Below are 57,671 nucleotides of genomic sequence, written 5' to 3' on the forward strand. Positions count from 1 at the left end.
TGGTGATGGTAAAAAAGTAACTGGCTTAATGTACACAGATAGAGTGTCGGGGGAGAGCAAAGAGCTTGAACTTGCCGGTATATTTGTACAAATAGGCTTAATACCAAATACCGAGTGGTTAAAAGACAGCGACCTTGAATTAAGCAAATTTGGTGAAATACTAATTGATGCTAAAGGCGCAACTTCATTACCTGGCATTTATGGCGCGGGGGATGCAACCAATACTCCGTTTAAACAAATTATTATTGCAATGGGCAGCGGTGCAACAGCAAGTTTAGGTGCATTTGATTATTTAATTCGTCACTCTGAAGAAGCTGATCAAAGCGCTGCTTGATGTAATTAGTAAAAACTCTCTTGATATAACAGCAAGGCTACACCCATAGCTGTTTGTTAACCCAAGCCGCCCTTCTCCAAAGGCGGCTTTTTTAATGCTTAAGAATTAGCACATGATTTAATCGCACCCACCACCAGAATCGCCGCCGCAATCTGTATAAGAATGTGATGAGTTACTGCTAGAGGAAGCTGTTGAGTCACTGCCAGTATAAGCTGATGATCCACGTGATGACTTAGCACTGATAAATGTAACTAACAGCAATACGCCTGATACGATAACTATTGTTATTGATGAGCTCCATTGCCCAGTGGAAACGCCTTTAAATACTGCAACAATAAGGACAGTTAGTAATATAGTTCTAATTATGTTTTTCATTGTTAATTCCTTATCTAACTATATTTAGCACGCGGTTAAGTGTGCAAAGCTAATGTTTTTAAAGCTTTAGTAATTGCGCCGCTGACGCAATAGCGACTTCTAAAGAATGCATTTTAAACGGTTTTGAAATAAACATATCCATACCAGCTTGTTTGCATGCTAATTTATCTTGCGATGAAGTATTAGCTGTAAGGGCAACAATATAGGTTGAATCGTGCGGACAGATACTTTTTGAACGCAGTTGTTTTGTAGCCTCAAAACCATCGAGTATAGGCATAATACAATCCATAAAAATAAGGTCGTAATGCTTTTGCTCGCATTTAAATATGGCATCTTGCCCATCTACTGCAAAGTCTGGCTTTATATTGAGTTTATTAAGCGACGCATCAAGAACGAGTCTGTTTATGTCGTTGTCATCCACCACTAAAACAGAAAGCTTAGAAGCGTTAATGTTTATTTTTGATAGTGGATTTAGCTCTACTTTTTGCTCTTTACCTAGCTCTATAGGGATACTTAGCGAAAAAGTAGTTCCTTGATTTACTTTACTACTTACCTTGATTGTTCCGCCCATGTACTCAACAAGTTCTTTAACTATTGCGAGGCCAAGTCCTGTGCCTCCTTTACTGTTTTTAGCATCTACTTCTTGAGTAAAAGGGGAGAATAAAGATTCAAGAAATTGGCTAGTCATGCCTCTTCCTGTATCGGCGACTTTAATGTTTAGCGTTAATTTATTATTGTTATTAATCACAGACGTGTGCAGTTTTACACAACCATGCTCAGTAAATTTTAACGCATTACTTAATAAGTTGGAGGTAATTTGACTTAGGCGTGTGTTATCGCAATATGCCCAGCAGCTATCAGAAATTTCATTTTTTACTTCTAGTTCTACATTGCTGTTTTTAAATAACGGGGTGTACAAAGAAATGAGATCAGTAAATGTTGTATTTAATAAAACATCCGTGGGTTCTAGTTTTAACTCACCGTGGTTAATTTTAGAAAAATCGAGTACTTCGTTTATTATGCTCAAGAGTATATCTGCGCTACGCAGCGCGACTTTTATTTTTTCGGTTCTCTTTTGTTCGTTATGTTCATCTATTAACGTAGTAAGCATGCCCGTAATGCCATTTAGCGGTGTTCTAAGTTCGTGGCTTATTTTTGCAAAAAGCATGCTTCTATCTTCGAGTAATCGCTCGGCTTGTGCTTGTTTATTTTTAAGCTCTTCTCTTAGAGTCACTGCTTCGGTAATATTTTGAAAGGTACCAAACAAACGTACACAGGAATCACCGTCAAATTCGGCTTCGCCAAATGTAGATACCCAAATGGTTTGATTTTTGGCTGTAATAATTTCAAGTTCTAGATGCCACTTTTCGCCGTGTTGTATAGCAAGCTCAACTGCTTTATTTATTTTATCTCTGCTTGTACCTTCTTTATAAAAGTTAACTGCAGATTCAATTTCAGGCTGATAGTTTTCATCAACTTGATGGATTTGTTTAGTTTGCTGACTCCAATAAATTTTATTATTAGTAAGGTCAACTTCCCACGTGCCTATATTTGCTATGCTTTCTAGTTTTAATAAGCTATTACTGTTTTTTATTAATTTTTCTTTAGTGATGCTGCGGGCTAGTTCTGCGCCTAACCACTGCGCAAATAACTCAATATAGTCGTAGGCGGCATCTGTAAATACTGGAGATTGATTGGCAGAAGAAAAATTTACAGTTCCAAATATATCGGTACCTATTTTAATAGGTGCCCCAATATATGACTCAAGTTTAAAGTTTTCATAGCAAGGATGGTCAGCAATTGCGCTTTGCGAGACGTTATGAAATGCAAGTGCAGAACCCGCACTAAGAGTGTGTACACAATAGGTACCGTCTAAATCAAATTGAGTACCTATTTCTAATGCATTATCTGGCGTAATGGCATGTAACACGGTATAGCAGTTTTTCTCGACCTTACTAATAATAGCTAAATCAAGGTTAAACACTTCAAGTCCAAATGCTAATAGTTGATGGGTTTTTCCATCAAAGTCTAAGTTTTGGTTAGATACTATGTCGTGAAATTGCCTAAGAAAATTCAATAGTAAACATCCTGTTGGTTTTAGAACTAAGTCTATAGCTTGATAAAGCACTAGTTTAACAAAAAAGTGAAATATATTTAGTTAATTATTACTTTATATAAACTTTTTCTAATTAAGCACAACTGATTTAAACACAAACTGCGAGTAAGTTGCTCGCAGCTTATTGTGTATATTAGTAGGTTGAGTTTGGTGTGTACTCAGGGTTGATATCGCCGTCTACTTCCTCTGGGTCAACATCGTTAATAAGCAGTGTTTCACGTACAGCTTCAATGTGATCAAGTACGCTTTGGTAGCGCTCGCCATATTCATATTTTGTCACCTCAATCGCTTTTGGCATGTAAGTAAAAGCTATTTTTAGGGCGTGGAGTGCTTCTTCGTTTATTTTTTCGCTCATAATATTCTCTTATGTGTAGGCTATAGCTAAGCTGAGTTCTGAATAATAAATCAATTTTTAGCGCTTGCTGCGTTGAATTTCCTTGCAATAGACCAGCTATTGACGCGTAAATTCGCCTTGTTTTCACCAAAAATTTCTAGCTAGAGAGAAACAGACTTAAATATCGTTATTATTTATAGTGTTTTTAAATCTCTTAACCAGAATTTAGGTTAGTTAATAAAATAACACCAAATACGATTCGGTAAAGACCAAAACTAACAAAAGTGAAATTTTCTAGAAAGCGTATGAATAGTTTAATAGTAAAATAAGCAACTATAAAAGACGTTAAAAAACCTACAGCAAGGGCAGTTAGGTCATCTAAGCTAAACAGTTGGTAATGTTTAAGTAAGTCGTACCCTGAGGCTGCTGCAAGTACAGGCAAACCAAGTAGAAATGAAAATTCAGCGCTGGCTTTTCGATTTAAACCACACAGCATGGCACCAACAATAGAACTCCCAGCGCGACTAGTCCCTGGAATTAATGCAAATACCTGTGCTACGCCAATCCAAAGGGCTTGTTTATAAGTAACTTGGGTTACATCGGTAGTTGTACAGTGAGTCTCTTTATAACTGCGCTCTAATAGTAAAAAAATCACACCGCCTACAATGAACATAACACCTACTACTGGTACGCTAAACAGTGTTTTTATTACATCACTAAATATAAAACCAATAATACCCAAAGGAATAAATGCAATGGCAACTTTCACCCATAAATTGAAATGTTTAGGGCTAAACTTGTCTTTATAGTTGGCTAGTACCGCTAAAATGGCGGCAAGTTGGATAATGACTTCGAAGGCGAGGTTAGTGTCTGTTGATTCAATGCCTAACCACTTTGACGCTACAATTAAGTGCCCAGTTGATGATATGGGTAAAAATTCTGTTATACCTTCAATAATACCTAAAATAATCGCGTTAATTATATCCACGGTTTACTGCTTCCTGAAAAATTAAAAAGCCCGAACTCGGCTTAACTGAAATGACGCATTACTGCGTACCTAAATTGCGAGGCGTAGCATAAAAGCTCTTAAAACAAACCAACAGTATTTTTAGACTTAATGTGTTTAATAAATTGCATTAAGTGTTAAATGCACAATATAATAACAATTGTTATCATTTGCATGTGCTGTTTTGTATATGTTTGGGCAAATTTAATGAGCGAATAATGAATAATAAAAAAACGTTTACAGCTACACGGCGAAGGCACCTAATTGCATGTGTGTTAGCGCTAATTACTGCGGTAATAATGATTCCGGGTATGACAACTTATTTACCGTTTCAAATGAATGAACAAATATTACTGCCTATTTTACTCTTTCCTGTTATTTGGACTGCGTTGTTTATTTATGCGTATTTGGCGCAAAAGGTATGGCAACCGTTTGTTGTAATGATTGCACTGTGTGTACTACATGGTTTATTGAGTTTTTGGGCGTTAACGCAGGGGCAGGGATGAAGTCGATTACTTTAAAAAAGCTATTTTTATTACATAGCTGGGTAGGAATTATTACTGCTGTACTGCTATTTGTTGTTGCATTTAGTGGGGCGTTAGCAGTGCTGTCGCGACCTGAGTTAAAAATATGGGCAAATCCAGAGCTACAATCTAGCCAACACGTTGCCAGCGCGCAAATTAATCGACTAGTAAACGAATACCATAAACAGGTGCCTAGTGAATTTGGTGAAAACATTCATGTGTTTTTACCAAGTGGACACAACTTTCATTTATTAACGTTGGTATTTGAATCCCACGATGGCGATGAAAACTATGACCAAGAGGTGGCCAGAGTATTCCAGTTTCATCCTGATACTTTGGCGCTGGAAAATACTTACTATGGGCCTAGTAAAGAGTTTTACGCTAATAAAAAAACAGATGCGCCAACCTACATAGGTGAGTTTCATGCAGATTTGCATTTAGGGCGACCAATTGGGTTAATTCTCACTGGTTTTTTAGGTTTAACACTTTTAGTAAGTGCAGTTACAGGCTTGTTTATTCATCGTAAATTGATAAAAGAGCTCTTTACGTTTAGGCGAGATAAAGGATTAGATATTGCAGTAAGCGATGCTCATAAGGTCATAGGTATTTGGGGCAGTGTATTTAATATTGTAATTGGTTTTACAGGATCATTTTTAGGGCTTGCGACCGTTATTTTATTACCAGCAGCTGCGTTTGTGAGCTTTGGTGGCGATCAAGATAAGTTAATAGAAACGTTTACCGCAATTCCTGAGCCGGTAGTTAGCCACATTAAGCAACCTACAAAAATAGACACTATTTTAGACAATGTGCATAGTCGTTACCCTGAAGCTGTAATTAGGGATGTCACAATAATGGCGCATAACGATGCGAATGCGCAGGTGTATTTGCGTTTGTTAGGTGGCGAGGCTGTTGCTTCTCAATTACTGCATTATAAAGGCAATGGTGAGTTTGTGCAGTCGATGAGTAGTTTTGGTGATATTTCAGGTGTTTCGATAAAAGTAATTGAGTTGATGTTTCCGCTGCACTTTGGGAACTTTGCAGGGGTGTTTGTAAAATTACTTTGGGTATTGCTTGGCTTAAGTACTGCGCTTTTACCTATTTCGGGCATGATGATGTGGCTAGCAAAGCGTACACGTGGCAGTAGCCCGTCGCTGAGTGTGCAGGCATATGCACGCTGGAATCGTTTTATTATTGGCAGTTGTGGAGGCTTGGTATTAGCAAGCTTTGTGTTATTTCCTTTGCAAGTTGTACTTAATTATACCGTTATTGGTGTGGCGCAAAATAGCTTTTTTGGACCCGTGTTTTTTTATACGTGGTTGGCATGGTTACTCTCAAGTGTATTGCCTGTAGGTTATAAAAACTATTTTAAGCTGACTCTTTTGCTATGCGGCGCTTCGCTTGCTTTGGTGCTGCCGCTCAATATTATATTTGGCGTGAGCAATGTTATTAACCTTAATAGCTCGCTTGTCGCGATAGTAGATATAAGCTTTATGGTGGTGGGTATCGCGTGTATTTTTGGTGCCTTAAAAATAAAAAACACACAAAAATTACAAGCAGAGGTACAACCCGCATGAACGAACTACTAATTATAATTGCCATGGTAAGTCTATTATTAATGATGCTCAATATACGCAAAAACACACTCACAATACCCACTAAAGCTTTTTTAAGTACACTGCTATTTAGTTTAGCGCTGATATGCTTTATGGGTGTTTACGGTATTTTAGGCGGTGCAATATGCACCGTTGTAGGAGCTATGTTAGCTGGTTTACTAACCGCAGTTATTGCGGGTAAAGCACCGCAATTATTAGGTTAAAGAATGCAGCTATTTAGCTAAAAAGGCCTTAGCAGTATCAATTCCCATGTTGTAACCACTATTAAGTATTTCAAACTTTTTAGTGGTACGCCCAACTTTAAAATTAGCCGGTGGTGCAATGATATTGATTTTGCAGTCATTAGGTGGATTCATAATAAAATCGATAGACTTATTATAAAAATTAGCCCTATCTAAGGTCGCTTGAACTAATGCAGGATAGTTTTTATACATTTTTTTAGTAAGCCAAGGTGCCTTACTTGGTTTTTTACGATAGCCTAAACATTGAGACAAAATAACGGTAATTTCGCGTGCACCCATTTCGTAAGCTTTTATAACCGGAATTGAATCAGCAACACCGCCATCGGTCATCGCTATGTCATTAATAATAGGGTAGTCACGATATGCAATGGGTATAGCGCATGATGCTTTTAATTGATGCACCATATCGGCGCTGGTGGCTTTTAAATAGTGTGCTTTGCCTGATTCGATTGCCGTAGATACAATATAAAACTCTTGTGGAGTTTGTTCGAATACCTCTGTATGAAGGCGTATTTCGCGAATTGTTTCTTGCCATAACCAATCTAAATCAAATAAATGACCACCTTTAATAAAGCGCGCTAAATTAATAAATTCAGGACGGCATGAATAGTCGGTAATCACTTTATAATTTCGCATTGGTTGTTTGCATAAAAATGCGGCTATATTAGTTGCTCCGGCTGAAACACCAAAATAGCGTTCAAACGGCTGGTATTGCTGTTTTAAAAACTCATCAAGCACACCTGCGGCAAATATACCGCGCATTGCACCGCCTTCAACGACGAGTGTGTTTTTATTATTGTTGTTCATGGTCAATCCTTTTTATTAAATTTGATGTTATCAACTCAGTCTAAAAAATGCGATAGAGATTACTAAATGTGTTGATAAATTAAAGCCTGGTACACATCGCGAAATTCACTGTTTTCTGGTAAGGTTTAGTATTACAAGGCTTTGTTAATAATAAAGAATAAGTATTTATGTTTGATCCTAGCGTAACCATTTTTGAAAGCACACAGAGTCAGCTTGCAGAAAGTCCTCTTTGGCATCCTATGCTGAACACTTTTTTTTGGGTCGATATAAATAAAAAATTACTTTTAAGCAAAAATATACACAGCAACAGCCAACTAAAAACCGTGAATATGCCCGATACGCTCAGTGCAATAGCGTGGATTGATGAGCAGCACTTATTGCTAGGGACAAGTACTGGTATATACAAATACCATATTAATTCAAGCACTCGCCATCTTATCCTTAGTATTGAAAATACACAGCTAAATCGGCGTTCAAACGACGGCCGTGCTGATCCATGGGGTGGCTTTTGGTTAAGTACAATGGATGTAAATGCTAAAAAAGGGGATGGTAAAATATACCGTTATTATAAAAACCAGCTTAAAGCCGTTGTAAGTGGTTTGAGTATCCCAAATGGATTGTGTTTTGATAAGCCCCGTTTACGCGGTTATTACTGCGACTCTTTAACGAGTTGTATTTATGTATTAGATTTGGATGAGAAAACTGGTGAGCCTTGCGCTGAGCCACGTGTTTTTTATCAATTTAATAATACTGATGTTGACCCCGATGGCTGCGTAACCGATAAATTAGGTAATTTGTGGCTAGCTGTTTGGGGAATGGGATGTGTTATGTGTTTATCCCCAAGCGGTGAGTTAATTAAAACAATAAAGCTTTGTGCATTAAAACCGACATGCACCGCCTTCGGTGGTGAAAATGCTGAGTTGCTACTTGTTACATCGGCATTTGATGAAGCGATTAATAATACTGTTGGTGAACAAGGCGCTGTATTTCAGATCTCCGGTATAAAAAACGGGCAGTTTGAGCCGCCCGTTTTACTGTAACTTGTAATTTTCAGTGATGATTAGCTTTTAGGCGTAACCCACATAACACCCACTTCTTTTTTAGTTACTAAAACCTCAGTACCGGCGATAATTGGTTGCTCACTTTTGAGTTTCCAGCTGATACCAGAGTATTGATGTGTAGTTAAACCTTGCTCTGTTACATCGCTAGTAAGTACAAAAGTAAGTTCAGCAAAATCACTATTCACTTGCTTCTTATCTACGCGATTTTGCATTTGTTTTAATGGTTTCCAAAGTGCAACGGCCAAGCCTGCTGTTACCACTGTGTTACTCCAAAGTGCAGTGGTTAATGAGTCAGGTAAAATACCAAAACTCATTAATAATCCTGTGAGGAATAACGATAATCCAAAAAACAATAAAATAAATGTAGAAAGGCCAAGTACTGCTACTTCTATTATTAAAGCAACAATACCAATTACCATAAGTGTTTGCGGTAAATTTTGCGTAATAAAATCCATACAAACCTCTTTATTTAGTTATTAACCCAGATGCTTTTTATTTAAGCTATTAATAATTGCCATACCTTGGGCAACCATTGAGCTTGCATCTGTCGCGTTATCTGGCAGTAATACAATTGATGACTCACGAGCAATCGCTTCTTTAGCTGCAATTGCTTTAGTTGCCAGATCTAGCTGTATTGCTTTTTGACCTTGTTCTGTATCTGCGGCTTCACCTACTTTGATAAGCGCATTTGCCTGTGCTTCTGCAACCGTCGTAATAGCTGTTGCTTCACCTTCAGCACGTAAAATTTGCTCGGCTTTGTCGGCTTCAGCAGCAAGTACTTGTGCTTGTTTTTTACCTTCAGCAACGTTGATATTTGCTTGGCGATCACCTTCTGACTCTAAAATTTGAGCTCGTTTAACACGCTCAGCTTTCATTTGTGCTTCCATAGCTTCCATAATAGAGTTAGGCGGCACAATATCTTTAATCTCATAGCGAAGTACTTGGATACCCCAAGGCTCAGATGCTTGGTTTATAGCTGCAACAATGTTGGTGTTAAGTAGATCACGCTCTTCAAATGTTTTATCAAGCTCCATTTTACCTAATTCTGAACGCATAGTTGTTTGCGAAAGTTGTACAACTGCAAAGGTATAGTCGTCAACGCCATACGTAGCTTTGTACGGGTCTAATACTCTAAAGTACAGTACACCATCAACTATGAGTGAGATGTTATCTTTAGTAATAGCTGATTGCGATGGTACGTCTTGAGCTTGTTCTTTTAAGCTACGATCAGCCGAGATTCTATCAATAAATGGAATAATAAAGTTAAGGCCAGCTTCTTTAGTTGATTGGTATTTACCAAAACGTTCGATTAACCAGGCGCGGTTTTGTGGTACAAATTTAACGCTACTTTTTAAAAGCACGATAACAAAAACTAGTAAAAAAGCCTCAACAGTAAAAACTATATTGAGAATTTGTGTGACTGGATCCATTTAAACATTCCTTATAATAATTAAACGCTGAGTAGTTGTATTGTTTATAATTTCAGCGTGTATAGATTATCACTACAGAGAACTTTAAACCACTAAAACTCGCTGCAGTGCGCCACCTTAGTCGGTTTTTAAAAACTAGCTATTTTATTTCTACCTGTTTCTTTTGCGTTATAAAGGGCTATATCGGCGTTAGTTATAACCTCTTTGGGTTTTGTTTTGTGATTGGGTATGAAGCTATAAAACCCAATGCTTAAAGTGAGGTATTTACTGACAGTTGAAAAGTTATGTTCAATTGCGAGTTCTGCGATTTTTTCCTGAATAAGAACAGCAAACCTTTGACAGTGTTCTGTGTCGACTGCAGGTAAAACTATCGCAAATTCTTCACCCCCGAAACGAGCTGCTAGATCACCTTCGCGTTTACAAATATTGTGTAGCGCTTTGGCCACTCGCTTTAGCACTTCATCACCAAGCTGATGCCCATAGTTATCGTTATAACGCTTAAAAAAATCAATATCACACATAATTAAACTAATGGGTTCCTTATTACGTGCACAGCGCTTAATTTCGCATTTTAAAGTCTGATCAAAACAGCGTCTATTAGCAATGTTTGTAAGGCCATCAGTATTGACTTGTTTATTGAGTTTTTGGTTGGCGTTAATGAGTTGCTGCTGAGTTTGTTGAAGCTCTTGCTTATAATTTAAATTTTTGAAAGCATTAGCAAGCATTTCACCTACTAACCTTAGGCGAATAAGGTCTAAATCTGTCCAATCTCGCTTTTGAACAACACAATCACAGCCAATAAAGCCAACCAGTTCTTTGTCATAACGTAATCCAATGCAAAGTACCGATTTTATTTCTTGTCGCTGGAAAATCGTTTTTTCGCTCATTGCTTGAATTGGGAGCAACGTTACATCATTCACTCTGAATAAGTGGGTACGGGCCATCGAACTAAAAAAATAAGGGAGGTCGCTTTTTAAAAGGTTTTGTAAGTCGTCTTTAAAAGCTTTGATACCATCATTGACCCATTCGTGAGTGTTATTAATAGTTTTACCATCTTCGGAAAACTTAAAAAGATAACTCCTATCGGCATTGCAAACCGTACCGACTGCTTTTAATGCATAGTTGATATGCTTATCAACATCGTCATTTTGAATATCAATTAAGTCAGTTGAGATGTTCGATATAATATTATCAAAATCATATTGTTCATCCACGTTGTTATTTAGTATATCGATAATAATAATGGAGTTTGAATTAGGTAAATTTGCAAATTTTACGTTGAGTAGCAATTTGGATGATTGTTTCGATAAAATAAACTGGCATTGGTTATTTGCCGTAAAATAATCAAAGAATAGCTCCTCGATCAACAGATTTTTTTTACTGTGATGATTGGTTAAAGTGATGTGTGATAAATCAGTTTTATAAAAATGTGATTGGTCTTTTAAGTCAAACAAGTCCTGTGCCTGGCTGTTAACTTTAAATATATCTTCATTGGCATCATAAAGTAATACACAAAACGGCAATAACTCCAAGTTTTGCCATGCTTCTTCTGATAGGTTATTACTCACTCAACTCTCCATGTGTCCAAGCCATAATTAAATTCTTTTTCTTTACTAACTATTAGCACATTTTTTTTGATTTACTAAGTTTTTAGTGCGTTTGCGGGCAGTACGTATTATAATTGATACTGTATATCATTACCCATTTCTACTCTAAGCCATCTTTGGCTTATTTGCACTTTAAGTATAGGTTATTCAAGCATTTCATGACAGAAATCACTACACACCAAGCTTCTCGTCGTCGGTTACTCATTGCTTTAGCAATTACGTGTTCGTTTATGGTAATTCAGGTTATAGGTGCTTATTATTCTAATTCGCTTGCTGTTCTTGCTGATGCGGGGCATTTGTTTGTTCACAATAGCTCGTTATTCATCGCACTGATAGCATCAAGTCTCGCTATTCATTTTGCCAAAACCTATAACGATGGCCATCAACGAGCAGAGCTTTTTGGTGGCCTAGTGAACGGGTTTTTATACCTAGCAATCAGTTTAATTATTTTGTATGAAGGTGGTGAGCGCTATATACACCAACATGAAGGAAATGAGCTGGCTATCAATAGTTATTTAATGTCGGTTATTGCTGCTATTGGTTTTTTATTTCATGGGGCTGCTGCATGGGTTTTATATAAAGGCCGCAAAGCGAGTATTAATGTTTACGCGGTATTTTTACATTCATTCTTTGATTTGATTTCTACCGTATCGACATTTGTGGCTGGTATTCTTATATATTTTACGGGCTGGGTTGTTATCGATATTTTATCGAGCATGTTAATCGCCTCTTTCGTGTTGTTTACCGGTGTTAAGGTCATTATTAGTTGTATAAAAGGTTTACGCTTAAATAAGGCCAAACTCCCTAAAGTTACTGATATTGAAAGTGAAATTACAGATATGGAGCATGTTCACAATGTCCATAATGTCACTGTAACGCGTAAATATAAGGGTGTAGTAGTCGGGGCGCACGTTGTACTTAAAGAGCATTGTACTATTGAAAAACACGATGAAGCATGTCGTATGAAGGTAGAACAACTGTTAGCTGAAAAATTTAATGTACGCAATAGTGTATTACAAATAGAAAGCCACGAATGCCATCACATCCATTAGTAGCATCTAATTAATATAAAAGCGTGTAATAATGATTAGCACGCTTTTAATGTTTCAAATCAAATCAAATCAAATCAAATCAAATCAAATCAAATCAAATCAAATCAAATCAATGATATTGCTAAAACAATCGCTTTTACGTAAGTCTTTAGCATCCATTGGCCTTGCAAAGTAATAACCCTGCAATACATTGCATCCAATTCCAGTTAAAAAGAGCATCTGTTCGCGCGTTTCTACTCCTTCTGCAATACAGTAAAGATCTAGGTTTTCGGCCAATGAAAGAATGGTCTTAATAATCGATTCATCCCCTTTATCTATACCAATACTGTTTACAAAGCTTTGATCTATTTTAATAACATTAATAGGAAATTGGCTTAAGTAGGTGAGTGATGAGTATCCTGTACCAAAATCGTCAAGCAGTAATTTAAACCCAGCAGCTTTTAGGTTTTGCAGCTGTTTGGCTGCTTTAAGCTTATCTTCTAATAAAATACTCTCTGTTATTTCGAGCCTTAATTGTCTTGGATGAACTTGAGAGTCCGCTAATATAGCCATTAACCGCTGTGTTATGTTTGTTTTTAAAATGTGTTTAGGCGATAAGTTTAAAGATATATAAAACAACGGGTTTTCGCTGAGTATAGGCGCAAGTTCAATTAGTGAACGGTGCAAGGCTTGCTCAGTAAGAAGTTCTATTAAACCGGTTTCCTCAGCTACAGGAATAAAAAGAGCTGGAGATATTAACTGGCCTTCATTTTTCCAGCGCATGAGTAACTCCACGCCATTTATTGTTTTCTCTTCTATGTCGATAATAGGCTGGTAGTGATTAAAAAATCGGTTGTCTTTTACTGCATCTTTTAAATCATTTTCAAGCAGTAACTTTTGTTTTATTAGCTCATTCATTTCATCGCTAAAAAACTTAAAGTCGTTTCTCCCGCCTTGCTTAGCGTGCATCATTGCAACATCGGCATTACGGATGAGTATATCTGTGGTTACAGCATCGAATGGGTATAGAGCTACGCCAATACTTGCTGAGATATTAATAGAGAAGTCTTCAATAATTACTTTATTAGCTAATTCATTACTAATTTTTCTTACGGTATCGCGAAGAGATTGGAGTGATTTTATATTTTGAATCAGCACTAAAAATTCATCACCACTTTGGCGGCCAAGTATAGCGTTTTCGCTAAGCATACCGCTTACTCTTTGGGTAATATTACATAACAACTTGTCACCCACTGCATGACCAAAAGAGTCATTAACAGGTTTGAACTTATCTAAATCAATAAATAATAATGCGCATTGGGTATTGTTTTTATCGGCATATTTAATCGCCTTTTCAATGTTTTGATACATTAAACTACGATTAGGTAGATGCGTTAGAGGGTCAAAATTAGCCAAATAGCGCAGTTCGTTTTCAGCACGTTTTTGTTCAGTTAAATCTGTAATAACAATCACATAGTAACTTGCAGTGTCTTTTGTTACAGCTGTGGCACTTATATGTATTGGGTGTTCGTTATTTCTTGCTGTTCTTATATAAACATCACTTTGCCAGTTTTCAGTTGGTTTTAATTTTTTTAAAATACTAGCAAACTCTCTGCACTTATCTTTACCAATTGCTTTAATAAACAATTTAGGGCTAATTTTGGTGGCCGTTTGCTCGTTTGAAAATGTTTCAATAAAACTATTGTTCGCAGAAAATGGCATTAAACGCTTATCGAGTATAAGTAACCAATCGTTTATTTGGCTAAACGCTTCACCTAAAATTTTTGCTTGTTGCTCATTAGCTCGTTGCTCGGTGATATTGGTATATATGCCAGAAACATATAGAGGCTCATTTGTTTGAGGATCGTATATAACTTGCCCTGTATCTTGATACCAGAGCCAATGGCCATTTTTATGCTGTAAACGGTAAGTTGCTTGCCAGTTTTGTTGTTTTTTGTATTTGAAGTAGTTTTCCCATTGGTTTTCAAAACGACGTCGATCGTCTGGGTGTATAAGCGCTAAAAATTGATCTATATGCACGCGTTCAGGTAAGTCTGTATAGCCTAATTCACTTCCCCTGAGCGTATTTACGGAAGCGTCTTTAAAATTATAATCCCATACGCCGCTTTTATTATTTTTAAGCGCGAGTTCTGTTTGCTTTTGCGAATGAATAGTCGCTCTATGGGCTTGTTCAATTGCTACTCGGCGGCTGCGATACTGCCAAAAAATAAAAAATAACACCCCAAGTATTAAAATAATGTAGGTGGCTATAGCAATGGGCGATCTCCAAGGAGCATACGCCACGTTGATATTAAGTGTTGTAGGCTCGCTTGTAATAATACCATCACGATTATGTGCTGATATTTTTAGTGAGTAATTACCAGGTTGAAGCTTTGTGAAAAACACTTGATTAGATTGTAAATCTTCATATGTAAGAGACGTAGGCCCTGAAAGGATTACTTTATAATATGCTTTATCAATATTAGGGTAAGAGAAGTTAGAAAAGCTAACCGTCAATCCCATGTCTTCATAATTTAATTCAAGTGGTTTGCTAAGGTATTTATGAGGATTGTAATTGAGTTCCCTAGTAAGGAGGCTAATATCAGTAATGGCTAGATTACTTTTTTGTAGTTGTTCTTTTTCATTAAAGTCTATCGGGTCAAGAAGTAAGGCTCCAGCATTGCTGCCGAACATAAGCCTGCCATCGCTTAGTGTTGCTGCCGCTATTGGTGTAAATTGGTTTATATTCAAACCGTCTTTTACTGAAAAACTCACTACATTGAGAGTATCTAGGTCTATTTGATACAGACCATTGTCGGTACTTGCCCATAAAAAGCCGTTTTCATCAGGAAGTAGTGAATAGATAGAATCAGTATTAAACGAATTTTTTAATCCTATATAGTGCTTTCTTTCATAAGTAACGGGGTCAACGCCGAGCAAACCTTCGTGAGTGGTTGCTAACCATAAAATGTTTCGTTTTGAGTCTAAGTAAAAGTTTTCTACAGTGTAAAAAATATCTTCTTTAGGATTAAAAGACTGAAATATAGTCGTTAAAGTTTTCGTTTTTTCGTTGTACCTAAGGAAGCTTTTTGATGTGCCAAGTACAAACTCTTCAGGATGTGTGTCGAGGTGTTTATAAAAAGCGTAAGAAAATAAAGGATCGACTTGCTCTTTGAGCCCCTTAATAATTCTTGTTTTTCCTGTTGTTTCATTAAAAACATAAAAATTATCATCCGACATAAATGCATATGTGTCTGCAGATAACTGGGCAAAGCCAAATAAGTTGGATTGGTTAATTACATCTTTTTCTGTGTCTTTATTTTCAATAATTTTACCCGTTTGTTTATCAAACAGTTTAAAACCATCGAAAGTAACAAGCCAAAGGAATTGATTATCACCAATTGAAGACGCAAAAATATCATAAACGGCAGATGCCCCGTATATTGCTTTTGAGTCGGTTGAGCTCAGATATACATCACTTTTATTTGTTGCTTTGTCGTACCGTGCAATTCCATCTTCTGTTCCTAACCAAATAATATTATTTTTGTCTTGGTAGGTGGCATGAATAGTATTGTTACCGGGTAAAGTAATGTGTTTAAACCGTCGGGTTTTAATTGGCCATGTAAACACGCCCTGGGTTCTAGATGCGAGCCAAAGTACGCCGGACTTATCAACCATTAGATCGTTTATTGAGTTTTCATTAATATTAAACTTACTTTTTTCATAATTTAATACGAATTCTAGTTCTTTGGTTTCGCGGTGATAACTGAACAATCCACTTTCGGTTGCTACAAACTCCCCGTAAACAGTATTGGCATAATCCCATATATTATAATCAGGAATTAAAGTTGTAATATTTGCTGCAGATATATTTTTGGTATTATCGAATGCTAATTGATACATGCCTTCAACAGTACCAACAAGTAGTCCTAATTCATTATCAACACTTAAGAATTTGACGTTTACATTATCTATCGTATTTTTTTCAGGGGGATGAAGAGGTATTTTTACAAGTTCTGAATTATCTATATTTGCAGTGTATAAACCATCATTTGTACCAATATATAAAGTGTTTTTATATATTGTTAATGACCGAATGTAGTCACCTTTATTTGGCAGGGTTAGCTTAAATGTAAAGTGTTTACTCGTCTCATCAAATGTATATATTTGGGCATCTATGGCGAAGTAAAAAGTACCTTGTTGCTGAGTCATTGCAGAGATTGGAGAGAACATTTTTTGTTCTTTATCTATTTGACCAGAATAGATTTTTTCGGTTTTTAAAGTGAGGGGATCTATTATATAGGCACCAGAAAGATCTGTTGAGACAATGATTTTTCCGTCTTCGGCTTTAAATAATGCATAAATATAATGTTTATCCAGGCCAAAGCCGCCACTAAAAGTTTTTACATTATAACCATCAAAACGGTTTAAACCCTGTTGGGTTGCTATCCAAATATAACCAATATCATCCTCTTGAGTCTGCAAAACGTAACTTTGCGATAGGCCTTCGTCAGTAGAAATTCGTTGTAATTGCTGAGCATAGTTTTGTGATGCAAAAGTGCTTTGGATGCATAGTAAAAAAGTAATGGTGATATGAAAAAAAAATTTGCTCAAACGCACTTATAAACACTCTCAGTGGAAGATAGGATGATGCATAGGTAGATAGTAAATATAGCATAAGTTTTTATTTTTTAATTACAAATAATATACATAACGCTAAAAGTTCTATTTTTAAATAGTGAGCTACTCTATACAGATAATAGTAAATGCTTAGAAGGAGAGTATAGTGGTTTTCTCTAATGTTGATGCAAAAAACAGCGTGTTATTAGTTATAGACTTACAAGAGTTGCTTGCTCCTGCAATTAAAGATTTTCCGAATATTTTAAAAAGCACATTGCAGTTAGCTCAAGCGGGTATTATTCATGGCGTTCCATGTTTAGTAACGGAGCAATATGTGAAAGGTTTGGGCGAGACTAATCAGCAAATTAAAAATACGTTATCTAATGCCACGTATTTTCATAAAACGTACTTTAGTGCGTGTGCAGAGCCTGGTTTTGTTGATACGTTAAAAAGCCATGGTAAAAAGCAAGTTGTTGTTGTGGGAACTGAAGCACATGTGTGTGTTTTACAAACATGCTTAGATTTAATAGAAAATGACTTTGAAGTTATTATTGTTTACGACGGAGTTGGTTCGAGAAACCCGCAACATAAAAATTTGGCGATTGAGCAGCTACGTCAAGCTGGAGCTGTAATTTCATGCGCTGAAATAGTTATTTTTCAATGGACAAAAAAAGCTGCTACGCCTACTTTTAAGAAAATACTGCCTATAATTAAGTAAGGCTTTGAACATTTTTATATAACGTGGATGATATTTATTAGGAGAGTTGCTCCAATTTAGGTGTTGTGACGTACATATATTAATGTGTTTAATACACTACAAATTTTATTAAAGGGTTTTATGTCTAGTGTCACTCGGTTATTTATCATAATTTTTAGTCTTCTATTTGTTGAATCCATAGGGATTGGTTTGTATTTTGGGACGTTAACCCAAGCATTTATTGTTGGACTACCACTTTGTTTACTCCCTATCTGGTTACTTAAAACACAGCCAGATAACCCTATCACTGCACATGTAGTTGCAGCTGCAATAATGATGTTTTCTTTTTTACATATTCAGCAGGCTTTTGGGTTAATCGAAGTACATTTTGAAATATTTATCTTAATGGCTGTACTTATAATGTTTGTACAGTGGCGAGTGTTTATTACCGCTATTATTTTTGTAGCGGTACATCATTTATCTTTTTATTATTTACAAACTCAAAATACGGGTTTTTACGTATTTGACCCTGATAGACTCGCTTTTACTACGGTGCTAATTCATGCTGGATACGCAATAGTTGAAGTATTAGTTGCAGGCTATATTGCAAAAACGCTGCAACGGGAACGTCGTGCGGGCTTATCTTTAAGTTATGCGACAGAACAAATAATGAAAGATCCTGAAAACATTAAACTCTCTCTTCGCGCGGATGACACTAAAAGCGAAGCTGTAGCAGGATTTAACACATTACTAGATTACTTATCTGATGTTATTAAACAGGTACAAACTCAATCAGAATCATTGCAAAAAAACTCACAAGAGCTTATTGATGTTCACGATCAGTTAGCGAGTGGAGCGGTTCAACGTACGCAACAAACCGATGATATTGCTAATTCTGGCGCTCAAGTTGCCAATGGCTTTAAACTTGTAGAAGAAGAAAGTGAGGTGCTTAAGCGCCAAGTTGACCATATTACACAATCTGCAGGTGATGCATTAAAAGAAGTGCTTCAAACAGACGCTAAAAGTAGAGAGTTGTTAACACTGCTTAATCATACCGAAGAAAAAATAAATCACTTAGTGGCAGCTGGCGATGTTATTTCAGGGCTTCTTAATGAAATATCAGGCATTGCTGAGCAAACAAACCTACTTGCTTTAAATGCAGCTATTGAAGCTGCCCGCGCAGGCGAACACGGTCGAGGTTTTGCTGTTGTTGCTGATGAGGTAAGATCTTTGGCTAACCACAGTAAAGCTACAACAGATAAAATTAGTCTTACATTAAAAGATCTTGTTAATAATAGTAAAACGTCAACGCAATCAATGAGTCAGTGTGTGAGTTTTGTAGTTGATTTAACAAGTATTAGTGCTGCAATGAAAGAGAATATTTCAGCAATGAGCGAGCAAATAGCCGCAGTATCTTCAAGCTCTGACTCAGTTGCACAAGTTGTAGCGGAGCAGGCAGGTAATACCGAGTTAATAGCAAGCAGTACTGATACTATGCGCCAAAATCAGTACCAAGATACGCAAATAGTGCAGCAGTTAACCGCTAAGGTGCAGTTAATCGATGTAAGTATTGATGTATTAGAGCAAAGCATTGCCAAGTTTAAATAAATCGAACTCTTTTGTATTTTCGCTTATAGCTATATGGCTTGTTTGTGTTGTTGCAGGGTTAGTTTATTTTCAGTTAGAGCAACTTAAACCGTTTGATAGCTCAAAAGTTTTATTGCAAAAGCACTGGTTTAATAACTTTAAAAAGCAATTGGACTGGGTTGACACTAATGAAGCGTCGTTAGTGCTTATAACAGAAAAAAACTGCGGGTGCACCATACAGGCTAAACCACATATTTCATCGTTGAGCTCTTTTGCTGCCAATAAAGCTATGAAGGTTGTACAAGTTGAATTAACACCAAAGCTTAAACACGTTATTCCGGCAACGCCTGCCGCCGTTATTATTAATAAAAACGGTGAGTTTGTTTATGCCGGTCCGCTCTCTGAAGGATTAGCGTGTGCCCAAGGAAGTGGCTTTGTTGAAACTGCGGTCACTAATTTAGCTGCAGGTTTTAATTCCAACCTTTTAATTACGCAAACCAAGGGGTGTTACTGTGTAAACAATGCATAAATAACGTGCAGAAAAAATTAAAGCTCGCACTTGAATTAACAGGTTCGAGCTTTAATATTGATTAAATTGTAACTAAGCCATAAATACCTAATGACACAAACACACAAGCAGCAATAGCACGTACGGTGTTTAGAGATATTCTTTTTAGTAATGCATTACCAGCATATATAACAGGCACGTTAGCAATTAGCATACCTAACGTGGTTCCTACCGTTACCCAAAACACAGACTGATATTGTGCGCCTAGCAACACTGTTGCTATTTGTGTTTTATCACCAATTTCTGCAATAAAAAATAATACAAAAGCGACTAAAAAAGCCCCGTAGCTATCGTATTTACTACTTACATCTTCGTCTTTATCTGGAACTAATAGCCAAAGGCCAACAACAATAAAGCTGATGTTTACAAGCCAAGGTAAATATTCAGAAGAAAAACTATTACTTAACCACTGCCCAAACCACGCTGATAGGCCATGATTGAGTAAAGTTGCGGCTAAAATACCAAGAATAAGTGCGCCTTTATTACGAAAACGGGCAGCTAACAGGAGCGATAAAAGCTGGGTTTTATCGCCAATTTCGGCAAGAGTGACAGTGACGGTTGAGGTTAAAAAAACTTCCATTATTGATTCTTACAGGCGGGAATACTAAACCAAGGCAAACAACTATCTCCCGCCATGAGGATAGTGTCTACCTAGGTCTCGCCGATAACGCTTGCTACAACATTACAAACTTACCATGCACATGAGGTGCAATTATGTTGATAAGTTTACTCATTACTGAGCGGGCTACTCCCCTAAGAGGCGGCCATTATTCCATAACTTTATTTTTAGGTAAATATAGTTAAGAGAACAAATACCATATTCTAATAAATAATTTATATTTATTAGTGAGGAAGCTATTGATAACAATTGTCGTTTAGATTAGTATGCATCTATTGAATGTAATTAACACGGTTTGTATTGATGTATATTTGTCTTTGTCACGGTGTGACTGATAAAAAAATTGAGCAAACAATTGACGATGGTGCAACGACCATGCGTGAATTAACCAAAGAGCTTAAAGTAGGCAGCCAATGCGGTAAGTGTTGTGGTTGTACTAAAAAGATCCTTAATCGCAGACTTATTCAAATTGCGGATGTAACGGATCAAGTTGCTTAATTACATATAAAATTTAGATATAAAAAAAGCAGCTTTTTAGCTGCTTTTTTTATATCTACTACTATTTACAATTGAGACTGTAAGTAGTTTTTAATGCCCGTATTTTTAATAAGTAATTGTTGGGTTTCTAACCAGTCAATTTGCTCTTCCTGTTCATTTAAAATGTGATCAAGGGCTTCGCGGGTAATGTAATCTTTTTTACTTTCAGCCAGCTTAACTGCGCTACGTAACTCATCAATAGTATCGAGTTCAAAACTCATGTTAGCAGCAATCATTTCTTCGCTGTTTTCACCAATACGTAATCGGCCTAAGTCTTGAAGATTTGGTAAGCCTTCTAAAAACAAAATACGTTCAATTAAACGATCAGCGTTTTTCATTTTTTGAATTGATACTTTGTAGTCTGCTTTATCAAGCTGTGTAAAGCCAAAATCTTTAAACATACGTGCATGTAAAAAGTATTGGTTAATACCAACAAGCTCATTAGCGAGTACTTTATTAAGCGCTGCAATAACGTCTTTATCGCCTTTCATAATATGCTCCTACTAAGCCATTTGTGCTTGATGATAATTTTCAGAACCAATTTTATCAATTAGACCAAGTTGTTGCTCTAACCAGTAAACATGATCTTCTTCGGTATCAAATAACAGCTTTTCTAAAATGCTACGAGATTGATAATCTTGTTGTTCTTCACATATTGCGATTACGTCTTTAACACACGCAACTACTTCAAGCTCTAGTGTTAAATCGTTTTGCATCATGCTTTTTACATCGTTACCGATAAGTAAATCACGGCGCTTAGTCATATTTGGTACACCTTCTAAAAACAAGATGCGCTTAATAAGCCAGTCTGCGTGATCTTTTTCTTCTTCCATTTCGTGGTTAAGGCGCTCGTATAGTTTGTTTAAACCCCAGTCGTCATACATGCGCGAGTGTATAAAATACTGATCGATTGCTGCTAATTCGTTAGCTAACAATGTATTAAACGCATCGATTACTTTTTGATTACCTTTCATGATAAATCGCCTCAACTATTTCAATTGTATGCAGTGTAGTACATATAGCCTATATTGCAAGTTTTCTCTATAAAAATCATTGCGTTACTATTGGTTTTGATTCTTATTTAAGTTTGCGTTACTGCTTGGTTTATGGACAGTTTTTTATTTGTATTAGCATCTAATACAAGATCATGATTGTTAGGGCGTATTGAACTTTGGTGGTTGAATTTACAGCAGTGTGTTTGGTTTTTAGGCAAGGCAGTGCCTATGTAGTGTGGTTATTCCCCATAAATAGGCGATAACGCAGCATAAAGACCAAACATGCGCTGCCCAAAGGGTTCTTTCTAGGGGCGATTAACTTTTTGTTGCTCGGTTTTTACTTAGCCCACTAGGTTACAAACCTCGCGCCGCAATTTAATCGCCTCTAGATTGAACAAATCTCAATCCACAAAGATCAACACGCCCTAAATAAAAAGTGAGACGTTTATTTATGCGGGATTTGTTGAGCATATAGGCATGCAGGGCATGCCTATAACGTGCGCTTATTTGTTAAAATTGATATTTAGCACCCAGCGTTGCGGTTGTGCCTAATCCTTTAATGTTATATCCACCGTAGGTGTAAGCCTGTGCGCGGGCAGGGTAGTAATCACTATTGAATAGGTTTTCGATACCAAAATAGCCACTCCACCTGGCGTTAACGTTGTACTGACCACTTAAATTAAATGTGTTGTAGCTACTAACAGGGCCCTGATCGCCAGAGTATTGGCCCTGTGCATTTTTATCAAAGCGCTTTCTGTCACCTACATATAAAAAACTCATTGCAAGTGATAACTTTTCGTTAGTTTGCCATGTTAAATTAGCAGTGGCTTTCGGTGGGTTGATTTGTTTTGCCCCTAAATATTCATCCGCTTCGGTGTTTTTACCTTCTACGTAGCTGTATGTAGCGCTTAATTTAAGATCTTGATTAATAGTATAATTAACTAAACTTTCGTAACCCCATATTTCTTGCGGTGCGCGTACGGGTTCGTAAACACCCGTTACTTCGTTAAATTCATTACTGGTGCCAAGCTCTGAAGTACTTCTGTACAGTGCAAATTCAAAACGAACGTTTTCAAACTGTGAAGTAAAACCAACTTCGTAGTTGTCGATTATAGATGCTTGTGTCTGAATAAGTGCAATATCGTCAACGGTTGCAGCGCGAAGCAAGCGCCCAATATCAGAAATATCAGAGCCCTGTGAATAACTAAAAAATGGGCTGAATGCATCTGTTAAATTGTATTTTATGCCTGCATTATACGTTGTAGCGTCATAGTTTATGGTATCACCACGCACATTTAATGGGACTGAGCATTGCGAAGGGGTTCTACACAGTTTTAATGTTTGGTAGTCACTTACGCTCAAATCAATACTTTCGTTTCTTACACCTGCTTTTACAATAATATCGTCGTTTATTACCCATTTGGTTTGTAAAAAGCCAGCCACACTTTCCATGTCCATTTCTGGCACCCACACACGGCCATCCACTAAAGGTTGTGATGTTTTATCGTTTAAGGCATCAATACCGTAGATTAAGGTGGCTGTTACGTTTTCAAAATCAAACTGACTATTAAATGTAGCCCTTGCACCTTGCTTGTCTGATTTTATAACCGATTGACCACCGCTATAACCTTCATCAAGATTAGCTAGGTTAGTGGAGAAAAAGAATACGTTTTCTATATCTTGTTTATAAAGATCGAGGGTCATTTGTGTGTTTTCAAACAACGAGTAATCAACATATTTTAGGGTTATATTTTTGTTGCCTTCTGGGCCTTGCGGCTTACCTTGTTTTTGAAGCTCTAAGGGGACGTGTATAGCGTAAGTTTTTTCTCCTATATTGCCATCACCAGTAACATCGCCTAAATCAGTTTTTTGCTGTGAGCTGAAATAGTTATAGCTGAACTGCAGTTGCTTTTCGTCGTCAAAATCATAAGTTAGTTTGGTAAAATAGTTTTGAGTCTCAGAGTCTGATAAACCGTATTGTAAGCCTAAAATATCGCCCTGTGCATCGCGTTGTACGCCGTTTTCTTCATAGCTTGCCGTTAACAGGTAGCTTAGTTGGTCGAGCTTACCGTTTACTGCGGCTGATACTCTACCGCCGCCACTTTCTGCTAACTTAACAGCGCTAAAGCGGCTTGAAATACTTATTTCACCTTCAGGTTTACCATCACTGCGAGCCTGTTTGGTTATGTAGTTAATAATGCCACCTGAGGCACCATTACCATAAATAGACGTTGCGCCTTTTATGACTTCAATGCGCGCTATGGCACTTGCATCAAGTGTTTTTACGCCTAAAGAACCATTACGAAGAGGGGTTGATTGCGGTACGCCATCAATCATTATTAATGGCGCACGGCCGCGTAGTGTTTGTCCTGAATTACTTGAACTGCCTGTATCTGGGGCAAGCCCTGGAACCATTTGCGCGAGTAAACTTCCCAATTCTGAGCTTACTTTTAAATGCTGTTGTATTTGTTGCTGATTAATAACGGTGATAGATGCAGGTACTTCGTCAATGCTTTCTGATATGCGGCTGCCTGAAACAATGACATGCTCAAATTGATCAGAATTGTATTCATTTTTATTATTTTCATTTGCTAACGAGTTAGTACTTATTGCAACAGCAATAAGGCAAAGCGAAGTTTTTAACATGGGGTGTCTTAGTTGATAATAATTTACGTAATGGTAATTATTATCAACTAATGACGCAAGTGTTAATGAGATTTATTTCCATTTATGGCGTTTTAACCAAAAGTATACACCGCTTACAATAAAAAATGCGAGTGAAAGGGCTATTAATAACCATAAAAACTGCACGATAGGACCTGCAAAATCACCAATGTGAAACTTATATTTGAAGTTCCATGCTTGTGTTGTGAAGTTTGTTTTACTGGCGTCAAATGAGTTTAATACTTTACCCGTAAATGGGTTAGTCCAAACCCAGCTGTAAGCGTGACTTTCGCCAGGGTTTTGCATTCTCAGTGCAATTGCTTCGTCATCCTTTTTAGGTAAGTAAATTCTATATAATTTACCGTCTGGAAATACGTTCTCTGCATTTTTAATTGCTTCATTGTAGTTTAAAGTAGCTTGAGAAGGGGTTATTACTTTTGGTGCTTTAGGTCTTTGTTCTACCTTGTTTAAGGTCACAAATTCTAATACCGATTGAGTTTGTGTTTTCCAGTTAAATGCCATACCAGTAAAGGCAATCAGCATAAGCGGTATAAAAAAGTAAACACCAAGCACTGTATGTAATTGATACATGAGCACTCTAAATTTGGCTTTTGGTTTTATAGCTAAACGTTTAACTCTGTTTTTGGGCTTTACCCATAAATAAAAGCCCAGTAATACATTTATTAAAAGTAGCAATGCACATACCGACATCCAATTTCGAAAGGTTTTTTCACCTTTACTGTTTTCAAACAACAGCCAACGATGTAATCCCATAGCAAACCCATAAATCGTATCGGTTGATTCATAGACGTTTAGTACACTCCCAGAGTAGGGGTTAACACTGGCGTAATGTTTATTGGCTAACCGAAATTGCCATGCTGCGTTTGGCGCTTGTTCGGGCATAAAAAAGGTGATTTTTTGCTTAGTTTGAGCTTGTACATTTTGTATAAGTTCATCGTAATGCATTAAGTTTTTTTGGGGTGTTACTTGCCATTTTTCAGGCTCTATTAGGTGCTGTATGTCTTTTGCATAAATCATAACAGCACCGGTTAGGCTCACTATTAATAAAAATAGTCCGCTAATAAGGGCAAGGCCTAAATGAATTCTACGTAACCAAAGTTTCAAAAACGGTATCTCATTATGAGTTAATGACAATATTGTAAATGATAATACGAGCTGTTTTCAATTAAATAAGTTGTGTATTTGGTTTAGCTTGTTATTAAGAACATTAAATTAGGCTTTTATTTGTAATAGATTGGATTTCTATTATGCAATTTTCGATTTTAAAATTGTCGTGCAAAAAACTTTTAACTGCGGCTAAATCAATTACGTGCTGGGTGCTAATAATAAGCTCGCAATAATTTTCTTTATCATCTAGTTGCCAAAGCTTAATGCTCATTACCGATTCGATATTAAATTCATTACTAATAGCATGTGATATTGCATCTGTATCAACGTTGCTAGGCGCTGCTTGCATTAAAATTTTGCAGCTTTGCTTTAATAGTAAAATGCCGTGATAAATTACATAAAGAGAAATAAGCACAGTGGCAATTAAATCAACGATATACCACTGGTATAAAATAATTAAGGTGCCTGCAATAATAACAACAATAGATGCCATTGCATCTGATACGTTATGAATAAAGGCCGCTTTTATATTTATACTGTGATTTGCGCCAGCTCGGTAGGTTAAAAATGCGGTTGCTAAATCAATTACCAACGCTATTGCTGCCACCCACACAACTATCCAACCATTAATTGGTTGAGGGTTTAAATAGCTCGAAATGGCTTCAAAAATTAAATACACACCAATTAATATCAATGTACTGCTATTAAAAAGTGTGGCAAGTATTTCAGCGCGTTTATAGCCAAAATGATGAGTGGTGTCAGCAGGTTTATTACCAATTTTACGTGCAACGAGCGCGATAAATATAGCGGCAGCATCACTTAAATTATGAAGTGCATCGGCTATAAGTGACAAACTGCCCGAAAATACCCCGCCAATAACTTGGGCTACGGTTAGCAATACATTAATAACCACAGCGACTGTTAGCTGTTTATCGCTCTGGTTTTCGTCTACATGACTATGTGAGTGATCGTGCGCCATAATGACCTCAAATGTATTAATTGAATATTGCTTATATCATGGCTGGTTTAAAACCGCTACAGATGTGGTAGCGTCAATAAATCTAATTATAAGTTAGTAATAAAGGCGTATATTTTAAAAAGTGTGAATTTAATATTGTAACGCTAAACACCCATTTTTTAAGGAGTTTACCGCTCAAAACTTGCGTCTTTATATATTTAGTGCATTAATGTAAGTAATATTAAATGATTATAAGTTGCTGGATATTAAGCATGCACAAAGGTTTAAACTTTGGTGAATTAACAGGTAAAGGACAGTCTGTTCGAAGTAAGTTAATTATAACCTTTATAATTATAGCCTTAGGGCCACTTTGTATACTTACTTGGTTTAGCCTTGGACATGTAAATAGCACGCTTAAGCAAAATGCAGACGCTGAACTTAACGAGCTTAATAATATAGGTAAGCAATTTGCTGATATTTGGTTTGCAGAGCATGTTAAGGATCTATATTTGCTTAGGGCGCAGTTTGATATTAGCCCGACTAAAAAACAACAATTAATAGCGCAATTTGTTGAGCAGTACGACTTTGTTAATAATGTAGAACTTATTGATGTAAACCTCGTTAAATCACTACCTTCATCACCCTTTTTTAATATTATTAAAGATCAACGTTTTAATAACATACTCTCTGGTATTAAAAATACAGGTAAAATCCAATTTCAGTCAATGACAGTCTCAGGGCGTGAGTATCATATTATTGGCTTACCGTTAGTAAATACCGAAAATAAGCTACAAGCCATATTGCTCGCAGATATAAATTTAAACGGCTTATTAAATAATCTAAGTAAAATACACGCTGCAAATAAAGACATAACATTTTATGTTATGCATAATAATAAAATTCAAAAAAATAATAATTCAGAAGATTCTCAACCATTATTTTTCTCTCAAAACGGCTCCCCAACGCAACGTGTTTTTTCTTACAGTAATAAAAATGAAGAGACTTTATACGGGTATATTGATTCTCTAGAGTTTTTAAATGAATCTGGATGGCAGTTACTTGTAACAAAACCAAAAGAAGTTGCACTACAAGGCGCTAATTTTTATAAACAGCTTGCTTTATTAACAAATGCGGGGGCATTGCTGCTTATATTAACGTCATCGTGGTGGTTTGGGCGTCGACTTTCTAGACCTTTAATTAACTTAGCTAAAATTGTTGAAAGTATTACAAAAGGAGACAAGGTAAAAGTCCCTGTAATACACGACAGTATTGAGTTTAACCAGCTTTCATTGGGTTTACGTAATTTAGTAGCCGTAAAAGAAGAGCAACAAAGTATATTACAAAAACAACGCTCTGCACTTCAAATTGCATTAAAACAATTAGCCGAGCAAAAAAGTGCATTAGATGAACACGCTATTGTTGCTGTAACTGATTTGCATGGCACCATCACTTTTGTAAATAAGAAATTTTGTGAGATTAGTGGCTACGATGAACACGAATTAATAGGTCAAAACCATCGCCTTTTAAATTCAGGAAAACACGAAAAAGCATTTTTTAAAAATATGTATAAAACGCTTAAACGTGGTGATATATGGAACGGGCAAATATGCAATAAAGCTAAGCATGGTGGCATATATTGGGTAGATACGACAATTGCACCATTTTTAGATGAAAATGGAAAACCGCAAAACTATATTGCTATTCGTAATGACATTACAGCCCTTAAAGTACAAGAGCTAGAGCTTGAGCAACACAAAACACAGTTACAGCTAGTGATAGACTCAACAGCCGTGGGTATTTGGGATTGGTATATTGATACTAATAAAGTGACGTTTAATAACCGCTGGGCCGAGATAATAGGTTACAAACTCAGTGAGATTGAACCTTGTACTATAAATACTTGGTATACCTATGCTCACCCAGACGACTTAGTGATATCAAATAAAAAACTTCAAGAGCACTTTGCCGGTGAGACTGACTATTTTGTTAGTGAAGCCCGCATGAAGCATAAAAATGGACATTGGATTTGGGTACTCGATACTGCAAAAGTAGTTGAGTGGAATACCGATGGCTCTCCAAAACGTATGATAGGTACGCATTTAGATATATCAGAACGAAAATCTACAGAGCTTGAGCTGCAAGGAAGCCGCGATAGGTTTGCATCTTTGGTATCAAATATCCCTGGCATTATTTATCGATGTAAGTTTGATAATAAATTAAGCATGCTTTATATGAGCGAGCAAGCGAGTGAAATAACAGGTTATTCACCTGATGAGTTGATACATGATGAACCCCCCAGCTTTTTTGATTTGATATGCGAAGACGATTCTAAAAAAATAAAAGATGAAATTCTACGTTGTGTTAGTGCAAAACAGTCATGGTCTGTTGAGTATAGGATTACAGCCCGCGATGGCACCTTACATTGGGTAAATGAAAAAGGCCAAGCCATTTACGCAGATGATGGCAGCATATTGTATTTAGATGGATTTATTTTAGATATTACAGAGCGTTACAATACACAATTAAAAATAAATCGTCAGCAAAGCCTACTTGAATCAATGAGTAAGCAAGGACAGATTGGCGCATGGGAGATGGACTTAGATGCGCATACACTTTATTGGTCTGATGAAGTTAAAGTTATTCACGAAGTACCAGAGGGCTTTGAACCGAGCATAGATACCGCAATTAACTTTTATAAACCAGGCATACACCGAGATACTATAAGTACCTTATTTGAGTGCGCAGTGACTTTAGGTGAAAGCTGGAGTGTAGAACTTATTATTTTGACCTATTCGGGGCAAGAGCGTTGGGTTAAATCGATGGGCCAAGCTGAGCTTAAAGACGGTAAATGTGTACGTGTGTTTGGTTCATTTCAAAGTATTGATGCGCATAAACGTCTTGAACTTGAGAGCGAAAAAGCAAATCGTTATAACAAAAATTTAGCCGCGCTTACAGTCGCACCTGAAGTGCAAAATAGTGATGTAGAACAGGTTAAAAAGTTAGCCGTTAAATCTATGTGTGAAGTGCTAAATGTTGCACGAGCTTCGGTATGGATCTTTAACGAAAAACGAGATGTGATGACATGTCATAGTTTATATATAAATGGTCAAGGGTTTGTAGATACCGACGCTATTTTAACTGCTAAAGACTACCCAGCTTATTTTAATGCTATTTATAAACATAATTTAGTGGCTATTGATGATGTTTATACTCACTCAGCAACTGTTGATTTTATTGAAGCATATGTAACACCACTAAATATTAAATCGATGCTTGATGCTGTAATTGCAACAGGCGATGGTAATTTAGGTATTTTGTGCGCTGAAACAGTAGGCGAGCATCACAACTGGACGCAAAATGAAGAAACGTATCTTCGCTCATTAGCTACTTTAGTGGGAAGCACTTTAGTTTCTCAAAAACGAAAAGTAATTAGTGAGGAGCTAAAAGTAGCACTCGTGAAAGCTGAAGATGCAGCCATTGCTAAGAGCCAATTTTTAGCAACCATGAGCCATGAAATTAGAACGCCGATGAATGGCGTACTCGGTATGCTAGAGCTTGTTCAATTAGAGTCGTTATCTAAACCAATAGAAACAAAAGTAGATATAGCCAAAAAAAGTGCACATTCTTTATTGGGTGTAATTAATGATATTTTAGATTTCTCTAAAGCTGAAGCAGGTAAAATCGAGCTTGAAGAAATTAACTTTAATGGACGTGATTTAATTGGTGAAGTTGCTGCCGCACAAGCATTTACAGCTCAAGACAAAGGTATTGAAATTATTTTGGATCTGGTAGCGCTAGAGCCTTCGCAGTTATGCGGCGATCCTGGGCGCATTCGCCAAGTTATTACTAATTTATTGAGCAACGCCGTTAAGTTTACGAGTCAAGGCGAGGTTGTTGTAAGCGCGAAAATTAATAAAGTAGCTCAAGGTTTAGAGTTTGTTGTAAGTATAAAGGACTCAGGCATAGGAATAAGTTTAGAAAAACAAGAGCAATTATTTACCCCTTTCTCTCAAGTCGATGCATCAACAACGCGTGAATATGGAGGCAGTGGCTTAGGGCTGGCTATTTGTAAGCAGCTTTGTGAACTAATGGGGGGAGCCATCTCTCTCACTAGTGAAGCCGGTAAAGGGAGTACTTTTACTGCCACTATAATGCTGACTCCGGGAGATCAAAAAGAACGTTATATTCCTAATATTAATATGGAAGAGCTAACAGTTTTAGTTGTTGACGATAACGAGACAAATCGAATTGTAATTTCACAGCAGCTTGAGCACTGGGGCGCTAAAGTTGCGCTTGCATGTGACGCACGCGAAGCTCTTGATATGTGCGCGCAGCAGTATAAAAGTAACAATTGCATGTATGATATTGCAGTCCTTGACATGCAAATGCCAGGAATGGATGGCATAGAGCTGTGTAAAGCACTAAAAGCACATGAAGATTATAAATCAATGCCACTTGTAATGATGACCAGTATTGCTGGTATGGAAGGTGCGCAGCGCTATTCTAATGCAGGCTTTCAGGCATATTTCCCCAAACCTGTAACCACTGCCGATTTAATTTCTGCACTGTCAGTCATAACAAGTAATGATGCAGATGAGACACTCCCACTTGTTACGTCAGGCTATATTTCCTCTCTTAAAAAAGAAAAGGTGCAGGAACCTACCCAAATATTACTTGTAGAAGATAATCCAATTAATCGGCAAGTAGCTACATTAATGCTCAAAAAGCTTAATTGTGACGTTACAATTGCCGAAAATGGTCAATTAGCGATAGATATATTAGAGTCTCACGATTCTGGTTTCTTTAAGCTCGTTCTTATGGATTGCCAGATGCCTGTTATGGATGGCTTTGCTACAACTGCAGCTATACGTAAAGGTATGGCGGGTATACAACACAAAAACATTAGGATCATTGCTATTACGGCTAACGCAATGGACTCTGATAAAGAGCGTTGTATAACCGCTGGAATGGATGACTACTTGAGCAAACCGATTCAATTAGATATTTTAAAAGATAAATTAGAGCAGTATATTTAAGGTAAAAATACAATGAGCCAACCCGTTATAATACGTGATGCAAAGCCAAGTGATGCGAAAACAATTTTGCACTTTATTACCGAACTTGCCATATATGAAAAAGAACCGGATGCAGTTAAAACAGACGAACAGGCTATTTTAGATACTCTGTTTAGCGATGGTGCTACTGCGCACAGCATAATTTGTTTAGAAGGTGATGAGCCAATTGGTTTTGCGGTCTATTTTTATAATTACTCTACATGGTTAGGTAAAAATGGCCTATACCTTGAAGATTTATACGTAAGCCCAGATAGCCGTGGCAATGGTGCAGGTAAAGCCATTATGAAGCACTTAGCTAATAAGGCGATTAGTAATGACTGTGGTCGTTTTGAATGGGTAGTGCTTGATTGGAATAAACCCGCTATCGATTTTTACAATAGCATTGGTGCAAAGCCTCAAAACGAATGGATAATATATCGCTTAACGGGGCAGGAATTACTAGACTTCGCTAAATAGTTAATGAAAATCATTTGCATTTAGGTTTGTGGGTGTGTAAGTTAACTACACGCCCATAAATAAACGTGCAGATGATTATATGATCTCAAATCAAAAACAATCCCACTCAGATTTACTTTGTCTTGATCAAGCATTAAGCCCTTGGCAGTCGAATATAATGCAAGGTAATTATGCATTTGAACAAGGTGCACTTCTCGAAGCCCGCGATAAATACTTATTAGCTAAAACATTTGCAGATCATCTTCTTCAGCAGTTTTTATATGCTCAGATTAATAACAATGTCATCCATGCTATTGAGCATTGTATACCCGCACTTGTTGTTGCGTCGCATAATTTAGCTGATACCTATATAGCTATGCAACAGCCTGAAAATGCATGCAAATGGCTATGCGAAGTACACTTAACACTCTGTTCGCTAATTAAGCATACTCATTACGATATACAAAAAGTGAGTAAGCATCATTACACTAAAACGTCCTCTGAACTTGTATCATTTGCAAGACGCTATCATTTTTTACCTGAGCTAATAGAGCAAGTGAATTTTTGCTTATGCTCACAGAGCACTACAAACAATCAACTGCACTAATTTAAAAGAAAAAGGAGTATTTATGGCTTTTACTTTGCCTGCACTTAACTATGAGTACGATGCGCTTGAGCCTCATATTGATGGTAAAACAATGCATATTCACCACACATTGCATCATCAAACGTATATTAATAAAGCCAATGCTGCTTTAGCAGATACTGTTTATGCAACCGCAAATGCTGAAAAATTACTTAAGGTAATAAACAGCCTGCCTAGTGATTTACAAAAAGCAGTACAAGAGCATGTAGGAGGGCATTTTAATCACAGCTTATTTTGGCAAGTAATGAGCCCGCAAGGAGGAGGTGAACCTGAAGGTAGTGTAGCTCAGGCAATAAATGAACAGTTTGGCTGTTTTGATAAGTTTAAAGACCAATTTACTGCTGCTGCAATTAGTCAATTTGGCAGTGGTTGGGCGTGGCTAAGTGTAACGCCGGATGAAAAGTTGATTGTAGAAAATAGTGCTAATCAAGATTGCCCTTTAATGCAGGGAAATACCCCTATTTTGGGACTTGATGTATGGGAGCATGCCTATTATTTGAAGTATCAAAATAAGCGTCCTGACTATATTGCTGCTTTTTATAATGTAATTAATTGGACTGAAGTTGAAAAACGCTACCTAGCCGCAGTAAGTTGAGTGCCGAATATGGCTAGTAATACAGTTTATTTTCTATAAGCTAGGCTCTATTAGATTAATTTATAGAGCCGTTTATGGACACTTCACATTGGCAAAAAGCACGTCAGAGTCGCGATCCTCGTTTTGACGGGCTTTTTTACGTAGCGGTAAAAAGTACCGGTATTTATTGCAGACCAATTTGCCCTGCACCAACGGCTCACGAAAAAAACGTTGCTTATTATCAGTTTGCCCATAACGCGGCGCAAGATGGTTTTAGGCCCTGTATTCGTTGCAGGCCCGATAGTGCCCCTGGCAGCGCAGCATGGCAGGGTACAAAAACGACTGCACTTAGAGCAAAACAGTTAATAGATCAAAATGATGAACACGACTGCGAAAAATTAGCAGCTCGTTTAGGTATAAGTAGTCGTTATTTAAGGCAGTTGTTTAAGCAGTATTTTGGCGTGTCGATTACGCAATATCGATTATTTAACCAATGCCACTTTGCTAAAAAACTGATTCAAGAAACACATTTACCCCTTACCGAAATAGCGTTTGCCGCAGGCTTTAAAAGCATTAGGCGCTTTAATGATGCATTTTTACAGCAGTTAAATATAGCTCCCTCGAAGCTGCGCAGTGGCGATAAAAAACCAACGTCAACACTCATTTTAACCCTGCCATTTAGGCCGCCTTATAATTGGCCTGCTTTGCAGGGCTTTTTACAAAGGCGCTTGATAAAACCAATGGAGTGGATAACGCAAACGAGCTACGGGCGTACTTTTGCAAGTGATAAATATAAAGGAAGCTTTACCGCTGAATTTATAGCGAGTAAAAACCACTTTAGTGTATCTATCAATATAGACAATACGGCGTACTTACAACCTGTTATAAATAATATACGCCGTGTGCTTGATTTAGATGCCGATATTAATTTAATTGAAACGCATTTAAGCGCCAATATAAACAATGCGTTTACAGTGTGCGAAGGGCTCAGACTTCCGGGGATTTGGTCAAGTTTTGAAGCCGGTATAAGAGCTGTACTTGGGCAACAAGTGAGTGTTACTGCGGCACATAATTTAGTAACAAAGTTAGTTGATGAATTAGGCGAAAAAGAGGGCGATGCCGTTTATTTTCCTACGGCTAAAATTGTTACTAATAGTGATTTTGCATTTTTTAAAATGCCACAAGCACGCAAAAATGCACTGCATAATTTAGCCCATTTTTGTGCACTAAATCCTGAAAATGACGATTTAGACGAATGGCTTAGCTTAAAGGGAATTGGTCCTTGGACAGTAAATTATGCAAAGCTGCGAGGACAAAGCCAACCCGATATATTACTTGATGGCGACTTAGGTGTTAAAAAAGCTCAAGCGGCGGCAAACCCTTTTGAGCCTGCTAATTGCGCTCCTTTTCGCTCTTACTTAACGTTTCAACTTTGGCAGCAATTATAATGATCATTCAAACATCAATTTCGAGCCCTATAGACGACATAATTATTCAAGCGACTGATAAAGGTGTGAGTTACGTTGGTTTTTATCCACCAGTTGAATACTCTTATACGCCATTTGAGCAAGTTACTAACAAGGCAGTGCTTATTTGCGCTGCGCAGTTAAATGAGTACTTTGCAAAAAAACGCACTACGTTTGATGTACCACTTGATACAACCGGTACGGTATTTCAGCAAAGTGTATGGCAAGCACTATTAACGGTGCCTTTTGGACAATCGCAAACATACGGCTATATTGCTAACCAACTCAATAACCCAAAAGCAGTGAGGGCAGTAGGTGCTGCTAATGGTAAAAATCCGATTAGTATTATTGTACCGTGCCACCGCATTATTGGCGCAAATGCAAAGTTAACGGGCTATGCTGGTGGGCTTGAAAGGAAACTGTGGTTGCTGAAACACGAAGGATTAATGTAAATTAATTGATAAAATATAGTCAGTCTGCTTAACTCAACCTATAATTTAAATAATCAACTAATAAAAATTATTATGCGTATTAATAGCTTAGTTTACTTTTTTATTGCCAGTTTAATGTTTACCGCTACTGCGTTTAGCAAACCGCAGAGTCTCGTGTTTTGTTACGAAGACAAAAACATAGCACCCATGTTTTTAGGTGATGGCCAAAATATACCAACAGATAAACCTGGTGCATCAATCGAAATACTTCAACAACTTGATTTAGCATTGCCCAATGTAGCAATATCATTTGTTAGAAAGCCATGGCGTAGATGCTTAAACGATTTAGAATTTAATCGAGTTAATGCTGTTATTGCAAGCTACCGCAAAGGGCGAGAAAACGTTGCTGTTTACCCTGTTGATGAGCAAGGTAAGTTACAAGATAACTACGCAGTAAGTGAATTTGGCAGCTGCCTTATAGGGCGTTATAAATTTCATAAGGAATGGGAGACTCGTGAAGTATTTCAAAATAAAGCATTTACGATAGCTATTCCTAATGGTTATGGGCTAAATAGCGCGTTAAAAGAAGAACCATTTTTTATTCATAATACGTTTTCTAAAAGCAAAGCTTTTGAGTTGCTAGATAAGGGAGTAGTGCAGGCGAGCGTTGATCTATGCCAAGTAGATGGCTTAAAAGTGTCGAGTTATCCGTATGAGGGTAATAATGTTAAACCTATTTATCCCCCTTACGAAACCAGCCATGGTTATCTTGTTTTTTCAAAAAAATTCTACGAAGAAAATAACACCCTAAGTTGGGAAATGTGGGAGTGGTTATCAAAATTTGAAAGTGCACCTGTGTATATTAAATACTTACAAACACTTAAATAAACAGGCCCTGACAAAATAAAATTCGCGTTTGTAAATTGGTATTAATTTAATATTAAGGTAGCATAAGCGCACTTTTTATAAAATGGCACCGCAATGGCTCAATTATACTTTTACTACTCTGCAATGAATGCAGGTAAATCAACCACGTTATTACAATCTGCATTTAATTATAAAGAACGTGGCATGGAACCTGTGATCCTGACTGCTGCTATTGATGATAGACAAGGCGTGGGTAAAGTATCGTCTCGTATTGGTTTGCAAGCTGATGCGCATGTATTTGATGCCAGTAAAGATGTTTTTGATCTTATTCAATCTCTCAATAATGATAAAAAGCGCCATTGTGTGTTAGTTGACGAGTGCCAATTTTTATCAAAAGAACAAGTAATGCAATTAACCGATGTGGTTGACGAACTCGGTATACCGGTATTGTGTTATGGCTTGCGTAACGACTTTAGAGGCGAGCTATTTATAGGGTCGCAATATTTGCTTGCGTGGGCTGATAAGTTAGTTGAGCTTAAAACTGTATGCCACTGTGGACGTAAAGCAAACCATGTACTGCGTACTGATGAAAATGGCGAAGCAATAGCCGATGGTAACCAAGTAGAAATTGGCGGCAATGACCGATATGTTTCGGTATGCCGCAAACATTATAAAGCAGCGTTAAATATGGGCCGACAAAGCATTTAAAAATGTATCAATATCTTCGCGCGTAATATCTAAATGCGTTACTAGCCTAAGCTGCTTGCTTGGGCTAAATAGTATACCTTGTTGTTTAAGCGCTTCAGCAATGTCTTCAATGTTTATACTGCTAGTGTATGTTGCGTAAACCATATTAGTGGTGTTAGTCATATCGACAGTAAAGCCACTGATTTCACTTAATTGTTGAGCCAAATAACGTGCATTTTCATGATCGTCTTTTAAGCGCTCTACATTGTGCTCAAGTGCAAATTGTCCAGCGGCTGCAAGCATTCCGGCTTGGCGCATACCGCCACCAAGTACTTTTCTCCATCGTCTTGCTTTATTAATAAGTGCTGGTGAACCTAATAATAAAGAGCCTACGGGCGCACCTAAACCTTTAGATAAACATATAGAAACTGAGTCAAAGTGTTTTGTAATTTCAGTGATATCAACTTTTAGCTCAACAGCGGCATTAAAAGCACGTGCGCCGTCTAAGTGCAGCGCTAAACTATGCGTATTAACAAAGTCACGTGCTTGGGCTAAGTACTCAAGCGGGAGTACTTTTCCGCCAATGGTATTTTCTAAGCTGAGCAACCGCGTTTTTGCAAAATGGCAATCGTCTGGTTTTATAGCCGCCGCTATTTTACTAAAAGGGATGCTGCCATCAGCTTCGTTTTCAATAGGCTGTGGCTGAACAGATCCTAAAACAGCTGCGCCGCCACCCTCAAACTTATAATTGTGAGCATTTTGGCCACAAATGTATTCGTCACCTCGCTCACAGTGCGCCATTAACGCAAGTAAGTTGGCTTGTGTGCCTGAGCTACAATAAAGTGCGGCTTCAAAATTAAAACGCTTACACGCATAGGCTTCTAGTTGGTTAACGCTTTCATCATCACCATATACATCGTCACCAACCGGTGCGTTGTACATAATATCGCGCATTTCTTTTGTTGGTTTTGTAACTGTATCAGAGCGAAAATCTATCATGATTGCCTTATCCTTTTTATTATTTTTAATAAAATTGGTATTAATCAAGCTCGCTACAAATTTGCTCACGAGTGTCTTTATCAAAGTAGGTCCATGCAATAAAGCGGCTAATTTTTTGACCCTGTGCCATATCAACTATTTTATACTCGGCTATTGGGTGAGCTTTTAATACTTCTTCAAGGGCTGCAATATTATCTTTTTTAGAGACTAACGACGTAAACCACAGTACTTGCTCTGCAAAGTCTTCGCTTTCTTTAATCATATTAGAGATAAACTGTACTTCACCGCCTTCGCACCATAATTCATTATTATGACCACCAAAGTTAAGCGTGCTACTGGGTGTTTTTCCTAGGTTTTTCCACTTGCGTTCACTGCCTTTATTTGCCTCTTCTTCACTTGCATGAAACGGAGGGTTACAGAGTGTTAAGTGGTATAGATCTTTTTGATTAATAACGCCTTTAAAAATATGTGATGCGTTTTTTTGTTGTTTTAGGGTTATTTTTAAACTATTAAACTGCGCAATTTGCTTTGCTATTTTTATTGAGGCTGCATCAATATCAGTCCCTGTAAAATGCCACTTATATTCATTTGTACCCGTAAGTGGATAAACCAAGTTAGCGCCAGTGCCAATATCAAGCACTTTAATTTGCTTACCTAAAGGTATTTGTTGTTGGTTATCATCACTTAATAGGTCGGCTAAGTAATGAATGTAGTCAACACGCCCAGGTATAGGCGGGCATAAGTTGTGCTCGGGAATATCCCAAAAATCAATATTATAATGTGCTTTTAAAAGAGCTTGGTTAAGCGTTTTAACGGCTTTGTTATCACTAAAATCAATACTTTTAGTCCCTGCAGGTGTGGTTATAACAAAAGGCAGTAGAGCAGGGTGCTCTGTTGTTAATAAATCGAAGTCGTACCCATTTTTATGTAGGTTACGAGGGTGTAATTTTGAACGTGCTTTATTTTCTTTCATGGCTTCATTTTAACAACAGATATGATGTGGTGATTGTAACAAATGCTGATGAGTAAAGTGCAGACATTTCCTTTGGTATATTTAATATTACTGGTAGGATGAGTTGAAAATAATAAAAAGGAATAACTGTGGCAATTTCTCAGCAATCAATAATTATTAATTTAGCTGACCAACAAACTCTTCATTTACGCCGTATTAGCGATGAAGATCAGCAAGGGCCCATCGTATTTTTTATGCATGGAGCAATAGAAAACGGTAAGATTTTTTACACGCACTCCAATAAAGGACTTGCCCCTTTTTTAGCTGAGCATGGGTATAGATGTTATGTGGCTGATTTACGTGGCCGAGGTGATAGCAAGCCAATCATTTCGAGCGAGTCCGAATATGGACAAACTGAGTCTATCCTAGAAGACATCCCTGCCTTTATTAAGCAAATAGAGTTGATTGAAGGCAAAAAGCCAGACTACTGGGTTGCTCACTCTTGGGGCGGGGTATTGATGAACAGCGCGTTTGCACGTTTTCCAGAATATATTAACGATGTTAAAGCATGTGTGTATTTTGGCTCTAAGCGTTCTTTATTTAATAGTCACCCTCAAAAATTATTACAAGCCAATTTAATTTGGTATTTTATGGCGCCTTTACTTGCTAAAAAACATGGCTATTTAAATGCTAAAGGTTATAAGTGGGGCAGCGATAACGAAACTCAAAAGTCGCATTATCAAAGTATGCAATGGGCTAAAAAGAAGCCATGGATAGATTCTGATGATAATTTTGATTATGCAAAAACGCTAAACAACCTGCATTTACCGCCAACGCTTCATATTGCTGCGGTAAAAGATAAAGCATTAGCGCAACCAATCGATATTCAAAAATTTATGGACGAATCGGGGCAAGGCATTCAGCAAATGCGAATTTACGGTCGTAAACACGGGCATAATTTTGATTACGATCATATTAATATGCTTACCCACCCAAGTGCGCGTGATGATCAATTTAAAGATTTACTTAATTGGTTTAAAGCACATCCGAAAGGGCCTGTTGACCTTTCAGGATTAAAATTTGTTCAATCCAAGGAAGATTTAATCACGGCGCGAAGTTTGTAACCTAGTGGGCTCGGTAACTGCTCCTGCGTTACCCTACTGGCTTACATCCATGTAAGAATAACTAAAAACCGAGCAAAGCTTCCGCGTCCTGCTCACGCCCCTTACCTACATCCATGTAGGCAACAAAGAGTTAATCGTCCCTAGAGAGAACCCAAAGGGCAGTGGATGTTTGGTCTTTATGCTGCGTTATCGCCTATTTATGGGGAACAACCACACTACATAGGCTCTGCCTTGCCTAAATACCAAACAGCCTACTGCAAATTTAACCTCGAAAGATAAACAGGCCCTAATTAATTCCCATCAAGTAACTTTAGAAGAGGTGTTTTGTAACGCTCCCACTTAGCGATTGCGGCATTATTAATAGGTTGGCGAATAGCATGTTTACTCAAGGTCGTTACCGGTGTTTTTTGTTTATAAAACGCTAAGCAGCGCTCTTCAAAACTACAGTTTAAAAAGCCAAGTAACTGCGTTAGCTGCTCTTTTGGGTTACTCACTAAATCTTCGTAACTGACATCATAAATTGGCATCTCTTTAAAAGAGTGCCAATGGCTCATCAGTTTTTCATACAACTTATGATAAAGCTTAAACTCAGGTAGTGAGCAAAAGTAAGGCTCGTTTTCAGCAAAGTAATTAGTGAAGATAGAAAATGCGGTGGCATTAAAATCACGACTTAAATTTATAAATTTAGCATTTGGAAATAGAATATATATAAGTCCGAGCGACTGATAATTACTCGGCAGTTTATTTATTATAAAAGGTCTGATGGGCGATGCTGTTTTTAATGTTGTGATATACAGCTCGCGGGCTTTTTTGATTAAATCCGGCGTTAAATGTGCTAAACATTGCGGGTAAGTCACTCCCGTTTTTTGTTCGATAAAAGCAACTGCGTTATTACTAATACTCGTACTTTCTCCTAGGCTTGAAAACTGACTATGGCTTGCCAACATTTGCTCCACAAGGGTAGAACCACTACGAGGCATGCCAATAATAAATACAGGCGTGATATTACCCGTAAACTTTTTATCAGCAGAGGCTATAAACTCCTCGGTGTTGTATTTTATTATTTCATCGTAAAAAGGGGTTAAATCTTTAGTGTTAAATTCACTTAATTTTTTTTGTAATTTATTCGCCAATATAAAATAATTAAATGCTTGCTCGGTATCCTCAAGTGCATCGTAACTATTTGCTAATGCGTAGTAACACACCATTTTTAAACGTAAATTACTCGTTTGAGTTAATAAGTGGTGCAAATTACTTACATAATTATGCTCTTTATCAAAGCGACCTAATTGTACAAGTTCAAATAAAATATAGGCTGTTACAGGATATACACCAATGCTGAGTGCATGAGCAAAAGTTGTATGAGCTTTATCTAACTCGCCATGTGTTAAATAGTGCTGTGCTAAGTAATAATGAGGTTCTGGATTATGACTTGCTAATTTTTTTGCGTATTCCAGCACCGTTAGTGCATCGTTTGGTGAATGAACACCGTTAAATGCATCAGCAAGGGCATGTAATGGTTCAAGCATATGAGGCAAGCGCTCACAGGCTTTTTGGAGTAGGTATACAGCAGCGTCGTAACGTTCTAGTCGTAAGGCAATTCTGCCTAAGCCAAATAAAGCCTCACCATTTTCAGGGTTACTATTTAATAGCGTTTTAAAATGAAACTCAGCTTCTTTGAGTTTATTTTGTTGCAGTAGTTGGTTGGCTTTTTCAAGTAGCATAGTTATACCATTTTATTAAAAAAATAATCATTCTATCGCATTAAATAGCGTACTCACTGCGTTAAAAATTATTCATATAGAGCAACTATATATCATAGTTTTCGCCTTGTTATTACGCTATTTTCTGAGCGCTATAATAGAACACTTATTCAATGCAATTGGTATTGTTCATTATTATTTTTATTAACTATAAAATTAAAAAGGCGAAATGTCTTTAACATTTCGCCTTTGGTTCTTCATGAAAATAGTTTAAAAAGTATATGTTGCTTTAGCGTAGTAAAAGCCACCGTTAATACCAAACGGAGATGTTTCGTAGAACTGACCACCCCAGTTGTTATTAGGGATGCCCGTTGCATCTGCAAAATCAAGTTTTTCAGCATCTTGGTCGAATAAGTTTTGAGCACCTACTGAGAAGCTAACTGATTCATTTAAGAAGTAAGTTACTTCAGCATCAATAGTAACTGCAGCATCTGCTGTTTTAGCTGTTGCATCATAATCAACGTGAACACCTTGGTATTCGCCGTAGTAGTTTGCACGAGCAAATGCAGAAACTGATTCCCATTGTTGAGACAATGTGAACGTTGCACGATGATTAGGTAAATCTTCTTCTAAGCGTTTAACTTTAAACGCACCTGTAATTTCACTAAATTTAGTTACTTCAGTATCATTCCAGTTATATGCAAGGCTAAATGTAGAGCTACCGCCCATTAATTCAGCTGTATAGTTTGCAACTAAATCGATACCTTGTGTTGTTGTGTCAAAGTCGTTTGTAAAAAAGCTTACTTGAGCAAGACCTTGTACATTAGGTACTCCTGCTGCTGCAAGGGTATCTTTGTCTGCTTGGCTTAAGTTGATTTTATCTGATTGGCTAATACGGTCATCTACTTGGATGTTGTAGTAATCAAGCGTTAAAAATAATTCGCCAATTGTGTATACAGCACCAAGCGTATAACTTTGTGATTCTTCCGGCTCAAGCTCTGTACCACCTAATTGCACTGCAATTGGGTTTGTTGGTGGAAGAAGCGCTGAATCTTGTAATACACCGCCATCTAAACTTGTTTGTACATTACTTACGTTAGCTTGACCAACCGTTGGTGCACGGAAACCACTGCTTACAGAACCACGCACGTTTAAGTCTTCAGTTAAATGGTATTGAGCCATTACTTTGTAGTTAGTGGTAGTGCCAAAGCTGTCGTAGTCTTCAAATCGAAGTGCTACGCCCATTAAAAAGTCTTCAGTAAACGGTGCTTCAACATCAACATATGCTGCATAGTTACGGCGAGAAAATTCACCCGCTTGTGATGGTTTAAAACCAGGAAAGCCGTTAGAGCCAATACCAAAGCCTTGTTCTGTTAAAGGGCCTGCTGTGTAAGATGCTTCATCACCAGAGACGATAGTAAATGTTTCTTCATGCCACTCAAAACCACCGGCAATGTTTACATCATAAGCTAAACCAAAGTCGATACCTTTTGATAAATCAAAGTTAAAGTTTTTCTCTAGCTGTTCGTATTTACCCGGGCTGAAGTCTCGTGGTGTATCTGCACCTAAAGAGGCATTAACCGTGTCGTAAATAAAGTAACGTGATTCATTTAAGCCAACAGTACCGCTTAAGTCATAGTAAGTATCTTTTAAGAAGCCACCAGTGAATCGACCTTTAGTACCAATAGTTAAAGAAGTATCAGTAATGTTGCCGCCAAAGTTAGGTGTAAAGCCACCTGGAAGCATCTCATTAAAGGCAAAACAATCTGGGTTGTTTGCTACACCATTTATGTAAGCAGGATCATCTAGTACATTGCCGTCTGTTATTGTGATAGTTGGACAGTTAGCACTCATATCAGGTGTTGTGTCGGCAACAAGTAATGTTTCGCCACCATCATTTGAGTAAACACCAGAACGAGTTTGCGGATTACGGTAATAAAAACCGCCACGTACATCACGTTCAGAGTAGTTACCAAACATGTAAAATTCAGAGTCGTTTGTTAGCTCTAAACCCACATTACCAAAAATAGTAATATCGTCATCTACTTCTGGTGCACCCCATACTTGTGCAAGAGAAGATACATCAGGCACACCGGCAGCTGAAAGTGCTGCAGCATCGGCACGTTGAACTGAACGGCTTGTTGCATCAGCTGTTTTATATTGAAAACTTAAATTAGCAAAACCATTGTCGGTAAACGGTAAACCTACGTTACCCGACACTTGTGTTGTATCGCCATCACCTTCATAAAATTGACCATGGCGGATTTCTAATTTACCACCTTCTGAAGCGTCTTTTAGTTGGAAATTCATTACACCGGCGATTGCATCAGAACCATACTGCGCAGCCGCGCCATCGCGAAGTACTTCTACTTGTTTAATCGCAATGCTTGGAATAACTGAAATATCTGCGCCTTGCGCGCCATCGTTAATACCACCGCCTAAAAATGCAATTACAGAAGCACGGTGACGACGTTTGCCGTTTAAAAGAACCAATGTGCTGTCTGACGGTAAACCACGTAAGTTAGCTGGACGAACAAGAGAAGCCGCATCACTGATAGGGTTTTGGTGCACGTTAAACGATGGTACTGCACCTTTTAAAAGCTCAAGCATGTCAGTGTTACCTGACTTTTCAAGCTCTTCGCCGCCAATAATGTCGATTGGAACCGGTGAGTCACCTATTGAACGAGGAGCTGAACGCGTACCTACTACGGCAATTTTCTCAACGTTTTTATTTACTTTAGTTTGTTCCTGCTCGTCTGCCGCAATAGCAGATCCAGAAATAAATAACCCTGCAGTGGTTGTAGCTAAAGCAAATTTGATTGCTTGGTTTAGCGCATTACTTTTTAATTTCATTCTAATTTTCCCCAGTTAGAATAATTCTTATTTTTGATGTGAATTTCACATCATTTGTTTTTAACTTAATTTTTTGTTTCACATAAGTTTGAGGTTTTAGCTCAAAAGCCTAATCAATTAAGCTTACTTTTTGTGAAGTCCTATCTACAGACTATAGATAAAAAACAGGAAGGGCAATTACTAATTAACCGTTTGATAACAAAAAGATTCAATTTAAGAAAAAATGCAACAGTGGTGCAAAGTAAAACTAAAATGAACTAAATAAGTGCAAATAAGGCTATTGAGGGGAATATTAATGCGCTAACTGCATTTAAATGTTATTTATTTGTTTCTTTTTTGTGGGGTTTTCAATGTTTTGTGCGTACCGCCAAGCTGCTAATTTTTCTTTGTATTCATCCCATACGCAGGGACAGCAACTGCCACCACCGCAACATTCATCAGATTTTGGTTTTTCAGGTTTTTGCGGTAATTGATTTGTTATATTCTGCATTGTTGTATGTATTTAATACTAATTTGGTGCAAAGGGTAAGTTAAAGGGTGTTGTAAGTAAATTATTCTTTGTGAACCTGTGCTGCTGTGTGAAAATAAAAGTTATGCGATTATATAAAGTTATTCACCGTGCACCTTGGCGGGTAGTTAAAATTAGTAAAAAACGCCAACAGCTGCGTTTTCGACGTGCTATGGTGGCGCTTAAAATCGCACTCGCCCAAGAAAAACAAGAAACTAAAGAAATGCTCTCTATTTATAGGCGTTACACTCAAGGCCACACAAGTAAAGAAGAGTTAAAACGCGCAAATGAGCAATTTGTTGATATTTTAAAAGGGTTAGGGCTCGGTGTATTTGCTGTATTACCTTTTGCTCCGCTTACAATTCCTTTAGTTGTTAAATTAGGGAGTTTGGTGGGAGTTGATGTACTGCCAAGTTCGTTTAATATGAACAAATCTATTAAAGAACTAGATGCTAAAATAGATCAAGAAAATCAAAAGCAAGAATCTAAAAATAGCTTAAAAAAGTAGCTAAAATCTCTTCAAATTAGCGATACCTTTTAGGTGCGCTTATTGATATGCTCTTAAGTACCATTTTTATATTATATGAGCTTTTTAATGAGTGCATTACTACGTCATACATCTTCTGGTATTCCTTTATCTTTTATTCTTAAAAACGAATTATCTGACTGGCAAGCACAGCAGCCTGCATTTATACAAAATTGGTTAACTAATACAGGTTTTGAAAAGCAAGGTGTTGCTTTAATTCCTGATGCTAAAACGGGCGAGTTAAGCCAGGTATTTTGTCTAATGCAAAGCAGCGATGATTTTTGGGCTGCGGGTAATTTAGCAAATACACTTCCTACAGGTACTTATCAAATTCAAGGCGATAGCGCTTTTGTAGAGCAGGTTGCTTTAGGGTTTGTACTTGGTGGTTACGAATTTAGTGAATATAAAGAAAAGCCAACGGCAAAGGCGCAATTAGCCATTAGCGATAAAGCGTTATATGAATGCATTAGCCAGCAAGCTGATGCCATTACACTTGCACGTGATTTAGTTAATACTCCAGCGGTAGATATGATGCCGCAACATTTATCGCAAGTTATGGAAGATTTAGCTGCAACTTACAATGGCGAATTTTCACAGTGGGTTGGCGATGAGTTACTAGAGCAAAACTACCCGACTATTCACATGGTGGGTCGTGCAAGCGAAAATAAACCGCGTTTACTTGATTTAAAATGGGGCGCGACAGATGCTCCATTAATTACACTAGTCGGTAAGGGCGTATGTTTTGACTCAGGCGGACTTGATTTAAAACCGAGCTCTGGCATGCGTAACATGAAAAAAGACATGGGCGGCGCGGCGCACGTAATTGCACTAGCGCAGCTTATTATGGCAGCTAACTTACCAATTAGATTACGAGTGCTTGTACCAGCGGTTGAAAATGCGGTATCGCGAAATGCATTTCGCCCGGGCGATGTTGTTAAAACACGCAAAGGCATTATGGTCGAAATTGATAATACCGACGCTGAAGGCCGCTTAGTATTGTGTGATGCATTAAGCGAAGCACAAAACGATAATCCTGAGCTAATTATTGATTTTGCTACCCTCACGGGTGCATGTCGTGTTGCACTGGGCACGGAGCTTCCGGGCTTTTTCTCAACAGAGCGCGATGTAGCAAATGGCATTATTGACGCCGGTTTAAGTGTCCATGATCCTGTTTGGCAACTTCCGCTGTTTGAGCAATACAAAAACTTACTAAAAAGTGATGTAGCCGATATGGCAAACTGTGCAAGTACACCGTTTGGTGGTGCTATTACCGCAGCGCTTTACTTAAAAGAATTTGTTGAACCAACAACACCGTGGGTACACTTTGATGTAATGGCGTGGAACTTACGTGCATTACCAGGTCGTCCAACGGGTGGTGAAGCATTAGGTATTCGTGCTGTATTTAACTACTTACAAAATCGTTTTAATAAATAAGTTTTTGATTCAATAGTAAGAACTTGAGCTTATGAGTTTTAAACCTCATAAAGCTCAAGTGGCAAGTTATCTGGATCGGCAAAAAAGGTAAACTTTTTGCCGGTTATTTCATCCACTCTAATATCCTCAACGTTTACATCGCACGACTCTAAATACGTTTTTGCAATCTGTACATCCGCTACCTTAAAAGCTAAATGTCTTAAGCCTTGTGCTTCGGGATAGCTGGGTCTTGCGGGCGATCCATCAAACGAAAATAGCTCTATTTGGCTACCATCGGGCATGGCTAAATCTAATTTATATGAATTACGATCAGCTCTAAAGTGCTCATTAATAACGTTAAGTTTAAGTACATTGCTATAAAAGTGTTTAGAACGTGCATAGTCACTACAAATTATAGCAGCGTGATGAATACCTAAAAGTTTCAAATTTAATTCCTTAAAAAGCAAAAACGCACTTAAATAAGTGCGTTTTAAATGTGGCTTATTACATGTTGTGTTAGCTTTGCTCGGCTTCTTTACATGCTTTAACAGCCGGTGCTACAAGCTCTAAACCAGTTTTATCACAAGGTGGTAAAGCAGCATCGCTTACACTAATAGGCGTTACACGTTCGCCCCATTTTATGTAACTTGCAGCCCACGTAAGGCCTGCACCAAATGCTGCAGACATAATGTTTGAATGCGGTTTAATTAACCCTTGCTCAACCGCTTCACATAACGCAATAGCAATAGTCGCAGCAGAGGTATTACCATAGTCACCAATGTTAACCATTACTTTTTCGTCAGGTACTTTTAAGCGATGCTGAATAGCCTGAATAATACGTAAGTTAGCTTGGTGTGGAACGAGTACATTAATGTCGTCAAGGCTCAAATCAGCTTGCTTAAGTACGTCGTCGCAGGCTTCACTCATACCTTTTACAGCACGTTTAAAAATTTCACGGCCTTCAAATAATAAATCAGAAGGACCAATTGGCTCATACTTATTTAAATCGCTACCAAAGTTGGTGATGTGTAAAATATCGCGGTCTTCGCTGTCACAACCGGTTTTGGTACCAAGTAAACCCGCTGGCGTATCGGCAGCTTCAAGTATTACTGCACCTGCGCCATCGCCAAATAAAACAGCGCTGTCGCGACGTGCCCAGTTTACGTACCAGGTCATACGTTCAGCGGCAATAACGACTGCTTTTTTAATCATACCCGCTTGAATTTGTGCTGTAGCAGCTTGCAATGCATATAAAAAGCCCGAACATGCCGCGTTTGTATCCATTGCGGCAGCGCCTGTTGCACCAATATTTTTTTGCACTTGTGAGGCGGTATTTGCCACAACAGTAGAAGGTGTACAGGTTGCTAATATCACTAAATCAATATCTTTAGGATCAATGCCTGCGCACGCAATAGCATGCTTAGCAGCAACGGTTGCCAGCTCAGCGGTACTTACATGACTCACTCGGCGAGATTTAATGCCAGTACGCGTGGTTATCCACTCGTCGGTGGTATCAACTATTTCACTAATTTCATCGTTGCTAATGCTTGCTGGTGGAATGCATTTACCCCAACCAGTGATATGTGCGTAAGGCATAGTATGTTCTCTTAAGGTGGTCTGACATGTGTTACTAATGGGGGAGTTATACCAAAAAACGGCTTTCAAGACTAGTTTATAGCATGTTTTGTATCGTAAATATTCGCAATTACAGGTTATTTAAGGTAATGCTAGTATAAAAAAGGAGCAAGTATGAAAACAACACTAATAACAATATTCACTTCAATAACGCTGGCATTAATAACAAATGGGGCTTTTGCTCAACAGCATAAAATTATTTATGCGGGCAGTTTACTTGCATCCGAAGATCAAAAAGTAAAAACAGAGCAAACGTTAGTCATCACAGATAATACAATAACAGCCATTAAAAACGGCTACCTCACAAAAGCAGAACTTAACCTACCTGATGCCGATATTATCAATCTTAAAAATCAATTTGTAATGCCAGGTCTTATTGATATGCATGTTCACGTTACGTTTGAGCGAGATGCAAAAGCAAACCCTCACCGCTGGGCAACAGAATATGATGCCGATTATGCTTTGCGCTCAATTAAATATTTACAACGTACGCTCGATGCGGGTTTTACATCAGTGCGTGATTTAGGTAGCGATCACAAAGTAATATTTCCGCTAAAGCGCGCTATTGAGCGAAATGATATTAACGGCCCTCGCATTTTTGCAGCGGGTAATACAATATCGCCTACCGGCGGACACGCAGATATGCACGGATATCGAAAAGATATCACAGATGCGGTTACAGGCGGGATTGGTATTTGTAATGGCGCGGATGATTGTAGCCGTGCGGTACGCGAGGTAATTAAAAGTGGTGCTGATGTAATTAAAATTACTGCCACGGGTGGAGTACTAAGTAATACCGCTGCTGGGGTTAACCAACAACTTACAGATGCAGAGCTGATTGCAATTGTTGATACGGCTCACCACTTAGGACGTAAAGTTACAGCCCATGCACACGGTACACAAGGTATAAAAGCGGCCTTAAAAGCCGGTGTAGATTCTATTGAGCATGGCTCTTATTTAGATAAAGAGGCAATAAAGTTATTTAAAAAAACGGGGGCTTATTTAGTACCGACGCTTTTAGCGGGTGCAACGGTAAGTGAAGAGGTGCTAACAAATCCAAATATGCCACCGGCAATAGCCGACAAAGTGCGTGAAGTTACTCCAAAAATGCAGGCTTCGTTTAAACTTGCACTGAAAAACAAGGTTAATATAGCTTTTGGAACAGACTCTGGTGTGTCGCGTCATGGACTTAATGCTAACGAATTTAGTTTAATGGTAAACAATGGTATGAGCGAAGCCCAAGCTATTAAATCAGCAACCATACATGCAGCTAAACTGCTGGGGCAAAGCGCACTCATTGGCGACTTGAGTGTTGGTAAACAAGCAGATATTATCAGTGTGAATGGCTCACCGCTTAAAAATATCGACGTACTTAAAAACGTGCAATTTGTTATGAAAGCCGGGCAAGTTTATAAACAATAGGGAAGGTTATGAGCAGCAAAATAAAAGTGTCGTTGTTTAATCATTTGATTGACGCTGAGCGCCAGTTATTAGACCCAGAAGTTCGCCAATCTGAGCGCGCATTAGATGCTTTACTCGATGATGAATTTATCGAAATTGCTGCCAATGGCACTACATTTAATAAATACCAAGTACTAACTCGTTTACCTACCGAGGTTGTGCCACAGTTTTATAATCAGCATTTTAAGGGCCGAATGCTGAGCGATGATGTAGTGCAACTTAGTTACCAAGCTGCTTTTAGGCGCTCTGCTCGCGCTGAGTTTAATTATTCATTGCGTATGTCGCTTTGGCGTAAAAGTAATGAACAATGGAAAATGGTGTTTCACCAAGGAACGCCTTGTGCGCCGTTTTCAATTTCGATGGATGATGATTAAAAATCATATAACCGTTAAAATAACCTTATTAAACATTTGATTGGGCAATAACCTGTTGTTAATGCGTACCGACCCCACCATTAGTCGATTATTAATGCTGCGAAGCGGCGCTATTGCCGTGCAATTAATTGCTGTACTTAGCGTTTATTTTTTACTAGAACATCAAATTGCATTACTGCCTTTACTTATTGTTATTGCCGTTGAGGCTGTGTTTCAGCTTATTAGCCTATTTGCTTATCGTAATGTAAGCCGTGCTAAACCTTTGGGTATGTTGATGCAGTTAACTGCAGACGTATTATTTTTAACGGTTTTACTATCGCTAAGCGGCGGTGCAACTAATGCATTTGTTTCGTTATTATTGCTCCCAATAATGATCGCTGCTGTTACGCTGCGAGAAAAAGGATTAGCTTATATTGCGGTATTAGCCATTGCCGCATACAGTTTGCTACTTATAAAGATGCCCGATCACAGTATGCATCAAATGAATATGAGTGGTCATTTTATTGGCATGTGGGTTAATTTTGTTTTAAGTGCCAGCGTAATCGCACTTGTTATTGGCGCAATGAGCAGGGCACTTAAAGAGCGAGAGCGAATTATTGCAAACGTGCGTGAAAAACAATTGCGTAATGAACAGCTTGTTACCCTTGATGGGGCTGCTGCACAAATCACCCATCAACTAGCGACCCCAATTGCAAATTTACAGCTATTGTTTGAAGAGTTATTAGAAGACCAGCCAAATAACCCTATTGTTAAGCACATGCAAGCGCCGCTTACTCAGTGTAGTACGCAACTTAACGACTTTAGAAAACTCTCAGAGCAATTACGCCTTAAAAATTCGCAAGAGCATACCACCGTAAAGCAACTGCAAACGCAAATTACAGATACGCTTTTACTGCAATACCCTGATCAGCACATTAAATGGATAACGCCACCTATTGCGGCAACGCTATTGAGTGATGCGATGTTATTGCCTGCTATTTTAAATTTATTGCAAAATGCCGCGCTCGCTAATCAAAAACAAGGCCAAACTCAATTAGAGCTGAGTTGGCAGCAAGATAACTTACATAGTGAATGCGTTTACTTGTTAATTCGCGATTTTGGCCGTGGCTTTTCATCATCGCAATTAGCAGAGCTTGGCGGGCAACTTATGCCAAGCGATCAAGGAATGGGGCTTGCTGTGCTTTTATCAAACGTTACTTTTGAGCGTTTAAATGGCTCACTTACCTTGTTTAACCATGCAGATGGCGGCGCTGTCGCCAAAGTTAAACTCGCTATTGTAAACACTGAGAATAACGCCTCATGAAGTTACTTATAATTGAAGACGACATTAATTTAGCCAGCACACTGGCAAGGCGCTTAACTAAACAAAGCTTTGCCTGCGAGGTGGCGCATAATCAAAGTGATGCGTTACTTACCGCGCGTAAACTATTGCCCGACTTTGTTTTATTAGACATGAAACTGGGCGACGATAACGGACTGACACTAATAAAGCCGCTGCGTAGTTTGCTCCCCCAAGCTCATATTGTTTTACTAACCGGGTTTGCAAGTATAGCAACCGCAGTAGAGGCAATGCGTTTAGGCGCAAACGATTACCTTACTAAGCCGGTTGATATGGCAACATTATTAAAAGCGCTTAACACCGATCCTGTGGCATCGGCATCGAATGTTATTGATGATGCGGTTATGTCGCCGGAGCGCTTAGAGTGGGAGCATATTCAACAAGTATTACACAGTAATAATGGCAATGTGTCGGTTACCGCGCGGCAACTTAATATGCATAGACGTACTTTGCAGCGCAAGTTACAAAAAAAGCCGGTGCAGCAGTAATTTATTACTTAATTTAAGGAAAGTGTTATGAGCGATGATGCAGTGACAATAATGCAAAATCAAAAAATTATATTATTTGATGCGCAATGTAAGCTGTGCAGCGCGTGGTGTAACTTTATTATTGCTCACGATAAAAATACTATTTTTAAATTATGCAGCGTGCAATCTCTAAAAGGGGAATTGCTGTTAACGCATTTTGGTTTTTCAACAACTGAATATGCCTCAATGGTGCTTGTTGAAAATGGTAAAGCATTTACCCAAAGCCATGCTTTTTTTAATGTTGTTAAGCAGCTAGGTTACCCATACAAGCTAGCAACTGTATTTAGTATTTTGCCAACTAGGTTTAATAATTGGTTATACGATAGGGTTGCTTTAAACCGCTATACCTTATTTGGAAAATATCAGTATTGCAGAATTCCCAACCCAGATGATGCTAAACATTATTTATAAATTAGGCGTTAATACAATGCAGTAGCGTTAATACACTGCAGTATAAGTAGATGCTAGGTTTATAGGGTTGTGTTAAAATCGCCGCGTTTAATTTTAGCTAACGGTATAAAAGGCTTTTTTCATGGCAAACACAGCACATGCACTTCACATTTTGGTTAAGCACAAAGAAATTGCAGAAGATATTATTAAGCAATTAGGTAAAGGTGCGAAGTTTCAGACCTTAGCTAAAAAGTATTCGTCATGCCCATCGGGTAAAAAAGGCGGTGACTTAGGTGAATTTAGACGCGGACAAATGGTTCCACAGTTTGACAAAATTGCATTTAAAGGCGCAATTTTAGAACCCCACCTAGTTAAAACTAAATTTGGCTGGCATGTAATTAAAGTACTTTATCGTACTTAGTTTATTTAAACTGTTTAATAATTGACGCGTCTTAGCAAGCGTCTATTTCATCACCTATCCTAAATTTACACTTTGACGAACTATGAGTTAGGATGGGTGTCATCTTAGTTTATTGCCTTAGGAACTTCAGCCACAGTTGTTACAAATCCTTCTGGATGGATAGGACACTTGGCCGGTGATTTATTAGGCTGTCTGCGTAAAAATAGGTGCCTGTCTTGCTTAATATCTACCACAGTTCGATAAGGTTGCATTTAAAGGCGAAATTTTAGAGCCCCACCTAGTTAAAACTAAATTTGGCTGGCATGTAATTAAAGTACTTTATCGTACTTAGTTTACTTTTAAGTAAAGAAGTAACCTTCGCTGTATAGAAAAAGGCTGCAATGTGCAGCTTTTTTTAGTTTTAGTTAGTTATTATTTTGCTAAATTAAAATCTATAGTCATTTCTAAGTCTTCATCAACTACCGCAATACCATTAACTACTTTAGGTGCATAACGCCATTTAGAAAGAGAGCGAATCGCTGCTTTATCAAAAATTTTCACAGGCTCAGCTTTAATCACTTTAATATTAACTGGCTTACCAGATGTATCTACATCAAAAGACATTGTCACACTACCTTCAATTTTTTCACGGACACTTTTAATTGGATACTCCGCAGGACTGGGCATTATCAGTGTAGAGTTAGGGCTATCAGGTAGATGTGTTGTCGAACAAGCGGTTAAAAGAAACAGTGACGTCAATGTTGTAATTATATATTTCATTATAAATCCCTTTGTAGGTATTATTATCGATTTGTTAGAGGTCGTTTCTATAATGACACCAAAAGAGATTCAAGGTAAATAATAAATTTGTCTTTTTTGAACTGATGAATATACAAGAAAGGCTGCAATGTGCAGCCTTTCTTAATTTTAAACTTTATTTGTGTATTAAGCGTCTTGCTTAGCTTCTTCTTCACTAATTTGTTTTAGTGCTTGAATGAATGAGTCGCTTGGTTGTCCGCCAGTAAGTGCATACTTATCGTTTATGATAAACGTAGGTACTGACGTAATACCCATCTGTTTAAAGTTGTCTTGCTCTTGGCGTACGTCTTGTACGTATTTGTCTGAATGTAGAATACCGCGTGCAGTTTCTTTATCAAGACCTACTTTTTCAACAACGTCGAGTAGTGCTTCTTCTTGATTTAAGTATTTTAAATCAGTGAAGTGCGCTTCAAAAAAGGCGAGTTTTAGCTTCGTTTGCTTACCTTCTTCACGTGCCCACATTAATAAACGATGCAAATCAAAGCTGTTGATCATGATACGTTTGCCATCAAAATTAAAGGTAAACCCAGCACGCTGACCGGCTTCGAACATGTTTTTACGATTTTCGTCGCCTTGCTCTTCACTTAGGTTGTACTTTTGCATTAAGTGTTCGTTTAAGTCTTGACCTTCAATTGGCATATCTGGGTTTAGTTCAAAAGGATGCCACGTAATATCTGCGCTCATTTCGTCTTTGAGTTGCTCTAGTGCAGTTTCTAGGTTTTTATAACCCACTACACACCAAGGGCACATTACGTCTGAAACGATATCAATTTTAAAGTTTTTCATATTTATCCTTTTGAGGATTGCTTTGGTATAACAGGGGATATTGGGATGAACTGCACTTTATCAATGCCAAACTAAAAAGAGCAGCTAAGCAGCTGCTCTTGAAGGTATTCAGTTTTAAGCGTTAAGGCCAAATGGGTCGTCAATACTATAACTTGGTTGTGTAAACCAATGAGGGCCGTTGTCGGTCATGTAAAAATGATCTTCTAAACGCACGCCAAATTCATCGGGTATAACTAACATTGGCTCGTTACTAAAGCACATGCCTGGGGCAAGTAGGGTTTTATCACCGCCAACTAAGTATGGCCATTCGTGAATATCTAGCCCAATGCCGTGCCCCGTTCGATGCGGGCAACCCGGTGTTTGGTACTGCGGGCCTAGCCCTTGCGCTGCTAAATAGTTACGTGCGCCCGCGTCAACGTCTTCGCACGTAGCACCAATTTTAGCTGCATTAAACGCGGCCATTTGCGCTGCTTTTTCATGATCCCAAAACATCCGTTGGCGCATTGTTGGTTCGCCAAATACATAGGTACGGGTTATATCTGATAAGTAATCGTGTACTTTACAGCCAGTATCAATTAGTACCATATCGCCTTTTTTAAGTATTTGGGCATCTTTAACACCGTGCGGGAAAGACGTTGCAACACCAAATAAAACAATACAAAAATAGTTACCTGGTGCACCTACTTTTTGGTGTGCTTGCTTAATAAAAGCTTCTACTTCGGTGGTGGTTATTCCCTCATAAAGCATGCTTGCTGTGGCTTGATGTACGGCTAAGGTCATGTCCATCGCGCGTTGCATTAAGCTAAGTTCATGAACTGATTTATGCATACGGCAATGCGCCGTTACAGGTTGTGCATTTATGAGGGTTAAACCCATTTGTGCTTTATTAATGCCGTCGAATATAAAAAATTGTGCGCTTTCATCAATGCCAATAGTTGCGTTTTCATTAATGTTTAACTTTTTTAATACTTCGACAAAAAGTGCATAAGGATTTTCGTGCTCTTGCCACCCATGAATAGGTCCCTCTATTACTTTAAACCCGTTTAGTGAACCAATTTCGAAATAAGGCGCAATGTATTGTACTTCACCAAGGGCGGGTAATATCGCGCCAACCATACGTTCGCTCGCGTACCATTTCATGCCTGTAAAGTAGGTAAGGTTGGTGCCAGCGTTTAAATAAATTGCATCTATGTTGTTTGCTAGCATATACGCTTGAGCCTTGGCTATGCGCTCTAAATGTTCGTCAGCTGCGATAGGGGTCAGCGTTTGCGTCATGTTACTTAGGCTTGCCAGCGCTTGCTCGCTTGATTGTGTACCAATACCGATGGTGGTCATATTTTTCTCCTTGGATTTTTAGCTAGTGTGATTAATACCAAGGTAAAATTCAATGTTATGCGATAAGAGGCTATTAGTTTATAGCCTCTTAAAATGGCATATTATTTTTTAGCGTAAGGTAAACGCGTGAGTTTATTACTTGTGTGGTAGCTATCAAGCCCGGTTACTGCCACCGTTTCAATAGCCTGTAAATCTAAAAAGCCATCACTTTGAAGTGCTACTTCATCTAAATACACATCAGTGATTTCACCGATTACAAGCTCTGTGCCATTGATGGCTAAATGTTGGTTTTCTACAAATTTAACCGAGTACTTTAAGCGGCTTTCTTTAACAAAAGGCGCTGCAAAGTCATTTAAATATTCGGGCGTTAAACCTGTCGCCGCAAATTCCGACTCGCCTTTGTCGTAGCGGGCTGATGTTTGATGAGCTTGCTTATAAATAGCTTTATTAACCTGGTTAATGGTGTAACTACCGGTTTCGATTATGTTTTCGAACGTATGTCGAGGCACGCTATTTGGGCGCATTATCATGCCAACTAGCGGCGGGTGAGCACCTAAATGAATAACAGAGCTAACAATGGCGAGATTAGTATTGCCTTGTTTGTCTTGCGTGCCAATTAAGTTGGCGCTTTTAAAACCCGAAAGCGAATTAATTAAATGAGTACGAGTGTGTTTTTCAAGTGCGTTTATGCGTTCTTTAGTAAAATGCATTAAAGGTCCTTACCACGGTATGGTTTTGCCTTGCCAATCTAAGTAGGCAGGCTCACCATTGAGTTCTAAATGAAGGTTATTAAAAGTAAGTGTAAAAAGCTGCTTAGCTACAAATTCAGCTGTAAAGAGTTTTCCAGCGGGTACGTTTTTTTGAAATGGCTTTGAAAGCGCAGTATCAGTAGTCCCTGGGTGAAATAAAACGAGCTTGGTATTTTTAGCTCGGCGTGAAAGCTCAATCGCTGCGGTTTTAAATAGCATGTTAAGAGCAGCCTTAGAGGCGCGATACGTATACCAACCGCCTAATTTATTGTCGTTAATGCTGCCCACACGCGCACTGAGTGCTGTAATAGTACAGTGCGTTTTATGTGTTAAGAGCGGCAAAATACTCTGCAAGCAAAGTAGGGGAGTTAGGGTGTTTGAATTTAGAAGTTGGCTAAAATACTCAGCGTCTAAATCTTCCAGCTTTTTTTCGGGCATATGAGTTTCGTTGTGCAGTGTACCATTGAATATAATAACTTGTTGTATATCGGCATTTTGCTCTTTTAGGTAATTAGTAACGCGCGCTAAACTTTGTTTTGTGTAGTCAGTATGTAGGTGGACAACACTAGAGTCAGATTCAATGCTTTTTGAACTAATACAAACAATCTGATGAGTAGGCGTGTTTATTTGTAAATGTTCTATATATGCATTTGCTATGGCACTGCTTGCGCCGAATAAAACAATGGTTTTCATTTATCACCTTTTGCTTTTAGTCCACATTGGCCGTTACTGCACTGAGTATTT

The 57,671-nt window shown here is 38.0% G+C and carries 55 protein-coding genes and 1 pseudogene (2 of these 56 running past the window's edge); 28 read left to right on the forward strand and 28 right to left on the reverse strand.

Going from position 1 to position 57,671, the window contains the following annotated elements:
- Positions 1–334: the 3' end of an alkyl hydroperoxide reductase subunit F gene (ahpF, locus tag QT16_RS11095; RefSeq protein ID WP_039488435.1), read on the forward strand. It extends 1,241 nt beyond the left edge of the window; only the last 334 of its 1,575 coding nucleotides appear in the window; its start codon lies beyond the left edge, outside the window; the stop codon is at positions 332–334.
- Between the two features lie 117 nt (positions 335–451).
- Here ahpF and QT16_RS11100 read toward each other — a convergent pair whose 3' ends face one another.
- From QT16_RS11100 to QT16_RS11115, 4 genes are all read right to left on the reverse strand, one after another.
- Positions 452–709: a hypothetical protein gene (locus tag QT16_RS11100; RefSeq protein WP_024597368.1), complete on the reverse strand. Its 258-nt coding sequence runs from the start codon at positions 707–709 to the stop codon at positions 452–454.
- Between the two features lie 58 nt (positions 710–767).
- Entirely contained in the window at positions 768–2,786 is a 2,019-nt protein-coding gene (locus QT16_RS11105; RefSeq protein ID WP_039488436.1) for a hybrid sensor histidine kinase/response regulator, read from the reverse strand.
- A gap of 172 nt (positions 2,787–2,958) precedes the next feature.
- Positions 2,959–3,180 carry a hypothetical protein gene (locus tag QT16_RS11110; RefSeq protein ID WP_002960604.1) on the reverse strand — a complete coding sequence of 74 codons (222 nt, stop codon included), beginning with the start codon at positions 3,178–3,180 and terminating at the stop codon, positions 2,959–2,961.
- Positions 3,181–3,373: 193 nt separating this feature from the next.
- On the reverse strand, positions 3,374–4,147 hold the full coding sequence (locus QT16_RS11115) for an undecaprenyl-diphosphate phosphatase (protein WP_039488437.1): 774 nt from the start codon (positions 4,145–4,147) through the stop codon (positions 3,374–3,376).
- A 236-nt stretch (positions 4,148–4,383) separates the two neighbouring features.
- Between QT16_RS11115 and QT16_RS11120 the strand changes: the two genes are divergently transcribed.
- From QT16_RS11120 to QT16_RS11130, 3 genes are read left to right on the forward strand one after another with little or no spacing between them, the layout of a single operon-like run.
- On the forward strand, positions 4,384–4,671 hold the full coding sequence (locus QT16_RS11120) for a hypothetical protein (RefSeq protein ID WP_024597366.1): 288 nt from the start codon (positions 4,384–4,386) through the stop codon (positions 4,669–4,671).
- Positions 4,668–6,263: a PepSY-associated TM helix domain-containing protein gene (locus tag QT16_RS11125; RefSeq protein WP_200886969.1), complete on the forward strand. Its 1,596-nt coding sequence runs from the start codon at positions 4,668–4,670 to the stop codon at positions 6,261–6,263. Before QT16_RS11120 ends, QT16_RS11125 begins: the two co-directional genes overlap by 4 nt.
- Positions 6,260–6,505: a hypothetical protein gene (locus tag QT16_RS11130; protein WP_039488439.1), complete on the forward strand. Its 246-nt coding sequence runs from the start codon at positions 6,260–6,262 to the stop codon at positions 6,503–6,505. Before QT16_RS11125 ends, QT16_RS11130 begins: the two co-directional genes overlap by 4 nt.
- Positions 6,506–6,514: 9 nt before the next feature.
- Here the strand turns inward: QT16_RS11130 and QT16_RS11135 are convergent, their stop codons facing one another.
- A complete protein-coding gene (locus tag QT16_RS11135) occupies positions 6,515–7,351 on the reverse strand; it encodes a patatin-like phospholipase family protein (protein WP_039488440.1) in 837 nt (278 codons plus the stop codon).
- A 167-nt stretch (positions 7,352–7,518) separates the two neighbouring features.
- Here QT16_RS11135 and QT16_RS11140 point away from each other — a divergent pair, with 167 nt between their 5' ends.
- Positions 7,519–8,391 (forward strand): SMP-30/gluconolactonase/LRE family protein, encoded by an 873-nt coding sequence (locus tag QT16_RS11140; protein ID WP_039488441.1) that lies wholly within the window; start codon positions 7,519–7,521, stop codon positions 8,389–8,391.
- Between the two features lie 20 nt (positions 8,392–8,411).
- On the opposite strand, the gene QT16_RS11145 is transcribed toward QT16_RS11140, so the two are convergent.
- The 3 genes from QT16_RS11145 to QT16_RS11155 form a co-directional block, all read right to left on the reverse strand.
- The gene (locus tag QT16_RS11145) at positions 8,412–8,867 is read right to left on the reverse strand and encodes an NfeD family protein (RefSeq protein WP_024597362.1); all 456 of its coding nucleotides are present in this window, start codon (positions 8,865–8,867) and stop codon (positions 8,412–8,414) included.
- Between the two features lie 21 nt (positions 8,868–8,888).
- The gene (locus QT16_RS11150) at positions 8,889–9,842 is read right to left on the reverse strand and encodes an SPFH domain-containing protein (protein WP_024597361.1); all 954 of its coding nucleotides are present in this window, start codon (positions 9,840–9,842) and stop codon (positions 8,889–8,891) included.
- A gap of 128 nt (positions 9,843–9,970) precedes the next feature.
- Complete coding sequence (locus tag QT16_RS11155; protein ID WP_039488442.1) at positions 9,971–11,410, reverse strand: diguanylate cyclase domain-containing protein; 1,440 nt, start codon at positions 11,408–11,410, stop codon at positions 9,971–9,973.
- Between the two features lie 197 nt (positions 11,411–11,607).
- On the opposite strand from QT16_RS11155, the gene QT16_RS11160 reads away from it, so the two are divergent.
- Positions 11,608–12,501: a cation diffusion facilitator family transporter gene (locus tag QT16_RS11160; protein WP_039488443.1), complete on the forward strand. Its 894-nt coding sequence runs from the start codon at positions 11,608–11,610 to the stop codon at positions 12,499–12,501.
- A 99-nt stretch (positions 12,502–12,600) separates the two neighbouring features.
- Here the strand turns inward: QT16_RS11160 and QT16_RS11165 are convergent, their stop codons facing one another.
- On the reverse strand, positions 12,601–17,100 hold the full coding sequence (locus tag QT16_RS11165; RefSeq protein ID WP_039488444.1) for an EAL domain-containing protein: 4,500 nt from the start codon (positions 17,098–17,100) through the stop codon (positions 12,601–12,603).
- A gap of 166 nt (positions 17,101–17,266) precedes the next feature.
- On the opposite strand from QT16_RS11165, the gene QT16_RS11170 reads away from it, so the two are divergent.
- The 3 genes from QT16_RS11170 to QT16_RS11180 all read left to right on the forward strand — a co-directional run bounded on the left by QT16_RS11170 (position 17,267) and on the right by QT16_RS11180 (position 19,913).
- The gene (locus QT16_RS11170) at positions 17,267–17,818 is read left to right on the forward strand and encodes an isochorismatase family protein (protein WP_039488445.1); all 552 of its coding nucleotides are present in this window, start codon (positions 17,267–17,269) and stop codon (positions 17,816–17,818) included.
- Positions 17,819–17,938: 120 nt separating this feature from the next.
- The gene (locus QT16_RS11175) at positions 17,939–19,405 is read left to right on the forward strand and encodes a methyl-accepting chemotaxis protein (protein WP_024597358.1); all 1,467 of its coding nucleotides are present in this window, start codon (positions 17,939–17,941) and stop codon (positions 19,403–19,405) included.
- Complete coding sequence (locus QT16_RS11180; RefSeq protein ID WP_024608847.1) at positions 19,389–19,913, forward strand: DUF6436 domain-containing protein; 525 nt, start codon at positions 19,389–19,391, stop codon at positions 19,911–19,913. The genes QT16_RS11175 and QT16_RS11180 overlap by 17 nt, the downstream gene beginning before the upstream one ends.
- A gap of 61 nt (positions 19,914–19,974) precedes the next feature.
- Here QT16_RS11180 and QT16_RS11185 read toward each other — a convergent pair whose 3' ends face one another.
- The gene (locus QT16_RS11185; RefSeq protein WP_024597356.1) at positions 19,975–20,532 is read right to left on the reverse strand and encodes a TMEM165/GDT1 family protein; all 558 of its coding nucleotides are present in this window, start codon (positions 20,530–20,532) and stop codon (positions 19,975–19,977) included.
- 342 nt (positions 20,533–20,874) lie between these two features.
- Here QT16_RS11185 and QT16_RS11190 point away from each other — a divergent pair, with 342 nt between their 5' ends.
- Positions 20,875–21,069, forward strand: coding sequence for a (2Fe-2S)-binding protein (locus tag QT16_RS11190; protein ID WP_002960627.1), 195 nt, complete (start codon positions 20,875–20,877; stop codon positions 21,067–21,069).
- Positions 21,070–21,134: 65 nt separating this feature from the next.
- Here QT16_RS11190 and bfr (QT16_RS11195) read toward each other — a convergent pair whose 3' ends face one another.
- The 5 genes from bfr (QT16_RS11195) to QT16_RS11215 form a co-directional block, all read right to left on the reverse strand.
- Positions 21,135–21,599, reverse strand: a complete 465-nt coding sequence (gene bfr, locus QT16_RS11195; RefSeq protein ID WP_002958984.1) for a bacterioferritin — start codon at positions 21,597–21,599, stop codon at positions 21,135–21,137.
- A 12-nt stretch (positions 21,600–21,611) separates the two neighbouring features.
- Positions 21,612–22,082 (reverse strand): bacterioferritin, encoded by a 471-nt coding sequence (bfr, locus tag QT16_RS11200; RefSeq protein ID WP_002958985.1) that lies wholly within the window; start codon positions 22,080–22,082, stop codon positions 21,612–21,614.
- 531 nt (positions 22,083–22,613) lie between these two features.
- Positions 22,614–24,749, reverse strand: a complete 2,136-nt coding sequence (locus QT16_RS11205; protein ID WP_039488446.1) for a TonB-dependent receptor — start codon at positions 24,747–24,749, stop codon at positions 22,614–22,616.
- A gap of 72 nt (positions 24,750–24,821) precedes the next feature.
- Positions 24,822–25,892: a PepSY-associated TM helix domain-containing protein gene (locus tag QT16_RS11210; RefSeq protein ID WP_039488447.1), complete on the reverse strand. Its 1,071-nt coding sequence runs from the start codon at positions 25,890–25,892 to the stop codon at positions 24,822–24,824.
- A 103-nt stretch (positions 25,893–25,995) separates the two neighbouring features.
- Positions 25,996–26,874 carry a cation diffusion facilitator family transporter gene (locus QT16_RS11215; RefSeq protein ID WP_039488448.1) on the reverse strand — a complete coding sequence of 293 codons (879 nt, stop codon included), beginning with the start codon at positions 26,872–26,874 and terminating at the stop codon, positions 25,996–25,998.
- 251 nt (positions 26,875–27,125) lie between these two features.
- Between QT16_RS11215 and QT16_RS11220 the strand changes: the two genes are divergently transcribed.
- The 8 genes from QT16_RS11220 to QT16_RS11255 all read left to right on the forward strand — a co-directional run bounded on the left by QT16_RS11220 (position 27,126) and on the right by QT16_RS11255 (position 37,055).
- Positions 27,126–31,889: a PAS domain-containing protein gene (locus tag QT16_RS11220; RefSeq protein WP_039488449.1), complete on the forward strand. Its 4,764-nt coding sequence runs from the start codon at positions 27,126–27,128 to the stop codon at positions 31,887–31,889.
- 12 nt (positions 31,890–31,901) lie between these two features.
- The gene (locus tag QT16_RS11225; protein ID WP_002958990.1) at positions 31,902–32,384 is read left to right on the forward strand and encodes a GNAT family N-acetyltransferase; all 483 of its coding nucleotides are present in this window, start codon (positions 31,902–31,904) and stop codon (positions 32,382–32,384) included.
- A gap of 79 nt (positions 32,385–32,463) precedes the next feature.
- Positions 32,464–32,970, forward strand: a complete 507-nt coding sequence (locus QT16_RS11230; RefSeq protein ID WP_039488450.1) for a DUF2753 family protein — start codon at positions 32,464–32,466, stop codon at positions 32,968–32,970.
- A gap of 22 nt (positions 32,971–32,992) precedes the next feature.
- Positions 32,993–33,604 (forward strand): superoxide dismutase, encoded by a 612-nt coding sequence (locus tag QT16_RS11235; RefSeq protein WP_039488451.1) that lies wholly within the window; start codon positions 32,993–32,995, stop codon positions 33,602–33,604.
- Between the two features lie 74 nt (positions 33,605–33,678).
- Positions 33,679–35,031 carry a DNA-3-methyladenine glycosylase 2 family protein gene (locus QT16_RS11240; RefSeq protein WP_039488452.1) on the forward strand — a complete coding sequence of 451 codons (1,353 nt, stop codon included), beginning with the start codon at positions 33,679–33,681 and terminating at the stop codon, positions 35,029–35,031.
- Positions 35,031–35,501 carry a methylated-DNA--[protein]-cysteine S-methyltransferase gene (locus QT16_RS11245; RefSeq protein ID WP_039488453.1) on the forward strand — a complete coding sequence of 157 codons (471 nt, stop codon included), beginning with the start codon at positions 35,031–35,033 and terminating at the stop codon, positions 35,499–35,501. Before QT16_RS11240 ends, QT16_RS11245 begins: the two co-directional genes overlap by 1 nt.
- Positions 35,502–35,573: 72 nt before the next feature.
- Positions 35,574–36,368: an amino acid ABC transporter substrate-binding protein gene (locus QT16_RS11250; protein ID WP_039488454.1), complete on the forward strand. Its 795-nt coding sequence runs from the start codon at positions 35,574–35,576 to the stop codon at positions 36,366–36,368.
- A gap of 93 nt (positions 36,369–36,461) precedes the next feature.
- Positions 36,462–37,055: a thymidine kinase gene (locus tag QT16_RS11255; RefSeq protein WP_007582344.1), complete on the forward strand. Its 594-nt coding sequence runs from the start codon at positions 36,462–36,464 to the stop codon at positions 37,053–37,055.
- On the opposite strand, the gene ltaE is transcribed toward QT16_RS11255, so the two are convergent.
- Both ltaE and rlmF read right to left on the reverse strand, forming a co-directional pair.
- A complete protein-coding gene (gene ltaE, locus QT16_RS11260; RefSeq protein WP_039488455.1) occupies positions 37,029–38,033 on the reverse strand; it encodes a low-specificity L-threonine aldolase in 1,005 nt (334 codons plus the stop codon). The genes QT16_RS11255 and ltaE overlap by 27 nt on opposite strands.
- 40 nt (positions 38,034–38,073) lie before the next feature.
- Positions 38,074–39,006 (reverse strand): 23S rRNA (adenine(1618)-N(6))-methyltransferase RlmF, encoded by a 933-nt coding sequence (rlmF, locus tag QT16_RS11265; RefSeq protein WP_039488456.1) that lies wholly within the window; start codon positions 39,004–39,006, stop codon positions 38,074–38,076.
- 128 nt (positions 39,007–39,134) lie between these two features.
- Between rlmF and QT16_RS11270 the strand changes: the two genes are divergently transcribed.
- The gene (locus QT16_RS11270; RefSeq protein ID WP_238719439.1) at positions 39,135–40,109 is read left to right on the forward strand and encodes an alpha/beta fold hydrolase; all 975 of its coding nucleotides are present in this window, start codon (positions 39,135–39,137) and stop codon (positions 40,107–40,109) included.
- Between the two features lie 290 nt (positions 40,110–40,399).
- Here the strand turns inward: QT16_RS11270 and QT16_RS11275 are convergent, their stop codons facing one another.
- The 3 genes from QT16_RS11275 to QT16_RS20615 form a co-directional block, all read right to left on the reverse strand.
- Positions 40,400–41,833, reverse strand: a complete 1,434-nt coding sequence (locus tag QT16_RS11275) for a tetratricopeptide repeat-containing sulfotransferase family protein (RefSeq protein WP_039488457.1) — start codon at positions 41,831–41,833, stop codon at positions 40,400–40,402.
- Positions 41,834–42,082: 249 nt separating this feature from the next.
- Positions 42,083–44,665 (reverse strand): TonB-dependent receptor plug domain-containing protein, encoded by a 2,583-nt coding sequence (locus tag QT16_RS11280; RefSeq protein WP_039488458.1) that lies wholly within the window; start codon positions 44,663–44,665, stop codon positions 42,083–42,085.
- A 310-nt stretch (positions 44,666–44,975) separates the two neighbouring features.
- On the reverse strand, positions 44,976–45,155 hold the full coding sequence (locus QT16_RS20615) for an oxidoreductase-like domain-containing protein (protein WP_082007353.1): 180 nt from the start codon (positions 45,153–45,155) through the stop codon (positions 44,976–44,978).
- 103 nt (positions 45,156–45,258) lie between these two features.
- Between QT16_RS20615 and QT16_RS11285 the strand changes: the two genes are divergently transcribed.
- Both QT16_RS11285 and QT16_RS11290 read left to right on the forward strand, forming a co-directional pair.
- Positions 45,259–45,681, forward strand: coding sequence for a hypothetical protein (locus QT16_RS11285; RefSeq protein WP_002959004.1), 423 nt, complete (start codon positions 45,259–45,261; stop codon positions 45,679–45,681).
- Positions 45,682–45,768: 87 nt separating this feature from the next.
- Entirely contained in the window at positions 45,769–47,133 is a 1,365-nt protein-coding gene (locus tag QT16_RS11290; protein WP_039488459.1) for a leucyl aminopeptidase family protein, read from the forward strand.
- A gap of 38 nt (positions 47,134–47,171) precedes the next feature.
- Here QT16_RS11290 and gloA2 read toward each other — a convergent pair whose 3' ends face one another.
- A complete protein-coding gene (gloA2, locus tag QT16_RS11295; protein ID WP_039488460.1) occupies positions 47,172–47,558 on the reverse strand; it encodes an SMU1112c/YaeR family gloxylase I-like metalloprotein in 387 nt (128 codons plus the stop codon).
- Positions 47,559–47,628: 70 nt separating this feature from the next.
- Positions 47,629–48,708: a ketoacyl-ACP synthase III gene (locus QT16_RS11300; protein WP_039488461.1), complete on the reverse strand. Its 1,080-nt coding sequence runs from the start codon at positions 48,706–48,708 to the stop codon at positions 47,629–47,631.
- Positions 48,709–48,861: 153 nt separating this feature from the next.
- Between QT16_RS11300 and QT16_RS11305 the strand changes: the two genes are divergently transcribed.
- The 7 genes and pseudogenes from QT16_RS11305 to QT16_RS20620 form a co-directional block, all read left to right on the forward strand.
- The gene (locus QT16_RS11305) at positions 48,862–50,169 is read left to right on the forward strand and encodes a metal-dependent hydrolase family protein (RefSeq protein WP_039488462.1); all 1,308 of its coding nucleotides are present in this window, start codon (positions 48,862–48,864) and stop codon (positions 50,167–50,169) included.
- An 8-nt stretch (positions 50,170–50,177) separates the two neighbouring features.
- On the forward strand, positions 50,178–50,582 hold the full coding sequence (locus QT16_RS11310; RefSeq protein WP_024595765.1) for a nuclear transport factor 2 family protein: 405 nt from the start codon (positions 50,178–50,180) through the stop codon (positions 50,580–50,582).
- A gap of 61 nt (positions 50,583–50,643) precedes the next feature.
- Entirely contained in the window at positions 50,644–51,885 is a 1,242-nt protein-coding gene (locus QT16_RS11315) for an ATP-binding protein (RefSeq protein WP_197120610.1), read from the forward strand.
- A complete protein-coding gene (locus QT16_RS11320) occupies positions 51,882–52,409 on the forward strand; it encodes a response regulator transcription factor (RefSeq protein ID WP_039488464.1) in 528 nt (175 codons plus the stop codon). Before QT16_RS11315 ends, QT16_RS11320 begins: the two co-directional genes overlap by 4 nt.
- 27 nt (positions 52,410–52,436) lie before the next feature.
- The gene (locus QT16_RS11325) at positions 52,437–52,859 is read left to right on the forward strand and encodes a thiol-disulfide oxidoreductase DCC family protein (RefSeq protein ID WP_039488465.1); all 423 of its coding nucleotides are present in this window, start codon (positions 52,437–52,439) and stop codon (positions 52,857–52,859) included.
- A 121-nt stretch (positions 52,860–52,980) separates the two neighbouring features.
- Positions 52,981–53,259 (forward strand): peptidylprolyl isomerase, encoded by a 279-nt coding sequence (locus QT16_RS11330; protein ID WP_002959014.1) that lies wholly within the window; start codon positions 52,981–52,983, stop codon positions 53,257–53,259.
- Between the two features lie 226 nt (positions 53,260–53,485).
- Positions 53,486–53,590 (forward strand): annotated as a pseudogene (locus tag QT16_RS20620) (peptidylprolyl isomerase); the annotation flags it as partial.
- A gap of 80 nt (positions 53,591–53,670) precedes the next feature.
- Here the strand turns inward: QT16_RS20620 and QT16_RS11335 are convergent.
- The 6 genes from QT16_RS11335 to QT16_RS11360 form a co-directional block, all read right to left on the reverse strand.
- The gene (locus QT16_RS11335) at positions 53,671–54,018 is read right to left on the reverse strand and encodes an energy transducer TonB (RefSeq protein WP_039488466.1); all 348 of its coding nucleotides are present in this window, start codon (positions 54,016–54,018) and stop codon (positions 53,671–53,673) included.
- Positions 54,019–54,183: 165 nt separating this feature from the next.
- Positions 54,184–54,843: a DsbA family oxidoreductase gene (locus tag QT16_RS11340; protein WP_024591839.1), complete on the reverse strand. Its 660-nt coding sequence runs from the start codon at positions 54,841–54,843 to the stop codon at positions 54,184–54,186.
- Positions 54,844–54,957: 114 nt separating this feature from the next.
- Complete coding sequence (locus QT16_RS11345; protein ID WP_039488467.1) at positions 54,958–56,178, reverse strand: M24 family metallopeptidase; 1,221 nt, start codon at positions 56,176–56,178, stop codon at positions 54,958–54,960.
- Between the two features lie 101 nt (positions 56,179–56,279).
- On the reverse strand, positions 56,280–56,888 hold the full coding sequence (locus QT16_RS11350) for a flavin reductase family protein (RefSeq protein ID WP_007375568.1): 609 nt from the start codon (positions 56,886–56,888) through the stop codon (positions 56,280–56,282).
- A gap of 9 nt (positions 56,889–56,897) precedes the next feature.
- Positions 56,898–57,620, reverse strand: coding sequence for an SDR family NAD(P)-dependent oxidoreductase (locus tag QT16_RS11355; protein ID WP_039488468.1), 723 nt, complete (start codon positions 57,618–57,620; stop codon positions 56,898–56,900).
- Positions 57,617–57,671 carry the 3' portion of a thiol-disulfide oxidoreductase DCC family protein gene (locus QT16_RS11360; RefSeq protein ID WP_024594554.1) on the reverse strand. 344 nt of this gene lie beyond the right edge of the window, so the window shows 55 of its 399 coding nt (coding positions 345–399); its start codon lies beyond the right edge, outside the window; the stop codon is at positions 57,617–57,619. Before QT16_RS11360 ends, QT16_RS11355 begins: the two co-directional genes overlap by 4 nt.

The sequence above is a fragment of the Pseudoalteromonas distincta genome (assembly GCF_000814675.1).
Lineage (GTDB): Bacteria > Pseudomonadota > Gammaproteobacteria > Enterobacterales > Alteromonadaceae > Pseudoalteromonas > Pseudoalteromonas distincta.

What these genes read in the sequence shown, in the direction of transcription:
- QT16_RS11100 (WP_024597368.1), bottom strand. Translation starts at nt 709, where the DNA reads ATGAAAAACATAATTAGAACTATATTACTAACTGTCCTTATTGTTGCA.
- QT16_RS11110 (WP_002960604.1), bottom strand. Translation starts at nt 3,180, where the DNA reads ATGAGCGAAAAAATAAACGAAGAAGCACTCCACGCCCTAAAAATAGCT.
- QT16_RS11120 (WP_024597366.1), top strand. Translation starts at nt 4,384, where the DNA reads ATGAATAATAAAAAAACGTTTACAGCTACACGGCGAAGGCACCTAATT.
- QT16_RS11125 (WP_200886969.1), top strand. Translation starts at nt 4,668, where the DNA reads ATGAAGTCGATTACTTTAAAAAAGCTATTTTTATTACATAGCTGGGTA.
- QT16_RS11130 (WP_039488439.1), top strand. Translation starts at nt 6,260, where the DNA reads ATGAACGAACTACTAATTATAATTGCCATGGTAAGTCTATTATTAATG.
- QT16_RS11135 (WP_039488440.1), bottom strand. Translation starts at nt 7,351, where the DNA reads ATGAACAACAATAATAAAAACACACTCGTCGTTGAAGGCGGTGCAATG.
- QT16_RS11140 (WP_039488441.1), top strand. Translation starts at nt 7,519, where the DNA reads ATGTTTGATCCTAGCGTAACCATTTTTGAAAGCACACAGAGTCAGCTT.
- QT16_RS11145 (WP_024597362.1), bottom strand. Translation starts at nt 8,867, where the DNA reads ATGGATTTTATTACGCAAAATTTACCGCAAACACTTATGGTAATTGGT.
- QT16_RS11150 (WP_024597361.1), bottom strand. Translation starts at nt 9,842, where the DNA reads ATGGATCCAGTCACACAAATTCTCAATATAGTTTTTACTGTTGAGGCT.
- QT16_RS11160 (WP_039488443.1), top strand. Translation starts at nt 11,608, where the DNA reads ATGACAGAAATCACTACACACCAAGCTTCTCGTCGTCGGTTACTCATT.
- QT16_RS11175 (WP_024597358.1), top strand. Translation starts at nt 17,939, where the DNA reads ATGTCTAGTGTCACTCGGTTATTTATCATAATTTTTAGTCTTCTATTT.
- QT16_RS11185 (WP_024597356.1), bottom strand. Translation starts at nt 20,532, where the DNA reads ATGGAAGTTTTTTTAACCTCAACCGTCACTGTCACTCTTGCCGAAATT.
- QT16_RS11190 (WP_002960627.1), top strand. Translation starts at nt 20,875, where the DNA reads ATGTATATTTGTCTTTGTCACGGTGTGACTGATAAAAAAATTGAGCAA.
- bfr (WP_002958984.1), bottom strand. Translation starts at nt 21,599, where the DNA reads ATGAAAGGCGATAAAGACGTTATTGCAGCGCTTAATAAAGTACTCGCT.
- bfr (WP_002958985.1), bottom strand. Translation starts at nt 22,082, where the DNA reads ATGAAAGGTAATCAAAAAGTAATCGATGCGTTTAATACATTGTTAGCT.
- QT16_RS11205 (WP_039488446.1), bottom strand. Translation starts at nt 24,749, where the DNA reads ATGTTAAAAACTTCGCTTTGCCTTATTGCTGTTGCAATAAGTACTAAC.
- QT16_RS11215 (WP_039488448.1), bottom strand. Translation starts at nt 26,874, where the DNA reads ATGGCGCACGATCACTCACATAGTCATGTAGACGAAAACCAGAGCGAT.
- QT16_RS11220 (WP_039488449.1), top strand. Translation starts at nt 27,126, where the DNA reads ATGCACAAAGGTTTAAACTTTGGTGAATTAACAGGTAAAGGACAGTCT.
- QT16_RS11225 (WP_002958990.1), top strand. Translation starts at nt 31,902, where the DNA reads ATGAGCCAACCCGTTATAATACGTGATGCAAAGCCAAGTGATGCGAAA.
- QT16_RS11230 (WP_039488450.1), top strand. Translation starts at nt 32,464, where the DNA reads ATGATCTCAAATCAAAAACAATCCCACTCAGATTTACTTTGTCTTGAT.
- QT16_RS11235 (WP_039488451.1), top strand. Translation starts at nt 32,993, where the DNA reads ATGGCTTTTACTTTGCCTGCACTTAACTATGAGTACGATGCGCTTGAG.
- QT16_RS11240 (WP_039488452.1), top strand. Translation starts at nt 33,679, where the DNA reads ATGGACACTTCACATTGGCAAAAAGCACGTCAGAGTCGCGATCCTCGT.
- QT16_RS11245 (WP_039488453.1), top strand. Translation starts at nt 35,031, where the DNA reads ATGATCATTCAAACATCAATTTCGAGCCCTATAGACGACATAATTATT.
- QT16_RS11250 (WP_039488454.1), top strand. Translation starts at nt 35,574, where the DNA reads ATGCGTATTAATAGCTTAGTTTACTTTTTTATTGCCAGTTTAATGTTT.
- QT16_RS11255 (WP_007582344.1), top strand. Translation starts at nt 36,462, where the DNA reads ATGGCTCAATTATACTTTTACTACTCTGCAATGAATGCAGGTAAATCA.
- ltaE (WP_039488455.1), bottom strand. Translation starts at nt 38,033, where the DNA reads ATGATAGATTTTCGCTCTGATACAGTTACAAAACCAACAAAAGAAATG.
- rlmF (WP_039488456.1), bottom strand. Translation starts at nt 39,006, where the DNA reads ATGAAAGAAAATAAAGCACGTTCAAAATTACACCCTCGTAACCTACAT.
- QT16_RS11275 (WP_039488457.1), bottom strand. Translation starts at nt 41,833, where the DNA reads ATGCTACTTGAAAAAGCCAACCAACTACTGCAACAAAATAAACTCAAA.
- QT16_RS11280 (WP_039488458.1), bottom strand. Translation starts at nt 44,665, where the DNA reads ATGAAATTAAAAAGTAATGCGCTAAACCAAGCAATCAAATTTGCTTTA.
- QT16_RS20615 (WP_082007353.1), bottom strand. Translation starts at nt 45,155, where the DNA reads ATGCAGAATATAACAAATCAATTACCGCAAAAACCTGAAAAACCAAAA.
- QT16_RS11285 (WP_002959004.1), top strand. Translation starts at nt 45,259, where the DNA reads ATGCGATTATATAAAGTTATTCACCGTGCACCTTGGCGGGTAGTTAAA.
- QT16_RS11290 (WP_039488459.1), top strand. Translation starts at nt 45,769, where the DNA reads ATGAGTGCATTACTACGTCATACATCTTCTGGTATTCCTTTATCTTTT.
- QT16_RS11300 (WP_039488461.1), bottom strand. Translation starts at nt 48,708, where the DNA reads ATGCCTTACGCACATATCACTGGTTGGGGTAAATGCATTCCACCAGCA.
- QT16_RS11305 (WP_039488462.1), top strand. Translation starts at nt 48,862, where the DNA reads ATGAAAACAACACTAATAACAATATTCACTTCAATAACGCTGGCATTA.
- QT16_RS11310 (WP_024595765.1), top strand. Translation starts at nt 50,178, where the DNA reads ATGAGCAGCAAAATAAAAGTGTCGTTGTTTAATCATTTGATTGACGCT.
- QT16_RS11315 (WP_197120610.1), top strand. Translation starts at nt 50,644, where the DNA reads ATGCGTACCGACCCCACCATTAGTCGATTATTAATGCTGCGAAGCGGC.
- QT16_RS11320 (WP_039488464.1), top strand. Translation starts at nt 51,882, where the DNA reads ATGAAGTTACTTATAATTGAAGACGACATTAATTTAGCCAGCACACTG.
- QT16_RS11325 (WP_039488465.1), top strand. Translation starts at nt 52,437, where the DNA reads ATGAGCGATGATGCAGTGACAATAATGCAAAATCAAAAAATTATATTA.
- QT16_RS11330 (WP_002959014.1), top strand. Translation starts at nt 52,981, where the DNA reads ATGGCAAACACAGCACATGCACTTCACATTTTGGTTAAGCACAAAGAA.
- QT16_RS11335 (WP_039488466.1), bottom strand. Translation starts at nt 54,018, where the DNA reads ATGAAATATATAATTACAACATTGACGTCACTGTTTCTTTTAACCGCT.
- QT16_RS11340 (WP_024591839.1), bottom strand. Translation starts at nt 54,843, where the DNA reads ATGAAAAACTTTAAAATTGATATCGTTTCAGACGTAATGTGCCCTTGG.
- QT16_RS11345 (WP_039488467.1), bottom strand. Translation starts at nt 56,178, where the DNA reads ATGACCACCATCGGTATTGGTACACAATCAAGCGAGCAAGCGCTGGCA.
- QT16_RS11350 (WP_007375568.1), bottom strand. Translation starts at nt 56,888, where the DNA reads ATGCATTTTACTAAAGAACGCATAAACGCACTTGAAAAACACACTCGT.
- QT16_RS11355 (WP_039488468.1), bottom strand. Translation starts at nt 57,620, where the DNA reads ATGAAAACCATTGTTTTATTCGGCGCAAGCAGTGCCATAGCAAATGCA.